This is a genomic window from Runella sp. MFBS21, from assembly GCF_029433105.1.
Taxonomy (GTDB): Bacteria; Bacteroidota; Bacteroidia; order Cytophagales; family Spirosomataceae; genus Runella.
Map to the genome: position 1 here is coordinate 1 of NZ_JARNTW010000001.1, position 57,671 is coordinate 57,671.

Annotated in this window: 31 protein-coding genes and 1 pseudogene (1 of these 32 running past the window's edge); 7 read left to right on the top strand and 25 right to left on the bottom strand. The window is 43.6% G+C overall.

The genetic code is table 11. The features are described 5' to 3' along the window. Positions 1–171: 171 nt before the first annotated feature. The 12 genes and pseudogenes from P1X15_RS00005 to P1X15_RS00060 form a co-directional block, all read right to left on the bottom strand. Positions 172–978, bottom strand: coding sequence for a hypothetical protein (locus P1X15_RS00005; protein WP_277336092.1), 807 nt, complete (start codon positions 976–978; stop codon positions 172–174). 4 nt (positions 979–982) lie between these two features. Continuing rightward, positions 983–3,760: a COR domain-containing protein gene (locus P1X15_RS00010; protein WP_277336093.1), complete on the bottom strand. Its 2,778-nt coding sequence runs from the start codon at positions 3,758–3,760 to the stop codon at positions 983–985. A 161-nt stretch (positions 3,761–3,921) separates the two neighbouring features. Then, positions 3,922–4,662 carry a formylglycine-generating enzyme family protein gene (locus tag P1X15_RS00015; protein ID WP_277336095.1) on the bottom strand — a complete coding sequence of 247 codons (741 nt, stop codon included), beginning with the start codon at positions 4,660–4,662 and terminating at the stop codon, positions 3,922–3,924. 362 nt (positions 4,663–5,024) lie between these two features. Further along, positions 5,025–5,717 (bottom strand): annotated as a pseudogene (locus P1X15_RS00020) (formylglycine-generating enzyme family protein). A 176-nt stretch (positions 5,718–5,893) separates the two neighbouring features. After that, entirely contained in the window at positions 5,894–6,541 is a 648-nt protein-coding gene (locus P1X15_RS00025) for a formylglycine-generating enzyme family protein (protein WP_277336096.1), read from the bottom strand. A gap of 160 nt (positions 6,542–6,701) precedes the next feature. Continuing rightward, complete coding sequence (locus tag P1X15_RS00030) at positions 6,702–6,854, bottom strand: hypothetical protein (protein ID WP_277336097.1); 153 nt, start codon at positions 6,852–6,854, stop codon at positions 6,702–6,704. A 66-nt stretch (positions 6,855–6,920) separates the two neighbouring features. Continuing rightward, positions 6,921–9,512 (bottom strand): ABC transporter permease, encoded by a 2,592-nt coding sequence (locus tag P1X15_RS00035; RefSeq protein WP_277336098.1) that lies wholly within the window; start codon positions 9,510–9,512, stop codon positions 6,921–6,923. Beyond that, positions 9,513–12,131, bottom strand: coding sequence for an FtsX-like permease family protein (locus tag P1X15_RS00040; RefSeq protein WP_277336099.1), 2,619 nt, complete (start codon positions 12,129–12,131; stop codon positions 9,513–9,515). Further along, a complete protein-coding gene (locus P1X15_RS00045; RefSeq protein WP_277336100.1) occupies positions 12,132–14,744 on the bottom strand; it encodes an ABC transporter permease in 2,613 nt (870 codons plus the stop codon). It abuts the gene before it with no gap. Between the two features lie 13 nt (positions 14,745–14,757). Next, positions 14,758–17,400, bottom strand: a complete 2,643-nt coding sequence (locus tag P1X15_RS00050; RefSeq protein WP_277336101.1) for an ABC transporter permease — start codon at positions 17,398–17,400, stop codon at positions 14,758–14,760. After that, positions 17,401–20,031, bottom strand: coding sequence for an ABC transporter permease (locus tag P1X15_RS00055; RefSeq protein WP_277336102.1), 2,631 nt, complete (start codon positions 20,029–20,031; stop codon positions 17,401–17,403). 2 nt (positions 20,032–20,033) lie between these two features. Then, positions 20,034–20,372 carry a PadR family transcriptional regulator gene (locus tag P1X15_RS00060; protein ID WP_277336104.1) on the bottom strand — a complete coding sequence of 113 codons (339 nt, stop codon included), beginning with the start codon at positions 20,370–20,372 and terminating at the stop codon, positions 20,034–20,036. A gap of 278 nt (positions 20,373–20,650) precedes the next feature. Between P1X15_RS00060 and P1X15_RS00065 the strand changes: the two genes are divergently transcribed. Beyond that, positions 20,651–21,496 (top strand): sugar phosphate isomerase/epimerase, encoded by an 846-nt coding sequence (locus P1X15_RS00065; RefSeq protein ID WP_277336105.1) that lies wholly within the window; start codon positions 20,651–20,653, stop codon positions 21,494–21,496. Positions 21,497–21,707: 211 nt separating this feature from the next. Here the strand turns inward: P1X15_RS00065 and P1X15_RS00070 are convergent, their stop codons facing one another. The 4 genes from P1X15_RS00070 to P1X15_RS00085 all read right to left on the bottom strand — a co-directional run bounded on the left by P1X15_RS00070 (position 21,708) and on the right by P1X15_RS00085 (position 29,952). Beyond that, complete coding sequence (locus P1X15_RS00070; protein ID WP_277336106.1) at positions 21,708–24,326, bottom strand: ABC transporter permease; 2,619 nt, start codon at positions 24,324–24,326, stop codon at positions 21,708–21,710. Positions 24,327–24,406: 80 nt separating this feature from the next. After that, positions 24,407–27,040, bottom strand: coding sequence for an ABC transporter permease (locus P1X15_RS00075; RefSeq protein WP_277336107.1), 2,634 nt, complete (start codon positions 27,038–27,040; stop codon positions 24,407–24,409). A gap of 2 nt (positions 27,041–27,042) precedes the next feature. Next, positions 27,043–27,375: a PadR family transcriptional regulator gene (locus P1X15_RS00080; protein WP_277336108.1), complete on the bottom strand. Its 333-nt coding sequence runs from the start codon at positions 27,373–27,375 to the stop codon at positions 27,043–27,045. A 162-nt stretch (positions 27,376–27,537) separates the two neighbouring features. Continuing rightward, positions 27,538–29,952 (bottom strand): ABC transporter permease, encoded by a 2,415-nt coding sequence (locus P1X15_RS00085; protein ID WP_277336109.1) that lies wholly within the window; start codon positions 29,950–29,952, stop codon positions 27,538–27,540. A 211-nt stretch (positions 29,953–30,163) separates the two neighbouring features. Here P1X15_RS00085 and P1X15_RS00090 point away from each other — a divergent pair, with 211 nt between their 5' ends. The 6 genes from P1X15_RS00090 to P1X15_RS00115 all read left to right on the top strand — a co-directional run bounded on the left by P1X15_RS00090 (position 30,164) and on the right by P1X15_RS00115 (position 38,672). Beyond that, positions 30,164–30,835 (top strand): response regulator transcription factor, encoded by a 672-nt coding sequence (locus P1X15_RS00090; RefSeq protein WP_277336110.1) that lies wholly within the window; start codon positions 30,164–30,166, stop codon positions 30,833–30,835. 20 nt (positions 30,836–30,855) lie between these two features. Further along, on the top strand, positions 30,856–32,211 hold the full coding sequence (locus tag P1X15_RS00095) for a HAMP domain-containing sensor histidine kinase (protein ID WP_277336111.1): 1,356 nt from the start codon (positions 30,856–30,858) through the stop codon (positions 32,209–32,211). A gap of 290 nt (positions 32,212–32,501) precedes the next feature. Beyond that, the gene (locus P1X15_RS00100) at positions 32,502–32,771 is read left to right on the top strand and encodes a hypothetical protein (protein ID WP_277336112.1); all 270 of its coding nucleotides are present in this window, start codon (positions 32,502–32,504) and stop codon (positions 32,769–32,771) included. A 190-nt stretch (positions 32,772–32,961) separates the two neighbouring features. Then, positions 32,962–34,044, top strand: a complete 1,083-nt coding sequence (locus tag P1X15_RS00105; RefSeq protein ID WP_277336113.1) for an efflux RND transporter periplasmic adaptor subunit — start codon at positions 32,962–32,964, stop codon at positions 34,042–34,044. A 30-nt stretch (positions 34,045–34,074) separates the two neighbouring features. Further along, on the top strand, positions 34,075–37,239 hold the full coding sequence (locus tag P1X15_RS00110) for an efflux RND transporter permease subunit (protein WP_277336114.1): 3,165 nt from the start codon (positions 34,075–34,077) through the stop codon (positions 37,237–37,239). Beyond that, positions 37,239–38,672, top strand: a complete 1,434-nt coding sequence (locus P1X15_RS00115) for a TolC family protein (protein ID WP_277336115.1) — start codon at positions 37,239–37,241, stop codon at positions 38,670–38,672. Before P1X15_RS00110 ends, P1X15_RS00115 begins: the two co-directional genes overlap by 1 nt. Before the next feature lie 118 nt (positions 38,673–38,790). Here the strand turns inward: P1X15_RS00115 and P1X15_RS00120 are convergent, their stop codons facing one another. The 9 genes from P1X15_RS00120 to P1X15_RS00160 all read right to left on the bottom strand — a co-directional run. After that, the gene (locus tag P1X15_RS00120) at positions 38,791–41,427 is read right to left on the bottom strand and encodes an ABC transporter permease (RefSeq protein WP_277336116.1); all 2,637 of its coding nucleotides are present in this window, start codon (positions 41,425–41,427) and stop codon (positions 38,791–38,793) included. A 34-nt stretch (positions 41,428–41,461) separates the two neighbouring features. Further along, on the bottom strand, positions 41,462–44,119 hold the full coding sequence (locus P1X15_RS00125) for an ABC transporter permease (protein WP_277336117.1): 2,658 nt from the start codon (positions 44,117–44,119) through the stop codon (positions 41,462–41,464). 34 nt (positions 44,120–44,153) lie between these two features. After that, positions 44,154–46,784, bottom strand: coding sequence for an ABC transporter permease (locus tag P1X15_RS00130; RefSeq protein WP_277336118.1), 2,631 nt, complete (start codon positions 46,782–46,784; stop codon positions 44,154–44,156). Between the two features lie 19 nt (positions 46,785–46,803). Further along, a complete protein-coding gene (locus P1X15_RS00135) occupies positions 46,804–49,422 on the bottom strand; it encodes an FtsX-like permease family protein (protein ID WP_277336886.1) in 2,619 nt (872 codons plus the stop codon). 3 nt (positions 49,423–49,425) lie between these two features. Next, positions 49,426–49,755, bottom strand: coding sequence for a helix-turn-helix transcriptional regulator (locus P1X15_RS00140; protein ID WP_028523458.1), 330 nt, complete (start codon positions 49,753–49,755; stop codon positions 49,426–49,428). Positions 49,756–50,158: 403 nt separating this feature from the next. Then, entirely contained in the window at positions 50,159–52,828 is a 2,670-nt protein-coding gene (locus tag P1X15_RS00145; RefSeq protein ID WP_277336119.1) for an ABC transporter permease, read from the bottom strand. A gap of 8 nt (positions 52,829–52,836) precedes the next feature. Next, positions 52,837–53,190, bottom strand: a complete 354-nt coding sequence (locus P1X15_RS00150; protein ID WP_028523456.1) for a PadR family transcriptional regulator — start codon at positions 53,188–53,190, stop codon at positions 52,837–52,839. Between the two features lie 190 nt (positions 53,191–53,380). Beyond that, positions 53,381–55,987 carry an ABC transporter permease gene (locus tag P1X15_RS00155; protein ID WP_277336120.1) on the bottom strand — a complete coding sequence of 869 codons (2,607 nt, stop codon included), beginning with the start codon at positions 55,985–55,987 and terminating at the stop codon, positions 53,381–53,383. A gap of 47 nt (positions 55,988–56,034) precedes the next feature. Next, positions 56,035–57,671 carry the 3' portion of an ABC transporter permease gene (locus P1X15_RS00160; RefSeq protein ID WP_277336121.1) on the bottom strand. Its footprint extends 1,060 nt past the window's final position, so 1,637 of the gene's 2,697 nt are visible here — the last part of the coding sequence; its start codon lies beyond the right edge, outside the window; it ends in the stop codon at positions 56,035–56,037.

Sequence of the window (57,671 nt, forward strand, 5' to 3'; positions counted from 1 at the left end):
AATTGGGGGTTGGCCATGTCGCAATTGTACATTAAATTTGGCGATAGATTACAAGCTGACAGAGAAAATTACCTCGGAGGCTGAAAAGGCAAAACTAAAATCCTGACACAGTTCAGCGTACACTCCCTGGTTATCCCGACAATTGGGGTTAAGGATGAGAAAGAAGGTGGTTTAAGTAACTTCAATAAATCCTGTATCCTGCATTTCGGTAAAAAAATCTAATTCCATACTGTCTCCTAAAACTCGGTTAAAATCTTGTTTTTTATCAATTGTAAGAATACCATTGTCGCTAAAAAAAAGCCGAACTAATTTGACCCCAAAGACAATCCCTTCATCAGGAGTTTCAAATACCAACTTATCATAATTTGAACCTTCTATCGCTGATTCTAATTTTGCATCAACAGGTAAATTCTTGATTTTACTCGCATCAACGCTCAACTCGGCTGTGTTCTTTCTCTCAAATTGCATTCGCATTTTCTTAGCTCTTAGTAAAGACGTAGCTACAAAGAAATTGCCTTTTTTTATTTCTTCTTTATAAATGTCTCTCAACTCATTCTGATTCTCATTAAGCCAATTTCTTAAGCTTATTTCGTCCGCATCCGTAGTTACAATTTCTTCTATATGAAAAATAACTGAACTACTGTTTGCAAAAGCTAAGTCAAAACTTGGTGCTGAATCTTGAAAGTAGCTTCCCAGTACCTTAGCGGCAATGGTTGAAGACAAACTATTCGTTTTTCGTAAATCTATATCTATGCCTTGCCCATCACTTAAGCCAATTGCACCATGAATCTTATCAGAAAATAGCGACTTTATAAAACCACTTGTTGGTTGTGCTTCCGATTGAATCCATATTCTTTTAAAAGTATTTTTAATAGTATGCTCATAAATATGCAAAGGTCTGATAGAAGTCTTAGGATAGGCGACAAGGCTATATCCTTTACTCTTCAATGCTACTACAAACGGGTCATTACATTCCATGATTCTAAGTGGTTTTTTTTAAAAGTTTGAATACTTTGCTATAATCATAAAACTCTCCATCATCGTGTTTTGCTCTATATTTATCTTGGTTTAGTTCATAACAAGTGTATTCGAATACTGATTCTATTTCCATTGGAGATTTTTTTAAAAGTTTGTAAAACTTTTCTGAAAAATCAACCGCTGCTTTTGGACTTATAGCAATAGTAGTTCCTACGGCATACTTGGTAAGTCCTTTATCTACAATCTTTTTAGCACTAGTTTCTGAATCACAAGCTATCAATAAAATCAGTTCTTTTACTTCTTTCGTTTTTTCAAGTTGTTTGCACAAGTAATCTGATGGGACAGGATTAGGCCGCTCTTTATGCTCATCGTGGACAAAAAATAACTGGTCAGGAATACCATGAACAGTGATATGGACGATGTCTTTCCCTACTGTATGTGAACCAATTTCATTGTATTTTGTATTTAAATTGTCATAAAACTCAAATGCATCACTTATAGTATCTGCAATTATTTGCTTTTGAGCAGGTGCTCTTATATGGTTTTTGTTTTCAGGATCTGCTGTTAGAAATATGATACTTAATTTAGCTTTGTCCGGGAGAGGTATTGGTTGTTTTGGTATATATTCCTTTGTCGGAGTTGGTAAGTCAAACATAAATCTAAAAATATTAGTACTATCCAACATACATACATCTTCGATATCTGCTTTTGCTTTCCATTTATTATTATAGAAACAATACACCTCAAAATCCAACGGCATGAGTTTGGTGGTTTTGAGGTCATCATTCAGTGCCAGTAACGTTTTCTGTATCTCTTCCCAAAGTGGATGCTGTCCTTTATCATCTTTCAATCGAATATAAATACTGTGTTCCTGCCAGCGTTCAGTTACTTCAGCATACGTATTAGTAGCTCCGTCATGAAGTACTACTCCTTTTTTCCAGCGGAGTTCATTGTATATCTTACTATGTAACTTAACCATGAATTTGTGTAGGGTACCAGCCGGTAAAAATGGCGAATACGTTAGTTTTATCTCACAATCAAAGTCTGCAAGGTACGGGGGATAATTGGGTTGCTTTTCGGTAAATAAAGCTGGGACGATAAAATTACCCTTTTCTTCATAACAAAAATGATAGGAAATCAGTAGTTCTAATAGTTTTTCACGTTCTCTCTCATTGTATTCCTTCCAGATTTTGGGTAAGAAGTCAGGTTTAAGCGTAGCAATATCATCATAAAACTCAAAATCAATCACTTTACAAATGGCATCTTTGACCCAAATAGGATTCAGGACAATCCAATCTTTGAGCTTTTCATTGTCTCCAAAATAGATGACAGCACCGATGCGATCTAGCACCGCCAACCATGCCCTGATTTCATCCGCGTTTAATCCTCTTCTGGTACAGACAGTGATAAATTCTTCTTTGCTGATGTAGTTAGTACCTTGACTTTTAAGTTGGTTCAAATCTTCTTTTGCACCCAGCCATTCTGAGCTGTACTGTACCGTGAAGATATCGTCACTGATTTTAGAAATACTCTTGGCAATAAGTTTGGGTAGCGCAGCAAATTGCTCTATATCCACGCAACTTATTTTGATAAACTCTTCAACGTTGCCAAATTTATTCTTAACATCTTCCTCATTAATAGATCGTTTGCCTATATCATTTTTGTTTTGAACATAGATGACCGGACTGTGTTGGCCACTGTCGTTGTTGTAGGCATTGGCCATCGCCAACCAATATTCATACCCTATGTATAATTCATTATGAGCTACTGTGTCGTCGTATGACGTGACGTAGAGGTACAGCGACTTTCGACTGCAAAAAAGCTGCTGAATCTCCCGATATTTGCCCTGCCCTCCAAAATCCCAAATATTAAACGTAAAAGAGGTTGATTCTGGCAAACCCGTTTGGGTACCAGGTAAGTTTGCAATCGTATAAGGTACGATGTCTAACCCAGGCGTTCTGTCTTCTTTAGCAGGTAATGGGGCATTGATATCCAGCAGTTTGAGCCGAATGGAGGTTTTGCCGACTTCTCCATTGCCAATCAATATCATTTTGGCTTCATGCAGGTACTCTTTAGTAAAGTTTGCTTTGTTTAACGATGTCAGGTAGCCTTTCATCGTGTTCCAACAGTTTCTGTCTGTGTCCCATATTTCACGGTCAATTCTGCGTAATTGATTTCCTTGTAAGTATAAGGTCTCCATCGTTTCTACTTCGCTCAAAAATGGCGCTAATTCAGTCAGTTGGTTTTGGGCTAAATGAAGCGTATTGAGCAAACGCATAGAGCGATTGAATATGATTCTTTTCAAGGTATTTTTATCTGCATATATATACTTTAATGCGCGAAATCCTGTATGGAAACTTAATCTATCCAATTGATTTTCACTCACATCTAGCAACACCAATACTGGACAATCTCCCTCAAAAACCAACTTTGTTAGGCGATTTTTTTGCAAATAAATCTGCTGTAACGACCGAAAGCCCTTCGGAATGGTGATTTCTTTAATGGCGCAATTGTTGAGATACAAACGCGTAAGGCGCGGCAAAGGTACTTCAAAAATAATCTCTGTTAGTGATTCGCTGCCACTCAGGTAGAGATATTCCAACACTTCTGCGTCTTTCCCTAAGACAAGCTTTTTTAGCTTACTATTGCCTATACTCAAAGCCGTGAGCTGTCCGGCTGCGTTGATGGCATAGCTATTGTCATAGCCTTTCACGAGCCGCACGGCAGTAATGGGGCCGTCGTCTTTTTGAAGAGTAAGGGTTTGGATTAAGTCATGGAGCATTGCTATATGCTGTTTTTTTTAGAAATTATTTTTGACCCGCGAAGCGGGTTTTGAAAGTACACTTTCCGCTCCATTTCGGTACAAGGTGCTGGGTCGTCGTCCCACCTCCCTTTGCGACCTTATACCTCCATTTCGCTCTTCTTTTCTGCTCACGGGATTTTCTACTGAACTGAAGAAGAAAGAACCAACCGAAAGCCGAGGTAACTGTCGCGATCCTCGGGCGGGCCACCGTAGCGGTCCGAGGAGCGGCAGAGCCGCGCGTAGCCGTTCCAGCTGCCGCCGCGACGCACGCGGAGCGAGCCTGTAGCAGCGCCTGTAGGATTAACTACAGCACGACCTGTAGTGCGGCTATAGGCCGCATACGCATACCAATCACTGCACCATTCCCACAAATTGCCACTCATATCGTACAAACCCAAAAGATTCGGCGTTTTCAAACCTACGTCTTTCGTTTCTTCATGGCTATTTACGTCATACCAACCTACTTCTTCTAATTTGTTGCTGCCTGCGTAGATAAAAGGGTACTTCTCCCCATACACCCCACCTTGTGCGGCATATTCCCATTCGGCTTCGGTGGGTAAGCGATAATAGCGTTTTGTTAGCGCATGAAGTCTTGGCAAAAACCTTGTTACGATGGTGGCATAATCTACGGTTTCTATGGGACGGTTATCCCCTTTAAAATAAGCAGGGTTAACCCAATCGGGACCACTCATAACCACATCCCACAGTTGTTGTGTTACTAGAAATTGGCCCATCCAAAAGCTACTTAATTGTACTTTATGTACCGGCTTTTCATTATCAAAAGCCTCTTTATCGTTACTTCCCATTTCAAATATGCCCCCTTGTACATATATCATAGTAAATGCCATTGGGGTGTTTTCAAATTCGGAAAAGGATTTCATAGTGAATAACGTTAAAGCCTATTTAAAAATAGCAGCAGAGCTTTCGGCCTAGGCTACTCACACTGCTGCTGGGGTTCTGAGTATCTCAGAACGTTTTTGTCCCCCAAGAGGAACCGGACAAACATCTGTTCAGTGGTTGTCGTCCGACAATCCCGTGAGCTGAAGAAGAAAGAACCAACCGAAAGCCGAGGTTATTGTTGCGGTTCGTTCCCTATGATGTTTGGCCTAAGCCCTTTGGCTGTATGATACGCCTCGTCCAAATATCGCATTTTTTTATAAATCGTTGCTTACTTTGTTGGGGTAGTTTTGGCCAAATTTGCCATTTCGCTCTTCTTTTTGCTCACGGGATTTTTCTACTGAACTTAAGAAGAAAGAACCAACCGAAACCCGAGGTTAGTGTCGTGACTCTCGGGCGTATCGAAGTGGCGGCAGTTGGCTCGGCAGTACTGCGCGCTGCTGAGCCAACTGCCGCCGCGAGGCACGCGGAACGAGCTTTTAGTAGGGCTATAGGCGGCCTCATACCAGTTTTGACACCACTCCCACAAATTGCCTGACATATCGTATAATCCCAATAAATTAGGCGTTTTCAATCCGACATCCTTGGTTTCTTGGTAGCTATTATCAAAATACCAACCTACTTCTTCTAATTTATTGCTACCCGCGTATTCAAAAGGATACTGCCACTAATATAGCCCACCTCGTGCGGCATATTCCCACTCGGCTTCGGTGGGCAAACGGTATGTTGTATTGGATGGGCGGCTTGCGTTGGTTAAAGCATTCAATCGAGGCAAAAATTCAGCAACGATGTCTTCCCATGATACTCTCGCCACGGGTCTATTGGCTCCTTTAAAATACGAAGGGTCTGTTTTTGCGGTTTCTTTCATCACATAGTTCCATAATGCTTGGGTTACGAGGTATTCTCCTATCCAAAAATCGCTCAATCGTACGCGGTAATCATCCGCCATTTTAAAAGGAGCTCGGTGGAGATTGCCTTCTACCGCAATCATGGTAAAGGAGAGGGACGTATCGGAGAAGGTTTGTAGATGGTTTTCCATGCGGTTAGGATAAATAACCACTAATATACGGCTTGTCTCGCAATTTTTAGGTCCGTATGACGCCCTTTATCATCGCTACGGGATATTTTTACTTAGGGGTTTCTGCGGAGTCGTTTTTTGTAAAAGGCGGTGGTTGAGATAGCAAGACGCCCACTTTTGCTCAACTGGGTTTTTCCCTACTGAATCGGAGGAACAGAAAGAACCAACCGACATCCCACATTATTGCTGCGATTCTCAGGCGTGTCGTTGCTGCGGACTGCCGAGCGGCATCCCATTGCTGGATAGTTCCAACACCCCCCCCGAACCACACGATACCAACCGTGGGTAGGGCCTGTAGGGTTGAGTGTAATATCTTTACCTAGGTCTGGATAAGTATCGTACCAATCACTACACCATTCCCAAACATTCCCGCTCATATCATAGATACCCAAACGATTAGGTTTTTTCAGACCTACCGTTTGCGTTTGTCCCTGGCTATTTTCAAGGTACCAGCCCACTTCTTCCAACTGATTACTCCCTGAATAGGCAGTTGGATTTTGCCACTCATATTTCCCACCTCGTGCGGCGTATTCCCACTCAGCTTCCGTAGGCAAACGATAATAGGTACCCTCAGGCCGATTATTTTTTGTTTTATCATTGAGTCTTGGCAAAAACAATCGGTCAATATCTCTCCATGAAACTTGCTCTACAGGCTGACTAGCTCCTTTAAAATAGGAAGGGGCGGCTAGATCGGTATCGCCCATTACATAGGCCCACAAAGCTTGTGTCACGGGATACTCGCCTATCCAAAAATCGCTCAATCCAACCCGATATGTCTTACTCATTTTAAAGGGCTTATCTTTCCTATTCCTCCCAATTGCCACCATATTGAAAGAAACAATGCTATCGACGAAGGTTTGTAGATGGTTTTCCATAAGCACAGCAAAAGACGTCCTAAAGTAAAGAATTTTAGGCAAAGTCAGGTAGAGTAAGAGCTATCTTTCGCTAGGTATCTACAACAAAAAAGCAGAAGCAAACAAGGGCTTCTGCTTTTTTGTTGGTCTTGGGAGGATGGCCACAAAAATTTAGGGCTTCTTCTTCTTCAACTGCAAATAATCCAAGAAGTAAATCACCTTTACCGAAATATTGTTGTCGCATAGTAGTCACAAAATACTCGATTTTTGTTGATAGCGGTAGAGACGTTGCATGCAACGTCTCTACTGTTTATTCCGATTTCAATGTTTTGGCAGGATTGGTTTGTACCGCCCGCCATGAAAAATAACCCACGATAGCCAACGAAACGCCCAGAACCAGTAAAAGAAGAAACGCCATCGTAAAATAGCTAACGCCGTTGTGGAATACAAGGTAACTATTCATGTACAGCCCTACCGCAACTCCCAGCGGAACTGCAATGATAGCCGCAATGCTGAGAAGTTTAATAAAATCGGCGGCCATCAGTCTCATCACTTCTTCCGCAGTGGCTCCAATTACTTTGCGGATGCCAATTTCTTTGGTTCGCTTCTCTAAACTGTACGTCAGAATGCCAATAAGCCCCAAAATAGCTACCACAAAAATGACAATGCTCTGCATACCCGCAAACTGCATGTCTTCGTAGGGATAATAACGCTCATACATGTCGGTATCAAGCCACGACGCATTCATTTCGACGTACGGATGGTGTTTTTTCCAAAGCGAGGCCAAGGTAGCTTCCAAAGATGCTCGGTCGGTGGCGGGCGACGTCTTCACACACATCACCCTAAATGCCGCAGGCTGGTACTGAAACACGACGGGTTCGATTTTGTGTTCATAATCGTAGTGACAAAAATTGGCCACCACGCCAACAATCGTTGCCGAAACGGTATCGTTCAAAACGATGAGTTTGCCAATCGCCTCTTGGTCAGCCCCTAAGTGCAAATGCTCTACCGCTTTTTGATTCACTACCACCATGGGCAAAGCCATTTCGGACTTACTTTCGGGCAGGTTTTTGCCAGCTACTATTCTTAACCCCATGTTGTCGATAAACTGGCGGTCAGCCGCGTAAAAAAACGCGGGCTTTGGGGCGTCATTTTTAGTGTTTTTTATTTCGATGTAAGGCGGAGTATTGCCAAAACTCAGCGACGTGTAGCCGATTTTTTCCACTTCTTTGACGGTGCTTACCTCCGCCGCAAAGCGTTCGCTAGGCGTTCCTGTCAGGTGAATGTTTAGTCTATTTTCGCGCTGGTAATTTTCGTTATCATTGGCCATGTATTCTATTTGGTGGTAGGCGTGCCCAATGAAGAAAATATACACCAGTGCAATCGTAAACTGAACAATTATCAGCGATTTACGAAAACCGATTTTACCAAAACTCGCGGGCGAAATAGTGCCTTTTAGTACTTTGACAGGCTGGTAGGACGACAATACGAGGCTAGGGGAAGCCCCCGCAACAATTCCCAAAACGAAGTTAAAGGCCAAAAACAGCAAGATAAGGTATTCCCAGTGGTCAATCTCCCACGTAAGCCACGAAACGTGAATAAATGTTTTTATCATCCACAGTAAAAACAAACCCATGCCAAGTGCGAGGTACGAAATCAGCACCGATTCGGTCAAAAACTGAAAAATGATTTGCGACTTGGTCGCTCCCGCTACTTTTCTCACGCCTACTTCACGGCTTCGGTTCATCGAACGAGCCAGCGTAAGGTTGATGTAGTTTAAGGCTGCGAGAACAAGAATAATTAACTGAAACCCAAAATTGATGTAAATACTGCGAACGTCTTGAACGTAGGGGTCATTTTTCAATTCTTTTTCCGAAGGTGAAATCTCGGCCAAGGCTTGTGCCTGAAAAGCCAAACCCTTTCCCGCCGCTGCGTCCAGTAATTTGTTGACTTCGCTCGAAGTTGCGCCCAATTGTTTGTTAAATGACGCGATGCTCCGCCCTTTCGATAGTTTGACAAAGGTATGGGCATTTAATTCCGACCATTCTTTTGCTTTATCACTACCGTTCGAGTACCCCGCTAAAGGCACCAGCACATCGGTTCTGAACTGCGTTTTTTGCTGGTTAAAAGGCTTGAGAACGCCTACTACTTTAAAACCACCGTAGGTAGGGTGTTCCAAAATGCGTCCGATTGGATTTACTTCTTTAAAAAACCATTCGGCGGTTTCGTGGGTAAGCACCACGGTATTGGCTTCTACGGGATAGCTACCTTTTTCCAAAGGAAAATGAAAGACTTGAAAAAAGGCCGCGTCGGCGTAAATCGCCCGTACGTTTTTTGTTTTGATTCCACTGCTCAACACCCATTTAGAATCACGTACAAGCGTCGTGGATTGTTCGACACCCACCCATTTTTCCTTGATGTATTTCCCCAACGCTACGGGACTTGACGCCCAGTGCGTCATTTCTCCATCTTGTTGCTTTTCATCGGTGATAATTCGGACGATGCGGTCGCTGTCTTGGTGAAAATTGTCGTATTCGTAATAGGAAACGATTTGAATCAACGCCATTAACGCCGACGGCAACGCAAGACTCAGGCCAAGCAGATTGATAAAAGAAAACAATTTGTATTTCAGCGCATTACGAAAAGCGATTTTGAAATAATTACGTATCATCGTTGGACTGTATAAATAGGTTGTGGGATACTGAGACCGTTTGTTTTGGGCAAAAGGCCGTAAAAGTTTGATGGCATTGAAGGTATATTTCCAATCGGCTTTGCGCTCGCCAACAGTAGCTACCCAATGGTTGTATAATTCCAATAAATCACCTTCTAGTTCTTCCGAAGTGTTGGGGTCGGCCCACCATCTCAGCAGTGTTCTGGCCCAGCGCGGTGGTGTGTGCGCCATTTACTCCGATTTTAAGGATTTTACGGGGTTAACTAACGCCGCTTTGATGGATTGAAATGCAACTGTCAACAGGGCAATTCCAACTACCATTAGACCCGCTACAGCAAATACCCACCATTGCAATTCAATCCGATATTCAAAATCTTGAAGCCATTGATTCATAGCATACCAAGCAAGCGGTGTGGCAATGACAATACCGATAAGTACGAGTTTGAGAAAACTGCCAGACAATAAAACCACTAAGTTGGGCACAGAAGCCCCCAATACTTTCCGAATACCGATTTCTTTGGTTCGCAATTTCGACTCGTGCGCTACCACCCCAAATAACCCCAAACAGGAAATAATAATGGCCAAGCCCGAGAAAGCATTCAGAATCTGACTCATGGTGTCTTCTTTTTTGTAAAGCGTAGCCATTCGTTCATCCAAAAAGGTATAACTAAACATCGTATTAGGCGCCACTTTTTCTACCGTAGTTTTCAGATAATGGATGGTTTGTGGAATGTTACCTGCGGCAATTTTAACCAATATATTTCCCGTCCAGGCGGGTTTGTATTCCAATACCAATGGCTCTACTCGGCTGTGAAGAGAAGCAAAATTATAGTCTTTCACTACCCCTACAACTTTCCCCTGCACGCCCATTGAGTGATTTACGATGATTGCTCCTACTGGATTTTTTAATTCCAATATTTTGGCGGCTTTTTCATTGATAATGAACGTAGCGGAGTCGTTGAATTGGCGTGAAAAATTACGCCCTTCTTTCAAGGGAATATTCAATACCGTTAAAAAATCTTCATCAATGCGACTCACTTTAAAAGAGGGAAACTCCTTGCCAGCAGGAGGGTTCAGCGGCGTAATTCCCTCGACACTTAAATCATCCCCAATCAAATTGGAAGATTGGCCTACGGCTGCAACGTTGGGATTGCGCGTCAGTTCATTTTTGAAAACCGCTGAATTAGCCAATACCTTTTCTTTTAAATTGCCATAGAGTTTTATTGCAATTACTTGTTCTTTGTCAAAGCCTAACTCTTTGTTTTTGAACAAGTTCATTTGCTGATAAATCAAAATCGTAGAGCTAATCAAAAAGCCAGAAACTACAAATTGCAATACAATGAGGCTTTTTCGCAATACCGTTGCTGATGATTTGGGGAGCTTATCCGATTTTAGCGATGCAATTGGGTCAAATTTTGAGATAAACAGAGCTGGAAACAAGCCCGACAACAACCCCACGAATAAAATCATCGCAATCATTATCAACAAGTTAGCAGGTTGAAGAATTTCCCAACCCGAAAGTTGTTTGCCCGCCATTGAATTATAAAACGGAATGACAAGGCGATAGAGACAAATCGCAATCAGTCCCGAAAGGATGATTAAAATAAACGCTTCACCCAAAAACTGTGTCACCACCTGTGCCTTTTTAGCACCCAACGCCTTCCGCATTCCAACTTCTTTGGCGCGTTTGAGTGCCTGGGTAGTAAAAAGATTAATGAAATTAACACAAGCAATAATTAGAATCAGAATTTCAACAGCAATGAAAATATAGACATACAAAATACTGCTGTTTGGTCCCATTTCTTGAATCAAATTGGAAGTAAGGTGAATGTCGGTCAGTGGCTGAAGGCGAGCTGTACTGGCAAATTCGGCTACTTTTTTCTTCTCTTCGTCGCCGTTGGGTTGATAAAATTTAACGTAAAAGTCGTTCAGCCGTTTTTCTATTTTCTGGGCGTCTTTTGCGTCTTTGAGCAAAATATAAGTCCAGCCAAACATCCAACCCCTACTGCTCGTCCAGTCTGGGGAAGCTTGTTGGTAAAACGTAGGCATCGAAACCAAATAATCAAACTTGAGATGGCTATTATTGGGCAGATTATCAACGACAGCCCGTACCCACAAATCTTCTTTGCTATCAAATGTCAATTTTTGGCCAACTGGATTTTGAGCTCCAAAGAATTTTTCCGCCGTTTGTTTCGTAATCACCACCGCTTCAGGCTCTTGCAATGCTTTGAAAGGATTACCACTGATGGGTTTTAAGTCAAAAACAGTCACTACAGAAGAATCTGCATAATAACCCGACGTTTCGGCTTGTTTGTCGGGGCCGTTGTTGGTGATTTGTGAACCTCTGCTAGAAAAACGAACGGCATCTTGAATCTCAGGAAAGAAGTTCATCATTTCTCTCGCCAATGGAGGTTGCGATTTTGACCATTCGGTGGTAACCATTCGGAAGATACGCTCGTGCTTCGGAAAGTCTTTTTCATAGCTCAATTCTTCTTTGATGTGTAGCGTCAGTAGCAAACCGCAGGAGAGCCCAAGGGCCAAGCCGATAAGGTTGAACGAGCTATAAACCTTCTGTTTGAGGAGGTTACGAAAAGCGATTTTGAAATAGTTACGTATCATCGTTGGACTGTATAAATAGGTTGTGGGATAATCAGATCGTTTGTCTTTGGCAAATGGGCGTAAAAGTTTGATGGCATTCAAGGTATATTTCCAATTGGCTTTGCGTTCGCCAACGGTAGCTACCCAATGGTTATATAATTCCAATAAATCACCTTCTACCTCCTCAGAAGTGTTGGGGTCGGCCCACCATCTCAGCAGTGTTCTGGCCCAGCGCGGTGGTGTGTGCGACATTTATTCCGATTTTAAGGATTTGACGGGATTTACTGTGGCAGCTTTGATAGCTTGATAGCTCACCGTTAGGAGCGCGATACCGACGGCCAAGATGGCCGTTACCACAAAAATCCACCATGAAACCTCGGTACGATAACTGTATTGTTGCAACCAGCCATTGGCAAAATAATACGCGACGGGCGAAGCAATGATAAGCGAAACCATTACCAATCCGATAAATTCTTTCGAGAGCAAGCCCCAAAGATTTGGAACAGATGCCCCCAACACTTTACGAATCCCGATTTCTTTGGTGCGTTGTTCAGCCACAAAACTTGCCAATCCGAATAGTCCTAAACACGAAATAAAAATGGCTAAAACCGCAAATAGCCCCGAGAGCGTTTTGAGCCGTTGCTCATTTTCAAACTGACTGGCGTATTCTTGGTCTATAAATTGATAATCAAATGGATACGCTGCATTGAATTTTTTAAAAATCTGCTCGATAGTCGCAAGGTTGTCTGCGGTAGTATGATTAGGATTGAGTTTAATGTGCATCGTATTAAACCACGCCCCTGGGCCTTCAATCACTGTAGGAGGTATATCTTCGTAAGGTGACCCCGTTAGATAATCTTTCACTACTCCCACCACTTTCCACTGCGTTTTTCCAGATTTACTAAACAGGAGTTGACCAATTGGGTTTTGAAAGCCCATCAACTTAACCGCCGTTTCGTTCAAAAGCACCGAAAAACTATCCGTAGGGTATTTCGTAATATCAATGTCTCGCCCTTCTATCAACTGTAGCCCTGCGGTTTTAACAAAGTCTGCATCGGCACTGAATAACGTAAGGGCGGTATTAGTGTCTTTAGGGGCTTCACCAGCCCAGCGTAACCCCCACGTACGTGAGCCACTTTCCGTGAGTCGGTTCATGGTTTTGGTCACCGAGGCGGCACTGCCTGAACGGAGCAATTCCTGCTTGAGCAACGCATAGTTTTTATCAATATCACCCACAAATGGAACGTGAATCAAGTTGTTTTTTGAATACCCCATTGCCCTATTCTGCGCGTGTTGTATCTGGTTTCTCACCACCAAAGTAGAAATGATGAGCAAAATAGCAAATGTAAACTGCGTCACTACTAACAACTTACGCGGCGACACAGCGGCTTGGCTTTTTTTGAATTGTTTTTTAAAAATTCCAATGGGGTTAAAAGACGACAAGTAAAACGCAGGATAACTCCCTGCCAACAAACTTGTGAATACCAAAAAGGCCAGTACCCAAACCCAATATGAAACATTGGAATAGGGAATGATGAGTTCGGTATTGATGAGCGTATTGAAAGATGGTAACGCCAATTGGACCACCAACAAAGCAAGAAGACCTGCAATGCCCGCTGTCATGAAGGCTTCCATCATAAATTGGCCCACGAGCAGCCCTTTTCCTGCCCCTGCCGCTTTCCGAATCCCCACTTCTTTGGCACGTTTTTCGGAACGAGCCGTGCTGAGGTTCATAAAATTGATGCAGGCAATCAACAAAATAAAAGCAGCAATCAATCCAAACATTCTCACCATTTCAATGCGACCACCGACCGATTGCCCATTTTTAAATTCATCGTACAAATGCCAGCGGTCGAGTGGAAATACAAAATGAGTCCAAACATCGTTGCGCCCTGCGTTGCGCCGTGTTAAGTCTTTGATTTTTGCGTCAAAAGCCGCCACATTGGTGTTAGGTTTTAAGAGCAGATACGTTGGTGTATTGTTACTGAGCCAGCTTTCATTGATCGACCCGTCGCCGCGTTTTTTTAGGTAATCCCAAGGCAGTAGGTACTCAAAATGAAAGTCCGTATTGGAAGGTAAATCCTTCAAGACACCTGTCACCGTAAAATTGTCAGATTCATCAATTTTAAGAGTTTTGTTTAGCGCCTCTTCGGTTCCAAAAAGCTTTTTAGCCAACTTTTCGGTAATGACAATGGAGTTTGGATGAACTAACTGCTTCATTTCTCCACCTTGCAGCAGAGGAAAACTAAATAATTGAAAAAAATCAGGGTCAACAATGTTTCCTTCAACCCCTGAGATGCTTTTATCGTTGGCTGTAATCAAAAAACTGTTGGTTCCCTTCACGCGAGCAAAGGCTTCTACTTCGGGATACTCCTTTTTTAGGGTTGGCCCTAGCGGTTGCGACGTCACAGGAATGGCATACGCTTCCCCATCAACGTTGGCCGCTAGACCATATACTTGGTAAATACGGTCTTTGTTTGTGTGAAAAGTATCAAAACTGACCTCATTTTGCAACCACAATGCTATCAAGCACGTACCCGCCATGCCGATGGCCAAGCCAGTAATATTGATAAAAGAAATGCCTTTTCCTGCGACCAAATTTCGCCAGGCGATTTTGAAATAGTTACGTATCATCGTTGGACTGTATAAATAGGTTCTTGGATACTGAGACCGTTTGTCTTTGGCAAAAGGCCGTAATAGTTTCAACACATTCAAGGTATATTTCCAATTGGCGCTTCGCTGGCCAAAAGTCGCTACCCAATAGTTGTATAATTCCAATAAATCACCTTCTACTTCTTCGGAAGTGTTGGGGTCGGCCCACCATTTGAGCAGTGTCCTGACCCAGCGCGGTGGCGTGTGCTGCATAAATGGGCGGTGCTTATTCTGATTTTAAGGATTGCACGGGGTTCATCAGAGCCGCTTTGATAGCTTGAAAACTAACCGTCAATAATGTGATTATCAACGCGCCTACGCCTGCTGCTGCAAAAATCCACCACGAAATTTCCGTTCGATAGGTATATTTTTGCAACCACTCGTTCATGAAATAGTAGGCTATAGGAGCCGCGATGACGCAGGCAATAATCACTAAAATCACGAAATCTTTGGAGAGCATTTGCCAAACATTAGACACACTGGCACCCAATACTTTACGAATCCCGATCTCTTTGGTACGTTGTTCGGCCACGAAAGAGGCTAATCCAAAAAGTCCGAGGCAGGAAATGAAAATAGCTAAAACCGCGAAGAGCATAGATAACTGACCAATGCGCTGCTCTTGACTGAATTTTTGGCTATAGACATCATCGACAAATTTATAATCAAACGGGGCGGAGGGGACGAGCTTTCTGAAAACTGTTTCAATTTTAGCCAAAGCTTCGGTTGTGCCAACCGTGGGTTTGATCCTGATTGTCATTTGGCTCGAAACTTTGCGGGAATCTAAAAAGTAAAATGTACCGTTGATAGGCTCATAGGGTGACTGAATGACCATGTCTTTGGTAACTCCCACAATTTGCCAAACAAACTTTCCATCTTCGGTTTTAATGTATTCGCCTATCGGATTTTTCAACCCAATGTATTTGGCAGCCGCTTCATTCAGAATCACCCCTGCCGAATCTGATTTGTATTCGTCCGAAAAATCGCGTCCAGCGATTATTTTCCAGTCAATCGTCTTCCCAAAATCAGAAGTTACTCTGATTTTATTAAAACCAGACGGCGTTTCCGGAGCTTTGTCTTTCCAGGTAAATCCGCTCGACCTATTCCAGATGGATGTCAACGGGCTGTTGGAAAGTGCCACGTTTGATACTGCGCCCGTATTCAACAACTCTCTTTTGAAAACATCGTACTTGTCTTTATAATTAGGGTCATTTAGGCCAATCGTAATCAAGCTTTCTTGATTATAGCCAACTGGGCGGTTTTTCGCGTGTTGAATTTGCTGGTAAACCACCATGGTTCCGATAATAATGACCACCGAAACCGTAAACTGAACCACCACCAATGCTTTGCGTGGAACCGCTGCAAAACGACCTGCTTTAAATGTGCCCTTCAGCACTTTGAGGGGTTGAAAAGAAGATAAATATAATGCGGGGTAAATGCCCGTCAAAAGCCCTGTTAGCAAAATAAAAGCAATGCTTCCAGCCCAGAAATACCCATTAGTGAATGGTAAAGAAATGGCTTTGTCGGCCAATTCGTTGAACCAACGCAAAGCGAGGATTATTAACCCGCAGGAAATGACAAACGACAGTAGCACAACCAAGAATGATTCACTAAAAAACTGTCCTATCAACTGCGTACGTAGCGAGCCAACGGCCTTGCGAATACCGACTTCTTTTGCTCGTTTTTCAGACCGAGCTGTACTTAGATTCATGAAATTGATAGAGGCCAACAACAGCACAGAAATACCGATAATACCAAAGAGCCAAACAAAAGTAACGCGCCCGCCCGCAGGTCTGCCATCGGTAAAATCGGAATATAAATGCCATTGCGGCATCGAATAGACAAATATTTCTGGCTTGTAGCTTTCCAAAAGCTTCATAAAATCGGTTGGAACATTTTTAGCATAAAAGTCTTTGAGACCAGCCTGTGCGGTTTCTAAACTTACATTGGGCTGAAGCTCAACATAGATGCCAAACGAGGTATTACCCCAGAAATTCACATTCTCTTTTACCCATGCGTTTGAAGAAACAAATAAATCCCATGGCGAAAAAAACTGCACTTCGCCGAAGCGTGAATTTTTAGGCATATCTTCATAAACCCCAGTTACTTTTACATCGATGGCATTATCAATTTTAAGGGATTGATTGATTGGGTCAGTGCTCCCAAAAATAGCTGCCGCCATTGATTTTGACAATACGATGGAATGAGGGTCTTTCAGGCTTCCATAACTTCCTTTGAGCATCTTCAACGAAAGCATTTCCAATATACCAGGTTCCACAAAATGGCCTCTCCCGGTCAGATTTTTCTCATTAAGCTTTAATGTGTAGTCGCTTACGGCCCAAGAAACCAGCACCTTAGAAAACAAATGCTTGTAATTTTCTTTCAACGCCGCTCCCATCGGTATAGGCATGTGTGGACTACCTTCGCTTACGCCAGTGCTGGGCTCGGTCGAAATAGAACGTATTTGCCCGATTCTCTCATAATTTCGATGATATTGGTTAAAACTCAATTCATCATAAATCCAAAGTCCTATCAGCATAGCGACGGTCATACCAATGGCCAAGCCTGCGACATTTATAAACGAATACCCCTTGTGTTTGAGAAGGTTACGAAAAGCGATTTTGAAATAGTTACGTATCATCGTTGGACTGTATAAATAGGTTCTTGGAAACTGAGACCGTTGGTCTTTGGCAAAAGGCCGTAAAAGTTTGATGGCATTCAAGGTATAGTTCCAATTGGCTTTGCGCTCGCCAACGGTAGCTACCCAATGATTGTATAATTCCAATAAATCACCTTCAACTTCTTCGGAAGTGTTGGGGGCGGCCCACCATTTCAGCAGTGTCTTGGCCCAGCGCGGTGGCGTGTGCTGCATTTATTCCGATTTTAAGGATTTGACGGGATTCATTAAAGCCGCTTTGATGGCTTGATAACTGACCGTTAGGAGCGCGATACTGACGGCCAAGATGGCCGTTACCACAAAAATCCACCAAGAAATATCGGTATGGTAGTCAAATTTTTGTATCCAGTTGTTCATCCCATACCATGTTATTGGCCCAGCAATAACGCAGGCTACCACGACCAAAACCACAAACTCTTTCGACAAAAGTCCCCATAAGTTGGACACCGAAGCGCCCAATACTTTCCGAATACCAATCTCCTTCGTGCGCTGCTCGGCCACAAAACTCGCCAGCCCAAACAATCCCAAGCAAGAAATGAATATGGCCAAAATGGCGAAGAACGTGGCTAACTTGCCGATGCGAACTTCATCGGTGAATTTTTTGGCGTATTCTTCATCAATAAATTGATACTCAAACGGTGCGGCAGGATTGTGCTTGCGGAAAACGGTCTCGATTTTGGCCAAGGCATCGCTTGTACTGGTCGTAGCGTTGATTTTAATGTTAATGATACTAACGTCTTTGTAGTCCAACACAAAACTGGTACGAAAAACGGGCTGGTATGGCGACTGCATCACCATGTCTTTGACCACCCCAATGACGTGAAACACTTTGTCGTCGATTTTTACAATTTCTCCAACAGGCTTTTTCAATCCCATAAACTTTACGGCCGTTTCGTTGAGAATCATCGCGGAAGAGTCGGAGGGAAAATCCCGTGAAAAATCGCGGCCTTCTTTCAACTCCCACCCAATGGTTTTCCCGAATTCGTGCGTTGCCGACACCGCCGCAAAATTGCCTTGAATGCCTGGATCTTTGCCTTTCCAACTGTAGCCGTTATTAATTGCCCAAACGCTCGTGATTGGGCTCGAAGATTCGGATACCTCGGAGATAGCACCCGTTTTTAGTAAATCATTGCGCACTACTTCGTATTTGTTGGCCAAATCAGGGGTTGAAATAGGCACAAAGAGCAGCTTATCTACAGCATAGCCTGCGGGGCGTTTTTTGGCAAAATCTATCTGCTGGAAAACAACTATCGTTCCAATCATCAAGGCCACCGATACCGTAAACTGAACCGTTACCAGTACTTTACGCGGCACCGACGCAAAACGCCCCACTCGAAATGTACCCTTCAAAACCTGCACAGGCCGAAACGACGATAGATAAAACGCGGGATAACTCCCCGCAATGATGCCCGTGAGCACCGTAAAACCCATTGCCGACAGCCAAAACAGTGGCTCATTCCACAATACTGTCATTTTTTTGTCTGCCACCTCATTAAACATGGGTAAAAGAAGATGTACCAACAAAATAGCTACCCCCAAGGAAATGAACGTTACTAACAATGATTCACTCAAAAACTGGTTGATTAACTGTCCGCGTACCGAACCTACCGCTTTGCGAACGCCTACTTCTTTGGCGCGTTTTTCGGAACGCGCCGTGCTGAGGTTCATAAAATTGATACAGGCCAACAGCAGTACAAACCCGCCAATAATGCCAAATAACCACACAAATTCAATGCGACCGCCGATGTTAACTCCATCTTTGAATTCTGAAAACAAATGCCATTTACGCATCGGATGCAAAAACACCACGGGCTTAAATGCCCGTTCTTCGGGACGCACTTTGTGTAGTTTGACGTCTTTAATTTTGGTCGAAACTTGGTCAATATCAGCGTGCTCGGCCAGCATGGCGTAGGTTTGGGTAAAATTGCTGCGCCACGGGTTGGTCATTTCTTTGATCCAAGACTGACTGCTAAGGTACAACGACCATGGCAAGAGGAATGTCAAATCTTTGAAGTCGGAGTTATAAGGCAAATCTTTGTAAACGCCCGTTACTTTAACGTCGTTTTTGTTATCTATCTTCATCACTTTACCCATCGGGTCTTCACTGCCGAAATACGCTTTTGCCGCCGATTCAGACAAAAGAATCGAATTGACGTCGTTCAAGCCCGCCCGAGAACCTTTCAGCATTTGGAGGCTCAACATTTCAGTAATGCCTGGCTCAAAATAATTGCCCGTTTTGGTCAGTTTTTTATCACCGTAAGCCAAAATATGGCCGTTTGTCCACGACGACATCACAATGTATTTAAAATCATTGCCGTACTTATTTCGAATTTCGTCCCCCATCAAATAGGGGTTTGCGGTTTGGGTATTCACTTGTCCATCAAACGTTTGATGTTGCATTACTTGAACAATGCGGTCATAATTTCCAAACTGTTTGTTATATGATACCTCATCCCAGACCCAAAGCCCAATGAGCATTGCCACCGCCATACCCATGGCCAAACCTGCGACATTTATAAATGAATAACCCTTGTGTTTCAATAGGTTACGAAAAGCGATTTTGAAATAATTGCGTATCATCGTTGGACTGTATAAATAGGTTCTTGGATAGTGAGCCCGTTTGTCCTTGGCAAATGGGCGTAATAGTTTCAACGCATTCAAGGTATATTTCCAATTGGCGCTTCGCTGGCCAAAAGTCGCTACCCAATAGTTGTATAATTCCAATAAATCACCTTCCACTTCTTCCGAAGTGTTGGGGTCGGCCCACCATCTTAGTAGTGCTCTGACCCAACGCGGTGGTGTGGAAGTTGTGTTGCGCAAACCCATGCTTACCCGCCCATTAACTGCAAGGTTTGAGTAGGCAAAGCTGCCCAAAGCTCTTCTCGCACTTGTTTGACTTCTACCAGCGCTTTTCTTCCTGTGGCTGTCACCGTAAAAAATCGTTTGCGACGCCCACCGCGCTCAGCCGTCGCACCGCCCATCTGAGAAGCCAGAAATCCCTTCTCTTCTAGGCGTTGCAGGGTTGTATGTACGGAGCTAAACCCTACCGAGCGCCCCGTTTTTTGCTCCAGTTCTTGCGTGACGGTCACACCGTACGCTTCTTCTCCCAAAATGGCCACCGTTAGCAAAACGATTTCTTCAAATTCTCCCAAAAAGGTTCGTTTCATTGGATTAATTTATTTCCTCCGATAATGTCGATAAAATACCGTGCCAAAAAGAATAAATCCCCTTTTGAGGGCTTTTTGCAGGTTTTTCAATCAAAACGATTGTCCGCTTTTGGACAGTAGTCGTACCAAAGTGGACAGAAAAAAGTAGATAAGGAGAGGAGGTAGTAGAAGTTTCTAAAGCAATATGGAATGAGGGCTCTTCATCTTTACTTGTTGCTAGGATAGGTAAAGTTAGAATTCAGTTTCCTTTTGAGTAAAAAACAAAATCACTGGTTATTATGAAATCCTTTACGAAATATCTTTTATCATGCTTGGTGCTTGCGGTGGTATCATCGTATGCTCAAAAAACACCCGAAGACAAGGCGGGGTGGAAACTAGGCTCTCAGGCTTATTCTTTTCGCTTATTTACCTTTGCTGAGGCACTTCACAAAATTGATAGCTGTGGCCTAAAATACGTAGAAGCTTTTCCGGGGCAGACCATCGGCGGTGGTTTGGAAGGAAAAATGGATTTTAAAATGGATGCAGCTACGCGCCAAGCAGTCAAAAAATTGGTAAAAGATAAAGGGCTTACCATTGTAGCTTATGGCGTAGTAACTCCTAAAAGCGATGAAGATTGGACTGCTCTTTTTGAGTTTGCCAAAGATATGGGTGTTATCAATATCAATTCAGAGCCTTCAGCGGCTCAGGTGCCTTTGGTACGCAAATTAGCCGAACAATATAAAATCACGGTAGCGCTTCACAATCACCCCAAACCTTCGCGTTATTGGCACCCTGATACCGTCTTGGCGGCAATTGGTGGTAGCAAATACATGGCTTCTTGCGCTGATATTGGTCACTGGGTTCGTTCGGGTCTTGACCCTGTTGCTTGTCTCAAACAACTAGAAGGGTATGTCAGAGGGATGCACTTTAAAGATGTAAAGAAAGATACTCCTGATGGTAGATATCACGATGTGATTTGGGGTACAGGCGACTGTAAAGTAGATCAAGTGATTGCCGAAATGAAACGTCAGAAATTTAAAGGCCCCATTTCGGTCGAATACGAATATCACTGGGAGAACAACGGCCCTGAAATTGCGGAGAGTGTGAAGAATTTTAGAGAAATTTATAGCCGTAAGGCGCAGTAATTGAAATTTGTAAAAAAGTGGGAGAATGAGTAAATGCTCATTCTCCCACTTTTTTTATTCGCTTTTTAAACTCTTCATGGGATTGATCAATGCTGCTCTTATCGCTTGAAAACTGACGGTCAGCAACATAATAATGAGCGCTCCGATGGCCTGGCTGCACTTCTTCTAGCAAGCGGTAGAGACGTTGCATGCAACGTCTCTACGCGTGATATTATTCCGATTTCAACGATTTCACGGGATTGACCAAGGCTGCTTTGGTCGCTTCGTAAATTACTGTCAGGGTAGCTACAAGCAGCGTGATGGCAATGGTTACTACGAATATCCAAGGCTGAATTGTGATGTGAAACTTAAAATCTTGCAGCCATTGATTCATAAACCACCACGCAATGGGCGCCGCAACCAGAAAGGCAACGACAATTAAACGGGCAAACTCTTTTCCAAAAATCCATAAAATCTGTGCGAGGCTACTGCCCAATACTTTCCGAATTCCAATTTCCTTGGTTTTCTGCGCTGCCATGAAAGAAATAAGACCATACAATCCCAAACACCCAATAAACACCGCAATGAGCGAAAACAGCTGAATGAGTTTTAGCATCAGTGCCTCGGTTTCATAAAACGACGCGATGTATTCGTCCAAAAAAGTGTATTCGTAAAGTTGGTCAGGGTGCATTTTACTCCAAGCTTTTTCCACCGCAGCCATGGTAGCAGGTACGTTGGCAGTGCTGATTTTGACGGCATAATTGTTGTAAAAATCGCTGGCCGAAGGAATACAAACGGCGTTGATGTCTTCGTGGAATGAATGATCGTGGAAATCTTTGACTACGCCCACAATCGGTCCCGTCATGTTGCCATTAACGCGAAGGTTTTTTCCTAGTAAATCTGAGGGCGATGCTAGGTTCAATTTTTTTGCAAACGTTTCATTGACCAAAAATTCTTTTACGGTATCTGATGGATATAGATTTCGGCCTGCTACCAGTTTTAAGTCAAACGTTGGGAGATAATCGTTGTCGGCAGCCCTTACTGACACCCTAAAAGATTCTTCTTCTGAATGATTGTCATAGTGTGGTGCTGTTTGCCAGTAGCTGTTGGAGGCAGGGGCAGAATAGCACAGTGATACCTGTTCTATGCCTGCCAAGCTTTGCAATTGCGCCTTGACGGTTTTGGCTTGCTGAGGAGTTGAGGCAATGGGAATTAGCATAATAGCGTCTTTATTAAACCCTAAATCTGCTTTTTGGGCGTAATAAATCTGGCGCGCAATCACAATCATCCCGATGATTAGTACCTGCGAAATCGAGAACTGAACAATAATTAAGACGCGGCGCGTATTGAAGCCTCCGATGTTTTGCTGAGAAAGTTTGCCTTTGAGCGCCAAAATAGGTTGAAAACCTGCAAGAATTAATCCTGGATATGAGCCGGCAAAAAAAGTAACGATTAATATCAGTGCAGGGATAAACGCCACCAATCGCCAGTCGGTCAACAAATTGAGCGATATGTCGGTCGCAAACAACTGATTGACATACGGTAAAGCAAGCGCGGCTAACCCCAACGCAATGCCTCCTGCAATGGCTGCAATGAGACCTGTTTGGGCAATAAATTGCCAAAATAACTGCCCGCGAAGGCTTCCAAGTACTTTCCTTACGCCCACTTCTTTGGAACGGTTGAGGGCTTGGGCCGTGGCCAAGTTGATAAAATTAACACAGGCGGTTATGATCAAGAAAAGTCCAATCAGCGACAATATCCATAAGGTCTGCTTGTTCATTACCCCTCCGTATTGGGCGTTAAAATGCACATCGTTAAGGGGTTGAAGTTTGTAGTGGTGTACGTTTTTGCTGGTAGGTCGAAATTTCTTGACGTAGGCAGGAAACACTTTTTCCACTTCTGAAGGCAAAACGCGAGGGCGCAGACGAACAAAACATTGCATTGCACTGTGGATGCCCCCCCAAGCATCATCGCTGCCAAGCCAGTCGTTGTAGGATTTGAGGGTAGGGTAAGAAATAAAAATTTCGGTTTTCTGATCTGAATTAGAAGGGAGATTTTTCAAGACGCCTGTTACCCGAATATCAAGCTTGCTGTCCACCCTAAAAATTTGATTGATAGGATTGGCATTGCCAAAGTATTTTTGCGCGATTCGCTCGGTAATAATGCCTGTATTGGGTTCATTTAGTGCATTTTGGAAGTTACCTACCGACAAAGGGAAATTGAAAATATCAAAGTATTCGGCCTCTGTAAATGCCACTCCTTGGGATTCTTTGAACTTGTTGAGTCCTTTTTCGGCCTTTATTGAGATTAGCATATTGTCGAACTTACAAATTCGGCCTACTTTCTCGGCAAAAGTGTAATCATTTCTAAATGCTTTGCCCAGCGGGCTTGGCACTGCCGCTACGTACGAGATATTGTCGCGGTGCTGTTCGGTGACAATGCGATAAATGCGGTCGGAGTGCGCATGAAAATTGTCGAAACTCAAGTGGTATTTGACCAAAAGAAAAATAAGAAGTCCGCAAGTCATGCCAAGCGATAACCCCAACAAGTTGATGGAAGTATAGACTTTGTTTCGTTGGAGGCTTCTGAGTGCGATTTTGAAATAATTACGTAGCATATTGAGGCTGAATAAATAGGTTTGAGGATACTGAGAGGGTTTTCGTTTGATATAGCGCGGCTGAAAAAAGCCCAGCACGTCGCGCCAGTAACGCCAGCGAGTGCGCCGCGCACCCACGCGTTTGACTTGGTACTCAAATTCTTCGTGCAAATCTCCCTGTACCTCTTCCAGTAAGTGAGGCGCGCAGAAAAACTGCAAAAAGCGGTCGGCGAGGCAGGGTGGGCGGTTTTTCATGGGGTTGGTTATTTTGTCGTACCGTAGAGACGTTGCATGCGGTGGAGACGTTGCATGCAACGTCTCTACGCCGCGTGGTATTATTCGGATTTCAACGATTTTACAGGATTGATTAAGGCTGCTTTGAGGGCTTGAAAGCTGACGGTCAGGAGGGTAATACTAACGGCCAAGATGGCCGTAACCACAAAAATCCACCACGAAATCTCGGTTCGGTAGATATATTTTTGGAGCCATTTGTTCATAAAATAGTAAGCAATAGGCACTGCGATAAAACAGGAAATAATTACCAATACCACAAAATCTTTGGAGAGCAATTGCCACAGATTGGTGACCGAAGCACCTAGTACTTTACGAATACCTATTTCCTTCGTGCGCTGCTCGGCCACAAACGATGCCAGTCCAAATAAGCCTAGGCAGGAAATAAAAATAGCGAGAACAGCGAAGAAAGTAGCCAGTTTTCCGATGCGTTCTTCGGCTTTAAATTTGGCATTGTATTCTTCATCTACAAATTGGTAGTCGAAAGGAACGGTGGGAACAATTTTCTTAAAAACAGCCTCAATTTTTGGCAATGCCTGACTGATACTTACAGATGAATTAATTTTGACATTCAACCAGTTAGGCTTCCCATTAATGGGTTTTATGTAAAAAATAGCAGGTTTAACGGGCTCATAAGGAGACTCCATTACCATATCTTTTATAATACCTATCACTTGAAAGTAGGCCGTATTTTCGCGAAACTTCCAGCTGATTGTTTCGCCAAGAGGATTTTGTAATCCCATGTATTTCATGGCAGCCTCGTTAATAACGATACCCGAAGAATCAGTGGCATACTTCCTCGAAAAATCTCGACCTTTTACAAACTGCCAGCCTACAGTTTTGCCATGCTCATGGGAAACGGTTATGGTGCTGAAACTTTTGTCTTGCTCGGGCTTTTTTCCTTTCCACTCCAAACCATCATTGTTTGAAGACACCTGGGTCATTCGTCCCATTGATGCCGATATTTCGGACACGGCACCTGTATTTTTCAGTTCAGTTCTAAGTATCTCATGTTTCCCCGAAAAAGCATCAGATTTCATTGCCAACATCAATAACCCTTCGCGGGTATAGCCCACAGGACGGTTTTTAGCAAATTGAACTTGGCGATACACAACAATCGTACTGATAATGAGGGTAACTGAAATGGTAAACTGAAAAACGACTAAGACTTTTCGGGGTGTAAACGCAAAGCGATTGACAACGTTTATGCCTTTCAAAACTTTGATAGGTTGGAAAGAAGACAAATAAAAAGAAGGATAACTACCTGCTAACAGCCCAGTTACAAAAATAAAAAGCAGACAAAATAGCCAAAAATAAGCATTAGTCCAAGGTATGCTTATCGCTTTGGCAGATAAATCATTGAACCAAGTGAGCGTAAATAGCAGCAGAAAAAAAGCGAGAAAAAAAGACAGCAGTACCACTAAAAAAGACTCGCTAAAAAACTGGCTGATTAATTGACCTTGAACCGACCCAATCGCTTTGCGAATACCTACTTCTTTGGCACGTTTTTCGGAGCGAGCTGTACTTAAATTGACAAAATTAATGCAAGCCAATAGCAGTACAAATGCCCCAATAATACCAATTAACCAAACCATTTGAGTAGGTTCGGGATTTACGGCTCCGTTCTTAAACGGATACAAATGCCAATTGTGCATCGGATGTAAAAATACCTGTGGATTTTCAGCGACCTTGTCTTTTAAGTCACCAATATTTTTCAGTTCAGCATCTTTTATTGTTTTAGAAACGCGCTCAAAATCCGTCGTTGGTTGAATTTCTACGTAAACTTTCAAAAAATGGTTGTGCCAATTGTTAGCAGATTCCCTCACCCACTCATTGTCCGATACCCACAAGTCAAACGGTGCAAAAAAGTTGATGTCATTAAATACTGAATTAAGTGGCAAATCTTCGTACACGCCCGTGACGGTGACATCTAATTTGTTATTGATTTTCATCACCTGATTAAGTGGGTCGGTATCCCCAAATAGTGCTTGTGCCGTAGAAGCCGAAATCAATATAGAATGAGGGTCGTTAAGACCCGCCCAACTACCATAAATCATTTTTAAGGAAAGCATTTCGGGAGCTTTTGCTTCCATAAATTGGCCTTTCCTTAAAAATTTACTCTCACCTGCCGTCAGAATATAATCTCCTGAATTTGAAGATGTTACAATGTGTTTAAAGTTATTTTGGTAATTCGTTTTTAATTCTGTTGCCAGCGGATACTGCACCGAATTAGAGTAACCTACATTTCCTTCATCCGTTTCTCTGATCATCACTTGGGCAATCCGCGCATAATTCTGGTGGTATTGGTTGAAACTCAATTCATCCCAAACCCAGAGCCCACTGAGGATAGCCACGGCCATTCCCGTGGCCAATCCGAAGATATTGATGAAGGAGTAACCTTTGTGTTTCAACAGGTTACGAAAGGCGATTTTGAAATAGTTTTGTAACATGGTCGGGCTGTATAAGTAGGTTGTTGGATAGATTGAAGGCTTTCTTTTAACATATCTCAGTTTCATAAATCCCATTACTTCCCACCAATACAGCCAACGGGCGCGGCGCAAGCCGATTCGCTTGACTTGGTAGTCAAATTCTTCATGCAAATCCCCCTGCACTTCCTCCAGTAAGTGAGGAGCGCAGAAAAACTGCAAAAAGCGGTCGGCAAGGCGGGGTGGTTTCATACTCAGACAGATAATTTAAGAGGATTGGCTAAACGGTTCCAAAAACTCGCTCTTACTTCTTGAATTTCGTGTAAGGTTCGTTGCCCGAAGGTTGTCACCGAAAAAAGCCTTTTACGGCGACCTCCACGTTCGGCCGTTGGTTCCCCCATCTCTGATTTTACCATGCCTTTTTCTTCCAGTCGTTGTAAGGCAGAGTGAACTTGATTGAGGCGCACATCACGACCCGTTTCATGAAGGATTTCGTGAGTTATGGCTACCCCATAGGCTTGACCTTCCATGACTGCTACAGCCAGTAAAACAATTTCTTCAAATTCTCCTAGGTAAACTCGTTTCATCGGATTGTATTATATCTATTTTTGCTGATAAAATAACTTGCCAACTTGTTGATAAATAAGTATTGTGTTGATTGTTAGGGTTTTGTAAAAACTATAAGTGAACAAATCTGTCCATAATCGGACAGATTTGTTCACTTATGGACAACTGCATGGGTAGAAAATTTACTCCACCTTCAAAGCCTCTACAGGGTCAGACAAGGCGGCTTTTGTACTGCGAAAACTGAGGGTGATAAAAGCGATGACCATCGTTAGAAGTCCTGCGAGAGTGAGAATTTGCCAATCTACTTCGATGTGATAGACAAAATCAGCCAACCACTGATTCATGAGGTACCAAGCTGCAGGAGTAGCTAGTACAATCGCTACCAAAATGGGTTTTAAGAAGTCGATAGAAAGAAGCCGTACAATGCTTGCCACCGAGGCTCCGAGCACCTTCCGAACGCCAATTTCTTTGGTGCGTCGAGCTACCATGAACAAAACGAGGCCGTACAAGCCCAAACATCCAATTAAAATGGCAATTGTCGAAAAAACACTTGCCAATCGAACCGTCAATTGTTCGGTTTCGTAAAATTTTGCCAATTGTTCGTCGAGGTATTCATAGCTAAATACCTCATTAGGGTAGATTTTTTGCCAAGTTTGCCGGACGTGGTCAAGGGTGTTTGAAGGAGACGCTGCTGCAATTCGAACGCCCACTTTTCGATAACGGTCGGTTTGAGTGGAAATCACACAGGGCTCAATTTGTTCGCGCAAAGAGCGTAGGTGAAAATCTTTGACCACCCCCACCACAGGCGCAGCTACGGGCGATAGGTAGGTTTCAATTTTATGGCCTAGTATGTCATTGGGGGCTTTGATGTTTAATTTTTTGAGCAACGCTTCATTGACCACATATTCTCGAATGGTATCCGACGGCGCAACATTTCTGCCCGCCACCAGTTGCAATCCGTACGTTTTTAGAAAATCTGCATCGCCCAGTCGTTCTCGTATCGGAAAAGCTTCCCACTGCGCGCGATTGTCGAATTTGAACGAGCCGCCATTCATCACCGAAGCCGCCGGCGGACGATAAGCCGCACTCACCGCCTGTATTTCGGGGTATTGAAGCAAGGAATTTTTAAAAGCCGTGAGGGCCGTTGGGGAAGGGTCAGGTAGGTTGACGACTAAAACATTGTCTTTGTTAAAACCCAAATCCGACTGTTCTACATATTTCATTTGCCTAGTCACTACCAGCGTTCCGATGATAAGAGCTTGGCAAATGGAAAATTGAACCACAATCATCGACTGCCGCAGCGAAAAACCTCCCCTTTTTGGCATAACTCCTTTTCCTTTTAATGCCTGCCAAGGGCTAAAGCCCGACATCATAAACGCAGGATACCCTCCCGCTAGTGCGATGATAACAATCAAAAGCAGTAGTAAAAACAGGGATGAAGATGTATTTAAGATAAATGAAAGATGTAAGCCCAACCATTGGTTAAACATAGGCAGTAGTAAAATAATCAACACCAATGCCACTCCTTTAGCTCCTAAGACAATCAGCGCTGTTTCCAACAAAAACTGACGCATTACTTGCCATTGGCTACTTCCTAACGTCTTTCGAATGCCGATTTCTTTGGCCCGACTCAACGACTGCGCCGTGGCTAAGTTAATAAAATTGAGGCAGGCAATCAGAATCAAAAACGCACCAATCCATCCCAAAGACCACAATAATGAGCGCTGAATCAACGTACCCCCCATTCGTTTTATGTCAAAATGCACATCGGCCAATGGTTGAATGTGAAACTGAAAAACTGAAGCATCTTTGCCGTAGTGCTTTTGAGAAATAGAAGGAAAGGCTGCCGCTAACTGAGCCGCCGAACTTGGCTCTTTGAGAGTGAAATAAATACGGTCGGTAGAGTTGAGTGCCCACCAATCATTCAGGTTTTGGTCGGGGAGGAGATGAGAGAAAGTTGCCATCGAAATAAACAACTGCACATCGTTGTTGGTGGTACGAGGTGGGTCAGATAAAACGCCCGTTACTTTTACTTTTGTCAAATGATTCAAGTCCAATACTTTACCGATAGGGTCTTCATTGCCAAAGTATTTTTTTGCCCAAGATTCGGTAAGTACTACAGTGTTGGGTTCTTGAAGGGAGGTCTTTGGGCTTCCTTTAAGCCATCGATAATCAAATATCTCAAGCCACTCTGATTCGATTAAAGCACCTGTGTTTAGTTCTAAAAAACGTTGAGAGATTCCATTTTGAGTGGCGGGAAGGCTCACGGTTAGTTCACGTAGCGTCTTCAACGCCGCTGCTTGCTCTACTTGGGAAAAACCGTCTCGTAGCGCCTTCGCCATGGGAAGAGGCGCTTCGGGGTAGGTTTCGACGGAACCATCTTCTAAATGCAAATCTAGTACAATCCGAAAAATGCGATCAAACTTTTGATGATGACGGTCGGTGCTGAGATGATACGAGATGAAGAGAAAAATCAGCAGCCCACTCGTCATACCTACTGCTAGTCCTGTAATATTGAGAAGGGTATAAGCTTTTTTGGACCAGAGGTTCCGAAAGGCAATTTTAAAGTAGTTTTGGAGCATATCTATAAGGTTCATAATCAATAGAATGACAAGTTACGATACATTTAGAAAATGCTACTGTTAAAAGATGTTAAGGGAGAATGTAATCTATAATTGGGAACAAAAGCAGATATATTAGATGTAGTATTGGCAAATTCACACTATACTTTTTATAATTTTGGATAAAACATGGAAAATATGTTTGAAACAATACTAACTTGAATCCTCATCAACCCAAGTTGTATACATGAAAATCTTGTTAGTGGAAGATGAAGAACGATTAGCGTCGTTTATTCGAAAAGGTATCTCAGCTGAAGGCTATGAAGTAACCGTGGCTTATGATGGACGCACTGGCCTTTCATTGTTTCGGAAAGATATTTATGATATTATCATATTAGATGTAAATCTCCCTCAACTTAATGGATTTGAGCTTTGTCGCCTTATTAGATCAGAAAATGAGGAAGTGCCTGTTTTGATGCTAACAGCTTTGGATAGTATGGCCGACAAATCGGACGGTTTCAATGCGGGGGCAGATGATTATTTGGCCAAACCTTTTGAGTTTCAGGAATTGCTATTGAGACTTAGAGCACTTACAAGGAGAAATGGATTCAAGCAAAAGCAAATTCTTCGATTGGCGGATTTAGAATTGAATTTGGACACCAAAACCGTAACCAGAGCAGGGAAGCGGATTGATCTCACTACGCGAGAGTATTCTTTGATGGAGTATTTGATGCTCAACAAAGGCAAAACCATTTCGCGAGTCGACATTAGTGAGCGGGTGTGGAGTCTCAATTTTGATAGCAATACCAACGTAATCGACGTATATATCAGTTATTTAAGAAAAAAAATCGATAAAGATTTTTCTCCAAAATTACTGCATACGATTGTTGGAATGGGCTATGTTTTACGGGAAGGATAAATATTTCGTGCTTTCTTTTTATGCTTATTCGCAATCGACTCACTATTATTTTTACCCTACTTGCTACAGGCATTCAAGTGACATTGTCGGTATTGGTATGGTACTTTTATTCATTGTATAGGCAAGAAGAATTTTATAGTAGGCTCGAAGGCAAAGCCCGAATGGCGGGGCGATTGCTGATTTCGAAGCGTCACTTGCATGATGATTTTTTTAAAAATATGGTAAAGACCGATTTGCTAACTCTCGTAGAAGAGCAAATTAGTATTTATGATAGAGAACGCCGTCTTATTTTTACCAATCGAAATTTGAAGGAGACGGAGTATTACAAAGAAAAAATAAACAATCTTTCCTCGACTTCTTTGTCTGAATTCAAAACAGGACATTTGGAATCAATTTTGATGCCTTATCGCGACCGAGAGCAATTGTTTTATATTTTTTCTTCGGGTTATGACCGCATCGGATTGGCCAAGTTGGCTACCTTACAGCAAATCCTGCTGTTGGCAAATCTGCTGGGCTTTGCTTTGATTGTATTGGCGGGGTGGTATTTTTCGGGAAGAGTATTGAAGCCTATTTCTCAAATTGTGGACGAAGTGGAGCAAATCACCGCTGTAGATCTGCATAAGCGGGTACATGAGGGAAATCGGCGTGATGAAATTGCGCAGCTTGCCATTACTTTTAATCGAATGCTTTTTAGGTTAGAAGATGCTTTTGTATCCCAGCGAAGTTTTGTAGCTCATGCTTCTCATGAGCTTCGCACGCCGCTTACCAATACCTTGGGCACTTTAGAGACCTCGCTACGGTATGACCAAAATCCGGCCGATTGGCGAGATAGCATGGAAATTGCCATTGAAGAGCTAAAAAAAGTAATTTCTCTAACCAATGGTTTGCTGAGTTTGACCAAAGTTACCGATGGCACCGTGGCCTTAGTAAATGTTCAAGTAGATGATTGTCTGCTGAATGCTATTGGACAGGTGCAGGCCAAATACCCACAGCGACAACTTCCGCTGCAATTTGTGACCAGTGAAGAGCCTTATTTTACCATAAAAGGCAATGCGGCTTTGTTGACTACGGCTTTTTTAAACATTTTAGACAATGCCTGTAAATATTCTACCCAGGAAGTAATAGTGAAACTGGAGTCAACAAAAAAACAAATGGTGTTGACGGTCACTGACAGAGGTCGGGGAATTGATGAAGTAGATATTGCTCATATCTTCAATCCTCTTTATCGAGGAAACAATGTAGAAGGTGTATCTGGCTATGGGGTGGGCTTGGCGGTTACTCAAAAAATCATAGAGCTACATCAGGGGGTGCTAAAAATCAATTCTCACCTCAATCAAGGCACGACAGTGCGTATTTGTTTGCCACTTTTAGTTTAATTTCTCATCTCGTTTTAATGTTTGCCTTTCGGCAACAGGATTTCTATTTTCTAAAATAAATTGGTTGTTAAGATTATAAAATAGTACATTTTGAAGATGTTTTTTTTGGGGGGTAATGATTTGTGGTCTTTCAATGGCCTAAATCAAGCTTTCAGAGCCTTTTTGATGTTCTTATTTTTTCTAATGACTTATGTCATTTTATGTATTTTTCTAATGTTTTCTAATTCCCTTCTCATATTGTTTTAATGTTGGGATGGTTGGTTTGTGTCGAAGCAACACAGAAACAAACCATGCAACGCCGAAATTTTCCCTCGATTTTGCTTTATAGTTTCGGATTGGCCTTAGCTAGTTCGTTGGTTTTTAACGGCTTTTTGCTTTACCAACAGCACCGTCAATACCGCCCAGATGAATACGAGTTGGAGGTGGCCGACAATGTAATGTTTCGGCAACAACTGTTGGAATGTGTACGGGACAATCGTCAAAAAGACAGTTTGATTAGGAAGCTAGAGCAATTTTCTAACGCTCCGCCGCTGCGCTCCCATGCTAAAGGGAAAAAATGATATTCAACTCAATCATAAAACCTCCTATTTATCCCACCATGAACATGTTAACTTCATTTTGTCTATTAGGGATGTTTCAAGTCGATACTTGATGCTCCTATTCTGAAATGGATATTTTTTTAATAATCCAACCCAGTGATACACTTTACATAACCATTCTCACAACAATTTCTCGTTAAATAAAATTAGTATGAAGACGACTCTCATGCTTACGGGCTTGTTTTGCCTACTGTGGTGTACAAGCTGCTCCGAAAAAGAGGAAAAAAAAGAAGAAGTAACCAAGTATGTAGTTACGGCTCCTCTCAAAAAAGACACTACGATTACGAAAGAGTATGTGTGTCAAATCCGCTCCATCCGTCACATCGAATTGCGTGCCCAGCAACGAGGCTACATCCAAGGGATTTTTGTGGATGAAGGGCAGATGGTAAAAGAAGGGCAGTTGATGTTTCAAATCATGCCCCAACTCTACGAAGCTGAAGTACAAAAAGCTGAAGCCGAAGCCAAATTTGCCAGTATTGAGTACAAAAATACCAAACGCCTTGCCGACAGCAACATTGTAGCTCCTAATGAATTGGCTATGATCAATGCCAAATGGGACAAAGCCAAAGCTGAGCTCGCCTTAGCGCAGATTCACTTAGGGTTTACCAAAATTAAGGCCCCTTTTTCGGGCATCATGGATCATTTTCAAGTGCGCTCTGGAAGTTTGGTCGAGGAAGGCGATTTGCTTACTACGCTTTCTGACAATAGTAAAATGTGGGTTTATTTCAATGTGCCCGAAGCTGAGTACTTGGATTTTAAGACCAAAACTCAGAATAATAATATGTCGAAGGTAAACTTGGTAATGGCCAACCATGAAGTGTTTGGGCATCCTGGGGTTGTGGAAACGATAGAAGCCGATTTTAACAACGAAACGGGAAATATCGCTTTTCGGGCCACTTTCCCAAATCCCAAAGGCTTGCTGCGTCATGGAGAAACGGGCAATATTCAAATGGTAGTGCCTCTCAAAAATGCCATTATTATCCCTCAAAAAGCCACCTTCGAGATTCTTGAGAAAAAGTACGTTTATGTGGTGGGTAAAGACAATGTTGTCAGATCGCGCGAAATTAACATCGCCGCCGAAATGCCCGACCTCTACGTGGTGAAAGATGGCTTAGCCGCCGACGAACGAATCTTGCTTGAAGGTATCCGTAAAGTACATGACAACGAGAAGATTCACTTTGATTACCAAGAGCCACGCAAGGTCTTAGCCAATCTTAAAGTGTACACTGAGTAATAGCTCTTCTCCCCAAAATATCGCAAGAATATGTTTAGTAAATTCATACATCGGCCAGTACTTGCTATCGTCATCTCGCTGGTCATTATTTTCATGGGGATATTGGCTATCACTAGCTTACCTATCTCACAATTTCCCGAAATTTCGCCCCCAATGGTTATCGTGCGGGCTTCTTACCCAGGGGCTAGTGCCAAAGTACTTACCGAGTCGGTATTGATTCCGATGGAACAGGCCATCAACGGCGTACCAGGCATGAAATACATGACTTCTGACGCCACCAGTGCTGGGGAAGCCAACATCCAGATTGTTTTTAACTTAGGTACTGATCCTGACCAAGCCGTCGTCAACGTCAATACGCGTATTGCGCAGGTGCTCAACCGCTTGCCTATCTTGGTGCAGCGTGAAGGGGTCATCGTAAACCGTATTGTTCCCAACATGTTGATGTACGTCAACTTGTACAGCAAAGACCCCAAGGCCAACATGAAGTTTCTTTTCAACTTTGCGGGGGTAAATATGTTGCCTGAACTTCAACGGATTACGGGAATTGGACAAGCCAGTATCTTAGGGAGTCGCCAGTACGCCATGCGGATTTGGCTCAAACCCGACCGTATGCGGGCTTATAATATCTCCGCCGACGAGGTGATGGAAGCCCTCAACGACCAGAGTGTGATTGGGTCGCCTGGGCGGATTGGCCGAAGCGACGGAAAACGCGCCGAAGCCTTGGAATACGTACTGACCTACCAAGGGCGTTTCAACGACGTGGAGCAGTACAAAAACGTGATTGTGAAGGCAAATCCTAACGGTGAAATTCTAAAATTGAAAGACATTGCCGAAGTGGAGCTTGGTAGCGAATATTATGACATTTATTCCAACCTCAACGGCTACCCGTCGGCGGCGATTATGCTCAAACAAACCTACGGAAGTAACGCCAGCGATGTCATTAAAAGCGTAAAGGCCAAGCTGGATGAAATGAAGAAAACGTCGTTTCCGCCTGGTATGGATTACGAAATTAGCTACGACGTTTCGCACTTTTTGGATGCCTCCATCGAAAACGTCATTCACACCCTGCGCGATGCCTTTATTCTGGTGGCTTTGGTGGTATTTATCTTCTTGGGCGACTGGCGTTCTACGCTCATCCCTACGCTGGCCGTGCCTGTTTCGCTGATTGGTGCGTTTATCTTTATGCAACTCTTTGGCCTGACCATCAACATGATTACGCTCTTTGCGTTGGTACTTGCCATCGGTATTGTGGTCGATGACGCCATTGTGGTCGTGGAGGCCGTCCATGCCAAAATGGAAGAAGAGCCGCACCTCACGCCTTACAAAGCCGTCAAGAAAGTACTTCGCGAAATCAGCGGTGCCGTTATTGCCATCACGTTGTTGATGACCGCCGTGTTTGTTCCCGTCGCGTTTATGACAGGCCCCGTGGGGATTTTCTACCGCCAGTTTTCGATTACAATGGCTACGTCTATCGTCATTTCGGGGCTGGTAGCGCTTACCCTTACGCCTGTGCTCTGTGCCATGATTTTGAAAAACCACCACGGAAACCATCGCAAGAAAACCATCATCGACCGCTTCATTGATGCCTTCAACCGGGGTTTTGAAAAACTGACGGGTCGGTACGTGGGGCTTCTGCGCCTCATCGTCAACCGCCGCGTGGTGACTTGGGGAATCTTGTTGGCTTTTGGAATTGGAATTTTCGGAATTACGGCCAAACTCCCCTCGGGCTTTATTCCTAGCGAAGACCAAGGCATGATTTACGCCATCGTCCAAACGCCTCCAGGCTCCACCTTGGAACGCACCAACGACATTACCCGCAAACTCCAAGCCATTGCCGAAAAAGTAGAGGGGATTCAGTCGGTTTCAGCGCTTGCGGGCTACGAAGTACTTACCGAAGGGCGGGGATCAAACGCGGGTACGTGTTTGATTAACCTCAAACCTTGGGACGAGCGTAAACACACCGTCAATGAGATTATTTATGAATTAGAAGAAAGGGCCAAAGTAATCCCTGGCGCAACCATCGAATTTTTTGACCCACCAGCCGTACCAGGCTACGGAGCTGCGGGTGGTTTTGCGCTGCAATTGTTGGACAAAACCAACACGGGTGATTACAAACAACTCGAAAAAGTCAGCTCCGACTTTATGAGTGAACTCAAGAAGCGGAAAGAACTGACGGGCTTGTTTACCTTTTACAGTGCCAATTACCCCCAATACGAACTCGAAATTGATAATAAATTGGCCATGCAAAAGGGGGTTTCGATTGGCAACGCCATGAATACACTCTCCATCTTGATTGGTAGTACGTACGAACTCGGTTTTATTAAGTTTCAGCGTTTCTTTAAGGTGTTTGTGCAAGCATCGCCCGAATACCGCCGACTCCCTGATGACATTATGAACCTGTACGTCAAAAACAAGTACGACGAAATGGTGCCGTTCTCGGCCTTTATGCGCATCAAAAAATCGCAGGGCGCCAACGAAATCAACCGCTATAACATGTACACCACTGCGGCTTTCCGTGGGGCACCTGCCAAAGGATACAGTAGTGGGGAGGCCATCAAGGTGATTCAGGAAGTGGCCAAGAAAACCCTTCCACGCGGCTACGACATCGACTGGGGTGGGTTGTCGAAAGACGAAGTAATGCGGGGCAACGAGGCACTTTACATTTTCCTCATCGTATTGGCCTTTGTGTATTTTGTCCTTGCTGCCCAGTACGAGAGCTTTATTCTACCGCTGGCGGTGGTCTTCTCGCTGCCTGCGGGGGTCTTCGGTTCTTTCTTGCTCATTAAAGTGATGGGACTTGCCAACGACATTTATGCCCAAGTAGGGTTGGTGATGTTGGTCGGGTTGTTGGGGAAAAACGCCGTTTTGATTGTGGAATTTGCCGTCCAGAAACACAAGGAAGGCTTCACCGTTTTGAACGCTGCTATCGAAGGTGCCAAGGTACGTTTCCGCCCCATTTTGATGACGTCTTTTGCCTTCATTGCGGGGTTAATTCCGCTTGTGCTTGCCACAGGCGCAGGGGCCATCGGAAACCGTACAATTGGTTCGTCGGCACTAGGAGGAATGCTTTTCGGGACTGTATTCGGCGTGATTATCGTTCCTGGGCTGTACTTTATTTTCGGAAAAATAGCCGAAGGTCGTCAGTTGATTAAAGGCGAAAAAGAGAATCCGTTAACCGAAGAAATTGAGCACTAATGTTTAAGAAAATCATCATACTCGGTCTTGGAGTTGCGGGGTTAACGTTGGCCATTTCGGGCTGCAAAACCCCAGCGCTGGTCACCAAAACCGAACGAAACACCTTACCTGCGAGTTTCAATAACTCTCAGGACTCGACCAGCAGCGCCAAAGTTCGGTGGAAGGAGTTCTTTACCGACCCTTACCTTACGGCCTTGATTGATAGCGCCTTGCAAAACAATCAGGAGCTAAACATTACGATGCAGGAAATCGAAATGTCGCGCAACGAAATCATGGCCCGTCAAGGGGAATACAAACCTTTTGTGGGCATCCGTGGAAGTGCGGGCGTGGACAAAGTGGGGCGTTATACCAACATCGGAGCCAGCGAAGCAACCACCGACATCAAACCTGGCCGAGAAACGCCCGAACCGTTGCCCAATTTTTTGGGAGGACTTTTTGCCACGTGGGAAATCGACATTTGGCATAAACTCCGTAATGCCAAAGACGCCGCCGTGCATCGGTACTTGGCCAGTGGTGAAGGTAGAAATTTCATGGTGACCAACTTAATTGCCGAAATTGCTACTTCGTACTATGAGTTGTTGGCACTTGACAATCAATTGGCGATTATTCACCAAAACATTGATATTCAGAACAATGCCCTTCGTATTGTGCGCCTTCAAAAAGAAGCCACCAAGGTAACAGAATTGGCCGTTCGGCGGTTTGAGGCCCAAGTATTGAACACTCAAAGTTTGCAATACAATATCCAGCAACGAATCATCGAAACCGAAAACCGTATCAATTTTTTGGTGGGACGCTATCCCCAAACCGTGGCGCGTAGTTCACAAGATTTTAGCAATTTAGTCCCCGAGACCATTCATACAGGCTTGCCTTCGCAGTTGTTGGCCAATCGCCCCGACATTCGTCAGGCAGAGCAGGAATTGGCCGCCAACAAACTCGACGTGCAAGTAGCCAAAGCCCGTTTTTATCCTTCGTTGGGCATTTCGGCAGGACTGGGTTATCAGGCTTTTAATCCGCTTTATTTGTTAAAAACACCCCAATCGCTCCTTCTTTCTTTGGCGGGGGATTTGACGACGCCGTTGGTCAATAAAAATGCCATCAAAGCCTCTTATTTCAACGCCAATGCCAAGCAGATTCAGGCCGTGTATAACTACGAACGTACGCTGTTGAATGCCTACATCGAAGTGGCCAACCAAATGGCGAAAATAGGTAACTTGGAAAAAACGTACGACACAAAGTCAAAAGAGGTTCAGGCACTTACGCAGTCGATTACGATTTCAAACAACCTGTTTAGCTCGGCCCGTGCCGACTACATGGAGGTATTGCTGACGCAACGCGACGCCATAGAATCGCGGTTTGACTTGGTCGAAACCAAGATGCAACAGATGAATGCTGTTGTGAATATTTACCGTGCCTTAGGTGGGGGTTGGAATTAATTGATTTTGTCGCCGTTTGCCGCCATTGTAGAGACGTTGTATGCGTAGAGACGTTGTATGCGTAGAGACGTTGCATGCGTGGAGACGTTGCATGCAACGTCTCTACAACAAAATACGTTTATTCTGATTTTAAACTTTTCACGGGGTTCATCAACGCCGCTTTAATGGCTTGATAGCTGACTGTTAGGAGTGCGATACCGATGGTCAAGATGGCCGTAACCACAAAAATCCACCACGAAATCTCGGTACGGTAGGTGTATTTTTCTAGCCATTGGCTCATAAAATAATACGCAATGGGCGACGCAATAAGCAACGAGAGAACCACCAACACCACAAAGTCTTTCGACAATAAGCCCCACAAATTGGCAGTCGTTGCACCAAGTACCTTGCGTACCCCCATTTCTTTGGTGCGTTGTTCGGCCACAAACGACGCCAACCCAAACAAGCCCAAGCAACTGATGAATATCGCTAAAATGGCAAAAATGGAGGCTATTTTACCCAAACGTTCTTCATTGGCAAATTTTTTGGCATATTCCCCATCCACAAATTTGTAATCAAACGGCACCGCAGGATTGTATTTTTGAAACACCTCGGCTATTTTGCCAACGGCGGTAGAAGTGGCCATTGTCTGATTTAGTTTGATGTTAATCGTGTATTGGTTGTTGTAATCCAACAAAAACACCGTAGGCAATATCGGCTCAAAGGGCGATCCCATCACAATGTCTTTGATTACACCAATCACCTCGTAGCTTTTCCCGTTCCATTTTACGGTTTCGTTAATGGGGTTTTTCAAGCCCATGTACTTTACGGCCGTCTCATTGATGACAATGGCCGAAGAGTCTGTTGAAAACTTTTTGGAAAAATCGCGTCCTTCCCGAAAGCGCCACCCTACGATTTTGCTGTAATCGTGCGTCACTCGGAAAGTCGCAAAATTATCTTCAAAGCCTGGGGCTTTACCTTTCCATTCAAACCCACTTTGGTTTTCCCACACATCCGTAATCGGAGAAGAAGAAACAGCCAAGTTGGACACCGCTCCCGACTGAAGTAACTCGTTTTTAATCACTTCGTAGTTTTGGTAAAGGTCGGGCGTAATCATATAGACGGCCATCAGCCCTTCTTTATCGTAACCCACGTTTCGGTTTTTTGCGTGCTGGATTTGGAGATAAATAACACTTGTGTCAATGATTAGCACAATGGAAACCGTAAACTGTATCACTACCAAAATTTTCCGTGGCGTCGGGGCAAAGGCTCCTCTCCGCAAACGCGACGACGGGAAACCGATTCCTTTGAGCACTTTTATCGGCTGAAAAGAAGACAAGTAAAACGCAGGATAGCTCCCCGCCAATAAGCCCGTCAATACGCTAAAGCTCAGCACCGACAGCCAAAAAACAGGGTTTAACCATAACATTGTTATTTTTTTATCGGCCAACTCATTGAAAAAAGGCAACGCCAGTTGCACCAAAAGCAACGCAAAACCCAAGGCAATAAAAACAACCAAGAACGATTCGCCGAAAAACTGCGCAATCAATTGTTGGCGAAGCGACCCCATCGACTTCCGAATCCCGACTTCTTTGGCGCGCTTTTCGGAACGGGCAGTACTCAGGTTCGTAAAATTAATGCAAGCCAACAACAGCACAAACACGCCAATAATACCATACAGCCAAATAAATTCGAGCTGGTCGCTCATCACGCTTTTTCGGTTGGCAAACTTGGAATACAAATGCCATTGGCTCATCGGGTGAACAAACAATTCGGGATTGTACGCGACGCGTTTTGCATCCAAATGTTTCCGTTTTATGTCTTTAATTTTGGCCGAAACACCCGCAAAGTCAACTTGAGGAGCAAGCTGTACATAAATCTTGTATGAATTATCGTTCCAATCGTTTTCTTGCTCTTTCATAAAACTCATAAAAGATGCCAGTAAATCCCACGGCCCGATAAAGGTCAGGTCTTGAAATTCCGAGTTTTTGGGCAAATCCTTATACACGCCCGCCACTTTTGCCTCCATCCGATTTTTTATCTTTACGATTTTATCCAACGGATTTTCTTCCCCAAAAAGCTTTTTAGCGAGTGATTCAGAAAGTAAAACCGAATGAGGGTCTTTAAGCGCCGCGCGGGTTCCATACACCATGTCTAGCCCAAACAATTCGGGGGCATCGGGCTGCATAAAACTCCCTGATTGAAAGAACTTTTTATCCCCCGACAATATAGCATACTTCTGCGTGGAGGTAGTCATGGCGATATACTTAAAATCAGAACCATACGACGCGCGCAACTCGGCCGCCAACGGAATGGGGTTTGTCATGTACGTTCCTTCGCCATTGTGCACCATTATTCGCCCAATGAGGTCGTAGTTTTTGAAATTTTTGTTAAAACTCAGTTCATCCCACACCCAAAGACCAATGAGCATCGCCACGGCCATGCCCGTCGCCAAACCGAAGATGTTGATAAACGAGTAACCTTTGTGTTTCAGCAGGTTACGAAAAGCGATTTTAAAATAGTTGCGTATCATAGCAGGGCTGTATGTGTAAGAGGTTGAATACTTAGAATGGGCACTAAAACGACGTCGCAGAAAATAAGGGCGACAAAAACGGATAACTTCAAAGAAATACATCCAACGGGCTCGCTGCGCTCCAAACTCCTCGGCCTGAAACGCAAACTGCTCGTGCAAATCCCCCAACAGTTCTTCGTAAAGCTCTGAAGGGAGAAAGCGTTTGACCAAGCCATCGAGCCAAGCGGGTGGTTTGTTTTGCATAGGGCTTGCCTTTTGCTTACTTGCCTTTTAAAAATTATTCTGATTTTAAACTCTTTACGGGGTTCACCAAAGCGGCTTTGATAGCTTGAAAACTCACGGTTAGCAGCGTGATTATCAAAGCTCCCGCACCCGCCGCCACAAAAATCCACCATGAAATAGCGGTATGGTAGCTGTATTTCTGAATCCAGTTATTCATAAAGTAATACGCAACTGGCGACGCAATAAAAAGCGAGATAACCACCAACAGTACAAATTCCTTTGAAAGTAAACCCCACAAATTAGTTATACTTGCTCCCAACACTTTTCTTATTCCGATTTCTTTGGTACGCTGCTCGGCAATAAAGGAAGCCAAGCCAAATAAACCTAAGCAGGAAATAGCAATAGCGAGAATGGCAAAAAGGAAAGCTAATTTGCCGATGCGTTGCTCGGATGTAAACTTTTTACTGTATTCTTCATCCACAAAAAAATAGCGGAATGGGGCTGAGGGAACGAGTTTTTTCTGGGTAGCTTCTATTTTGGCGAGTGCCTCTGAAATAGGTAAATTAGGATTGATTTTTATTTGCATTTGTCCTAAAGAACGAACATTTCGTAACATATACAACCCCATTTTTACAGGTTCGTAAGGCGACTCAGCCACTAAATCTTCGATTACCCCTATGATTTGCCAGCGGCGCTTGTTATCACCTGTCGAAGTTATATACTCACCTATTGGGTTTTTCAAAGCCAGGTACTTGGCCGCCGATTCATTGATGATAACAGCAGCGGTATCCATACCAAATTCTTTCGAAAAGTTACGCCCCTGTTTCACTTTCCATTGAATGGTATTACCAAAATCTTCGTCTAATTGGGTAACTGAAAAATAGGATTGGGCTTCCGGATTTTTGCCTTTCCAATCAAAACCACCCCAATTGTCCCATATGGAGGTAACGGGCATATTTGAAAAAGCTATGTTTGTCGCTACGCCATTTCGCAGTAAATTATCTTTCATCACCAATTTACTGTTTTCAAAGTTGGGGTCGTCCATCGAAATCCTCACCAAACTGCTTCTGTCATACCCCACGGGACGGTTTTGAGCATATTGGATTTGCTGATATACTACGATAGTGCCAATAATCAACACCACCGAAACCGTAAACTGTACTATTACCAATACTTTACGTGGTAAAGAGGCGTATTTTCCCAAGCGAATCGTTCCTTTCAATACTTTTACAGGCTCAAATGAAGACAGATAAAAGGCAGGATAAAACCCTGATAATAAAGCTGTAATGGTAAGAAATGCAAAGCTGATTCCTAAAAAATAGGGGTTAGTGAAAGGAATGTTTATTTTCTTATCAGCCAGCTCATTAAACCAGCCAATAGATGCCCCAACGATACCCAGCATGACAATAAACGCCAACCCTACCACCAAAAACGATTCTCCCAAAAATTGGTTGACCAACTGTGATTTTACCGAACCAACGGCCTTACGGATGCCTACTTCTTTGGCTCTTTTTTCGCTTCGGGCCGTACTTAGATTCATAAAATTGATACAAGCCAAAAGCAACACAAATACACCCACGATGCTAAACAGCCACACAAAAGTAATGCGCCCGGTGGCAGGGTAACCGTCTTTGAATTCAGAATACAAATACCAGTTTTTCATGGGGTTAAGGTAAAGTGTGGCCTTGTATTTTTTTGCCGGTTCCTTAAAACTATCCGGTGCATCTTTCAAATAAAAATCTCTAACCGCGGCATTGGCCTGCTCCATCGTTACCTTATCGGCCGTTTGTATAAAAATGCGTTGTGAGCTGTTGTTCCAATTCTCCTCGCTGCCTTTTACCCACTTCTCATTGTTACGGAGATACTCAAAATTGCCGATAAAATGGATGCCGCCCAGCGTAGAATTTTGGGGAGCATCTTCATATACCCCGCTCACTTTGCAATAAAACTTATTGTCTAATTTTATGGCTTCCCCAATTGGGTCTTTATCGCCAAAAATAGACTTAGCTGCTGATTCAGACAGAATCATTCCTTGTGGATCATTAAGGCTTTCTTTACTGCCTTTGAGCATTTTTAAGGAAAACATATCGATCACTCCGTTTTCAAAAAACTGCCCTTTCCTGATATGATTTTCATTACCCACACTTAAGGTAGTTTCACCGTCCCAGTGCACCAATAGCACGTGCTTGAAAATATGTCCGTATTTTTCTCGTAACACTTTAGCCATTGGTTGTGGTTGGCTACTACCCTCTACTTGTTTTTGATCCAAAGGCTCTGTGACGTGATTGTAAACCTGAGCAATGTGATCGTAGTTTTTGAAGTTTTTGTTAAAACTCAGTTCATCCCAAACCCAAAGTCCAATGAGCATGGCCACGGCCATACCCGTTGCCAAACCAAAGATGTTGATAAACGAGTAACCTTTGTGTTTCAGCAGGTTACGAAAAGCGATTTTGAAATAATTGCGTATCATAGCGGGGCTGTATGTGTAAGAGGTTGAATACTTAGAATCGGCACGAAAACGGCGTTTCAGAAAATACGGACGACAAAAACGGATGACTTCAAAGAAATACATCCAACGGGCTTTCTGCACTCCAATCTCTTCGGCTTGAAACGCAAACTGCTCGTGCAAATCTCCCAACAGCTCTTCGTAAAGCTCTGAAGGGAGAAATCGTTTGACCAAAGCGTCGAGCCAAGCGGGTGGTTTGTTTTGCATAGAGCTTGCCTTTTGCTTACTTTTCTTTTAAAAACTATTCTGATTTTAAGCTCTTTATGGGGTTCATCAAAGCCGCTTTGATGGTCTGGAAACTCACAGTTAAGAGAGTGATACCGACGGCCAAGATGGCCGTAACCACAAAAATCCACCACGAAATATCGGTGCGGTAGGTATATTTTTGCAACCAACCGTTGAGGAAATACCACGCAATCGGCGTAGAAATAACACAAGAGATAATCACCAACACGACAAAATCCTTGGACAATAAGCCCCAAAGGTTGGGAACAGTAGCCCCAAGTACTTTTCGGATACCAATTTCTTTGGTGCGTTGCTCGGCTACAAACGACGCCAAGCCAAACAAGCCCAAACAGGAAATGAAAATAGCCAATACCGCAAAAATCCCCGCTAATTGCCCAATGCGCGTTTCAGCCGCAAATTTTCGTTCGTATTCTTGGTCAGAAAATTTATAGTCAAACGGGCTTCCTGGATTGAATTTTCGGAATACGGTTTCTATTTTTTTGAGCGATTCGCCCGCACTCAACGCAGGATTTAATTTGACGTTAATCACGTTGGCCCACCCATAATCCATCATAAAAACGGTCTGATAAACGGGTTCAAAAGGAGACCCCATCATCATGTCTTTCACCACACCGACAACTTGAAAAGGTTTTCCGTTCCACTTAACAATTTTACCAACTGGATCTTTCAAACCCATATAACGGACAGCGGTTTCGTTAAGCACCATGCCCGATGAATCAGTCGAGAATTTTCGAGAAAAATCCCTCCCTTGTACAAATTGCCACCCGATTGTTTTTCCAAAATCGTGCGTCACTGCAATGGTTCCAAAGCTATCTTTAAAGTTGGGGTCTTTGCCCTCCCAGTCAAAGCCGCCGTTTTGTGAGTTTAGGTTGGTAGCGGGGGCAGATGAAGTTGACATTTCTACGGCTCCGCCGCTCTTTATAAGCGCATCTCGGAGAGCATTATAGTTTTGGTACAACTCAGGCGTATTCATCGTTACCGTAATCAGCCCATTGCGGTCGTAGCCAATCGGGCGATTTTTAGCGTATTGAATTTGACGAAGCACAATCGTCGTCCCAACAATGAGTGTCACTGAAACCGTAAACTGTATCACTACCAGCACTTTGCGAGGAATTGAGGCAAAACGCCCTGCCCTAAATGTGCCTTTTAAAACCTTTACTGGCTGGAAAGAAGACAAATACAACGACGGATAACTGCCCGCAATTAAGCCCGTCAGGACGCTAAAGCCAATACCCAACAACCAGAAAATAGGGTTAGCCCATAAAAGCGCCAATTTCTTGTCGGCCACTTCGTTAAAAATTGGGAGTAGCAAAAGCACCAATACCAAAGAGACGACAAAAGCACAGGCCACCACCAACAGCGACTCACTGAAGAATTGACTGATTAGCTGTGAACGAACCGAACCCACCGCTTTGCGAATGCCGACTTCTTTGGCGCGCTTTTCACTGCGGGCTGTGCTTAAATTCATAAAGTTGATACAGGCCAGCAACAACACAAAAACACCAATGATGCCAAACAGCCAAACGTACTGAATGCGGCCATCTGGCTTTCCTGTTTTGTCCCAGCCCGTGTATAAGTGCCACTTACTCATCGGATGAAGGAACACTTCATTTTTAAAGGAAGCCACTTCTGGTACATGCTTTATTTTGATGCCCTTGATTTTTTGTGTAACGGCGTCAAAATCAGCAGTAGGCGAAAGCTGTACCAACATTTCCCACGAGTTATTGTTCCATTCTACGTTGTCCTGTGCCCGCTTTACCCATGCTTCTGACGACACGTACAAATCCCACGGAGCAATGAATGTCATATCTTTGAAATGGCTATTATAGGGTAGGTCTTCGTAAACTCCAGTCACTTTTACGTTCAATTTATTGTCTATTTTCATCAGTTTCCCAACGGGTTCTTCCTCGCCAAATAAGGCCGTCGCCACCGATTCAGACAATAAAATAGATGAAGGATCTTTTAAGCCCGTTCGGGTGCCTTTGAGCATATTGAGCGACAGCATGTCTGGAGCATTGGGGCTTAAATAGTTGCCCTGTTTTGTAAACTTTTTGTCGCCGTACGCCAAAATATGCTCATACGTCCATGAAGACATCACAACATGTTTAAAATCAGCTGCATACATCGTTTGCAGTTCATTCCCCAACGGAATTGGCATATGACCTCCCGCGAAAAAATCTCCGTTGACTGATCCGTTTTGCATCACTTGAGCAATGCGGTCGTAATTTTTAAAGGACTTGTTGTAGGACAATTCATCCCACATCCAAAGGCCAATGAGCATCGCTACGGCCATGCCCGTCGCCAAGCCGAAGATGTTGATAAACGAATAACCTTTGTGTTTCAACAGGTTACGAAATGCGATTTTGAAATAATTGCGTATCATAGTGGGGCTGTATGTGTAAGAGGTTGAATACTTAGAATGGGCACTAAAACGACGTCGCAAAAAATAAGGGCGACAAAAACGGATGACTTCAAAGAAATATATCCAACGGGCTTTTTGCGCTCCATGCTCTTCGGCCTGAAACGCAAACTGCTCGTGCAAATCCCCCAACAGCTCTTCGTAAAGCTCCGAAGGGAGGAATCGTTTGACCAAGGCGTCAAGCCAAGCGGGTGGTTTGTTTTGCATAGGGCTTGCCTTTTAAAAATTATTCTGATTTTAAGCTCTTTACGGGGTTCATCAAAGCTGCTTTGATGGTCTGAAAACTCACGGTAAGTAATGTGGTCACCAAGGCACCTGCTCCCGCCGCCACAAAAATCCACCAGTTTATTTCTGTACGATAACTATATTTTTGCAACCAGTTATTCATAAAATAGTAGGCAATGGGTGCCGCGATTAGGCAAGAAACAATGACCAATACCGCAAAATCTTTTAAGATTAAAGTCCAGATATTGGTTACTGTAGCGCCTAATACTTTACGGATTCCAATTTCTTTGGTGCGTTGCTCCGTAACAAACATTACCAAACCGAGTAGCCCCAAACAGGAAATGGCGATAGCAAGGATGGCAAAAATTATAGATAGACTTTTTACCAAAGATTCCGTTTTGTACAAATTTTCAAACTCCGCTTCCACAAACTTATAGGTAAATGGAAAGTCGGGATTTAGTTTTTTGTGAATAGTTTCGATTCCATTCAATGCCTCCTGGGTACGTTCTCCCTCTATTCGTATCAAGCAATATCCGTGAGATAATTTATTTGAATGTCGAATTATCATAGGCTCAATAGGCATAAGCATCGAATTGAAATGAAAATCTTTAACTACACCTATTATTTGCCCTGTCTTACCCCAAAACGTCAAAGGCATACCAATGGGCGACTTGTAGCCAATAATTTTCAGAGCAGCCTCATTGATTATGTAACTTGTAGAATCTGCAAATTCTCTCGAAAAATCACGACCTTGAAGCAGGGTGGCTTTCATCGTATTTACAAAATTGTATTCTACCGCTATTGGATTAAAGTTGGGACTTGAATTCGGATTTTTTCCCTGCCATTCTACACTTCCGGTGGTGTTGTCGTTACTTATAAATTGGTTTGAAATCTTACTCAAACTCTCTACTCCATCAATCTTCTTTAATTCATTTTCAAAAACTTCAAACTGTTTGCTGAGCGTGCCCGTAACAGGTAAATAAATCAGGTTTTGTTTTTCATACCCAATGTTTTTTGAATGGATAAAATTGATTTGTTTTGAAATAATCAAAGTGCCTATAATAAACACCGTAGATAAAGTAAATTGAAAAATGACAAGTCCTTTTCTAAGGGAAATGGAGTTTTGGTTCACTTTTAGATTATTTTTCAAAACAGCTATAGGACGAAAAGCGGTCAAAAAAAGTGATGGGTATAAGCCTGATAGTAAGCCAACTAAGAGTAATAATCCAAAAATAAATAACCAAAATGATGGCTCGTGGTAAGGCAAAGCAATTTGCTTATTAGTAAAACTATTAAAACTGGGGAGAATAAAGCCCGCGGCAGTCAAAGCAAAAAATAGGGCAATAACAGAAAACATAAAAGCCTCACCCATAAACTGACCAACCAAAGATGACTTTTCAGCTCCGATTGCCTTTCTTACGCCAATTTCTTTGGCTCTTTTGAGGGATTGAGCAATGCTCAAATTCATGAAATTGATACAGGCAATGAGCAAAATAATAATAGCCACTACCGTAAATAGCTTTACATAGTCAATTCTCCCGCCCGCAGTCTCTCCATTTTCAAATCTTGAATTGAGGTATGTTTCTTTGAATGGCTGAATGCCAAGCTCTAAGTGATTGTTTTCTGTTTTATAACCTTTTGAAAACTTGCCAATGAAATGTTTGAGTTTGGCATTTACCTTGGCTTCATCCGCATTTTTCTTTAATAACACAAAAGCTCCGGGGCCTGAATTATCCCAATCGTAAACCCAAGGCTCACGTTCTTTGAATAATTCCCAGCTTATCAAATAATCCAGCTTCAAAGATGAGCTTTCGGGCATGTTTGCATACACGGCTTTGATAGTAAGGTCTTTGTAATTATCAAATTTGATAGATTGATTGATGGCTTTTTCGGCACTCCCAAATAAGGCAATCGCCATTTTTTCAGAAATTGAAATAGATTCGCGAGTTTTAAGTGATTCGTTTACAGTGCCTTGTAAGAAAGGATAAGAGAATATTTTAAAAAAATCTTCACCACTATATCCACCGATAAATTTTAGTTTTTTGTCTTTTACTGCAAAAGTCCGTGCCTCATCTCCGCTCCAATTGCAGGATAGTTCTACCTCTGGAATGGTTCTTTTTAGCTCCTCGCCCAGTAGCCCTGGCGTATCGTAATAGCCGGTTGCTTTTCCATCAATAAATTCTTTACTTGTTACGGTATAAATTCTATCCCCTCTTTCATGAAATGTGTCAATTTGCAGTTCATCTTTTACCCATAAATAAATCAGCAAACTACAAGTTAGTCCTATCGACAAACCTGTAATGTTTATAACGCTAAATGCCTTATTTTTGAGGATATTTCTCCAAGCGATTATGAAATAGTTGCGTATCATAGCAGGGCTGTATGTGTAAGAGGTTGAATACTTAGAATGGGCACTAAAACGACGTCGCAGAAAATAAGGGCGACAAAAACGAAGCACTTCAAAGAAATACATCCAACGGGCTCGCTGCGCTCCAAGCTCTTCGGCCTGAAACGCAAACTGCTCGTGCAAATCCCCCAGCAGCTCTTCGTAAAGCTCCGAAGGGAGAAGCCAACCCAAAAATCGGTCGGCCCAACGTGGTGGACTGGGTTGTTTTTCCATCACTCAAGAAAAAGAAGGATTTGGAATAGCATCCCACAGCTCATTACGCACTTGTCGCATTTCGGCCAAGGTACGTTTACCCAATGCCGTGATTCGGAAAAAGCGCTTTCGACGCCCACCACGCTCGGACGTAGCGCCCCCGAGCTCAGATACGACAAAGCCTTTTTCTTCCAAGCGATACAATGCAATGTGTACCCCGCTCAGACTGATGAGGCGGTTGTTCATCCGCTGTTTTAATTCCGCCGCAATCGTGACGCCGTAAGCTGTCCCTTCCAGCACAGCGACCGTGAGTAAAACCAATTCTTCAAATTCACCTAAGTAAGAGCGCCCCATGGGTATGTTAGCGTGTTTTAATATTTCATTATTATTTGCTAAACAAATAACCATGCCATGAAAAAAACAGCTGTTTCAAAAGCTTAGTATAACCAAATTATCTTCGGCATCTGTTCAACCTCGCCCCCTAAATCCCCCTCTCCTTTCTGGAGATGGGGACTTTTAAAGCCCTTCTCCTAGCAGGAGAAGGGTTGGGATGAGGTTGAATCCAAAGAATATTTTGTAACCTGTTACTTTTGAGACAGCCTCTTTTGAAAAACCTGTGTCCGAAATCGTACAGGGTTTGTCCGCTGGTGACCAAAGACTTTCCAAGTTTGGATGTTATCGTTTCTGAACCTTGGAAAGTCTATCCGTCGATGAAAAAAGACATTCCAAGTTTTTGAAACTTGGAATGTCTGCGCCATTACTCCGCCTTCAAACTCTTCACGGGGTTTACCAAAGCCGCTTTGATGGCCAAATAACTGACGGTCAAGACCGCTACGATCGTAGCCAACACGCCCGCCAGCGCAAAAGCCCACCACGGCAAGTCGATTCGGTAGGCAAAATCGCGTAGCCATTGGCTCATGGTATAACCCGCAATCGGCGAGGCAATGAGGGTGGCAATGAGAATTAATTTGAGGTAATCGGTCAATAACAAGGTCACAATTCCCGTCACGGAAGAACCCAGTACTTTGCGCACCCCAATTTCTTTGGTGCGTTGATGGGTGGTAAAGGCAGCCAATCCGAATAACCCCAAACAGGCAATCAGCACGGCTAAGCCTGCAAAAACGGCAAATAACTGGCTGATATGCTGCTCCGATTGGTACATCTTGCTAAAACGTTCGTTTAAGAACGAATACGCAAACGGATTATCGGTAGTAGCTTTCCATTGTTGTTCTATCTTTTGGAGAAGCGTCGGAATATCGTTGGTCTGAATGCGTAACGCAAGCTGATTGTTGTCTTTACCGTAGAAAATAACCAAAGGAGCGATGTGCTGGTGCATGGATTCAAAATGAAAATCTTTGACCACGCCTACCACCGTATAGGTACGTTTACTGCCCGCTGAGCCGTCGCCTACGGTAGAAATTTGCTGACCAATCGGATTTTTAAAGCCATAAGTCCGAACGGCGGCTTCGTTGAGCAAAACCGAAGTGTTTTCGGTGGAAAAAGCTTTGGAAAAATTACGCCCTTGCGCCAAGCCAATCCCCAAGGTCGGCAAGTAATCTTCGTCGATGTAGTACCCTTTGGTACGATGCGTGGCGGTACGTGCTCCGTCCTGAATCTGAACTCCGTCAACATTTTGACTGGTGTGTCCCGCTGGCAAAAAACCAGCAGATGCCACTTTCACAACCGATGATAATTTCGCCAGTTCAGCTTTAAATGCATCAGCTTTGGCTCCTAACACGTGCGTATCGTGCAGCACCAGCACTTGTTCTCGGTCAAATCCCACTTTTTTGTTTTGCATAAATTGGATTTGACGATTGGCCACGATGGTCGCAACAATCATCCCAATAGAAACCACAAACTGCGTGGTTACTAAGGCATTGCGCAACCAACCACCCCGCCCGCCAATTTGCAACTTACCTTTTAACACCGTAATGGGCTTAAAAGAGGCTAATACAAACGCGGGATAACTTCCTGCCAACAAACCAATCACCAAGGAACACACCACCGCTCCCATGAGAAGCCGTCCATTGACGAGGTCATTGACGGTAAACTGTTTGCCCGATAACACATTGAAACTAGGTAAAAGCAAAAAGACCAAAACCAGTGCCAGTACCAATGCAAAAAAAGTAAGCAAGACCGACTCGGTCAGAAACTGAGTAACTAATTGCGTCCGCACCGAACCCAACACTTTCCGTATTCCGACTTCTTTGGAGCGGCTGGCCGAACCTGCCGTTGATAAATTGGTAAAATTGATACAAGCCAATAACAGAATAAAAAACGCAATGACCGAAAAGATATAGACGTACTTAGCATCGCTGTTGGCTTCTAATTCATCGTCCAAATCAGAACGCAAATGAATATCCGTAATCGGTTGAAATTGAAAACCAAAACGATTGCCTTTTTTCTGAAATTCGGTAAAGTCCATGCCAAAAAACTCTTTGATTTCGGGCGCAATGTACTTACTGACAAACCCCCGACTGATGGTTTCTACCTGCGCCAGAGAATGTCCTTCCCGAAGTCGTACGTACGTATAAGCTCCACTCGCCAGCCACTTATCCCCCGTTTTGACCGATTCAAACGACCCAAACATATCGTAGTGAAAATGGGTGTTGGAGGGAACATCTTCACAAACCCCCGTTACCCGAAAAAGCCCTAAATTGCCCAAAGTAAGGGATTGTCCGATGGGGTCGGCCTTGCCAAAATACTTTTGGGCAGTTGTTTTCGTAAGTACCACCGTATTGGGTTCAGCGAGTGCATTTTTGGGGCTTCCTTTCATCATCGGAAGCGAAAAAACGGAGAAGAAGTTAGAATCCACAAAGGCAACTTTTTCCTCTTTTATGATGTCCTGACCATGTTTGACCAAAAAAGCCCCTTCTTTCCGCAGTCGAGTAACAGCCTCTACCCCTGACGATTCGCGCAGCAGGGCTTGTCCCGAAGGCCCCGTTGAATAGGCTAAATTGATGTCTTTTTCATCCATACGCGCGTGCATCGTCATTCGATAGATGCGGTCTGCGTGTGCATGGTAGCTATCGTAGCTCAATTCGTGCAACACGTACAGTACAATCAGCAGGCAAGAAGCGAGTCCTACCGATAAACCGACGATATTGATGGCCGTAAATGCCTTTTGCCGCCACAAGTTGCGGAAAGCGATGGTTAAATAATTGGATAACATGACTGTAGAGGGTTGATTGGAATAACTGGATTTGATGGTTTGTCGTTTGGTAAAAAAGGGAGTAAGGCAATGGAATACAGCCCACAGGTACTCGCGGCGGGCGCGAGCGATGCCTACTTTTGCTACTCGCTTATGAAAGTTTTCGTGCAGGTCACCCTGAATGTATTCCAGTAAATGAGGTGCAACAAACCATTCCAAAAGCTGATCGGCCCAGCGGGGAGGTTGGTCTGGCAAAGGGTTGGTTGACTTTTTCATACGGGCATTTAAAACGGATTGGCTGATAAACCCATGAGTTCAAGTTTAGCTTGCGGTATCGACTGCCAAAGGCGGGTGCGGGTTTGTTGGATTTCCAGCAATACTTCACCACCTGCGGCAGTCAGCGCAAATAATCGCTTGCGCCTCCCTCCTCGTTCGGCCGTTGCCCCTCCCACCGAGGACGACAAAAAGCCTTTTTCTTCCAAACGATACAGCGTAGTATGTACCGCGCTGATGGTAAAGTCGCGGCCCGTTTGCTGCTGAAGTTCCTCCATAACGGGGATTCCATATACGTCTTCATTGCAAGCGGCAACCACCAGTAGCACCAGTTCTTCGAGTTCTCCCAGTATCGTTTTTCTCATAAAATGGTCGGTCTTTGATTAGATACAATTTTTTAGATGAAATAATCGTGCCACAACAAAAACCACCTTTGTTGAAGCTATTTTCAAAAATCAGTGTCCGAAATCGTACAGACATTGTCCGTTGATGGATAGCTTGAAGGAAAAAAGACTTTCCAAGTTTCAAAAACTTGGAAAGTCTCCCGTATTGGTTTTACTCCGATTTTAAACTCTTCACCGGATTCATCAAAGCCGCTTTAATCGCTTGATAGCTAACCGTCAGCAACGCAATTCCAATCGCTCCTAAACCCGACGCCACAAATATCCACCAAGATAGGTTAGTACGGTACTCATAATGCTGTAGCCAATCGTTGAGCAAATAGTAGGAAATTGGCGCTGCGATGAAGCACGCAATCAACACCAGTAAGGCAAAATCTTTGGAAAGCATTTGCCAAAGCCCAGCTACACTAGCTCCCAACACTTTTCGAATACCGATTTCTTTGGTACGTTGCTCGGCAATAAACGAGGCTAACCCAAACAACCCTAGACAAGAAATCAAGATCGCTAAAAGGGCAAAGAAGGCCGCGAGTTTGCCAATTCGTTCTTCGTCGCTGAACTTCCGACCGTAGACCTCATCCACAAAACTATACTCAAACGGCGCTTCGGGATTGTATTTTTTGAATACGGCAGCCACTTTGTCCAATGCCTTGCTTGTCCCCAATTGAGAAGAAAGTTTGAAGCTAATCGTGTTGACTGCGTTGTAATTAATGGTATAAAAAGCAGCGTTAACAGGCTCAAAAGGCGATTGTCGAATCATGTTTTTAATGACCCCGATTACTTTATATTCCTTACCACTTCGGACGATTTCGCCGATGGGATTTTTGAAGCCCATTAGCTTCAATGCCGCTTCGTTGATAATCATAGCCGAAGAATCGGTAGAGAACTTTCTTGAAAAATCACGACCCTCTATCACTTTCCAGCCTACCGTTTTGCCAAAATCGTGGGTAACTTGATTCGCCATGAACAACGGTTGGGTATTCGGCGTTTTTCCTTTCCAAGAAATATTGGTGGTTCCGCCATACTGACCTGTAATAGAACCACCCGACTCCGCAAATTCGACTACTGCACCCGTATTAAGCAAATCATTCCGCAAGGCGTCATAATGAGCGTAGAGTTCGGGCGTATTCATGTTGATTTCTACCAAACTACTACGCTCATAGCCTGAAGGGCGGTCTTTGGCGTGTTGAATCTGCCGAAAAACGGTGATGATGCCAATGATTAAAGTAACTGAAACCGTAAACTGAAAAACGACCAACACTTTGCGAGGAACGGAGGCAAATCTCGATGCTTTGAAAGTGCCTTTCAATACCTTAATCGGCTGAAAGGAAGATAGATAGAGTGCTGGATAACTGCCTGCAATCAGCCCCGTAAGCAAACTAAAGCCTAACCCCAGTAGCCAAAACCAAGGGTTGGCCCATAAAATGGAAACTCGTTTATCTGCGATTTCATTGAAATAGGGAAGAGCGAGTTGGGTGAAAATCAATGCGACTACAAATGCAATGAGGGTAATGACAAACGACTCACTCAAAAATTGAAAAATTAATTGGCCACGTACCGAACCAACCGACTTGCGGATGCCCACCTCTTTGGCTCGTTTTTCGGAACGGGCGGTGCTTAGGTTCATAAAATTGATGCAGGCCAATAGCAAAACAAACACCCCAATGGCACCAAAAAGCCAAACAAAGTAAACAATGCCACCCGCGTTTTTCCCGTCTTTAAAGTCGGTGTACAAATGCCACTGTTTCATCGGATGTAAGAAAAAGGCAGGCTTATAGCCAGGCGGGTCTTTGCGCTTCATGCGAATATCCTTGATTTTGGCCGACACCGCCTCCGCACTTGCTCCTTCTTTCAATTGTGCAAATACCTGAAATGAATTCTCATCCCATTCGTCCAACGCTCTTTTGACATAAGCATCGTTGGCCACAAACAATTCCCAAGGTGCTAGAAAAAGTACATCTCGAAAATCGCTGTTATACGGCAAATCTTCATACACACCCGTCACCTTTACATCGGTTTTGTTGCCCATCCTAATGGTTTTATTGAGTGGATTTTCGGTACCAAAAAATGCTTTGGCCACCGATTCGGAGAGAAGAATACTGTTAATGTCTTTCAATCCATCAGCGCTACCCGCCAACATCTTGAAAGACATCATATCCACAAAGTCGGGCTGGACATAATTGCCACTTTTGGTCAATTTCTTGTCACCTACCGCCAAAATCACGTCGCGGGTATAAGTGGAGAGGCTGGTCGCCTGAAAATCAGGGTACTTACTGCGCAGTTCATCCGCCATTGGAATAGGGACAGAATTGTACGAAGAAATCGTCCCGTCAAAATTCACAAATTGCCATACTTGGGCGATACGGTCGTAGTTTTTGTGGCTTTTATTGAACGACAGTTCGTCCCAAACCCACAAGCCAATCAGCATCGCTACGGCCATGCCAGTTGCTAAACCGAAGATGTTGATAAACGAGTAACCTTTGTATTTCAACAGGTTACGAAAAGCGATTTTGAAATAATTACGTATCATGGTTGGGCTGTATAAGTAAGTGGTTGGATATTGAGTAGACTTACGTTTAATGTTCGAAAGGTGTATATAAGTTAGGGCATCACGCCAATAGCGCTGCCGAGCCTTACCTTCTCCGAGTCGCTTAATGCGCAAAGCGTAGCGTTCGTGCAAATCGCCTAGAATCTCCTCGCGCAGGTGTGGAGCAAGGAGACAATTTAGCCATTTGTCAATCCAAACAGGTGGTTTGTGTTTCATATGGTTTGGGTTGGTAGAGACGTTGCATGCAACGTCTCTACGCCGATTTATTCCGTCTTCAAGGATTTCACAGGATTCATCAACGCTGCTTTGATAGCCTGATAGCTAATGGTCAATAGCGCAATAAACATTGCCGACGCTCCTGCCACGACAAACACCCACCATTCGACGTTGATGTGATATGCAAATTCTTCCAGCCACTGTTGCGTTGCCCACCAAGCCAATGGAAACGCAATACCGTTGGCAATCAATACCAGCTTTAAGAAATCTTTGGAAAGCAATGTTGTGAGACTAAACACACTCGCTCCTAATACTTTACGAACGCCAATCTCCTTGACACGTTGTTCGGCCGTGTAGGTAGCCAAACCAAACAACCCTAGACAAGCAATAAAAATAGTGGCCAACGCCGCCCAAATCAGCATGGTTTCGCGACGGTGGTCGTCGGCGTAGAAGCGGGCTAATTGTTCGTCCAAAAAATGATATTCCAACAAATGAGCAGGATCAATTTTTATCAAAGCTTCGTTTATTTTAGCCAAGGTATTCGGAACGTCGTTTCCTGTAATTCTTGATGTAAAATAATCAATCGAATGCACGGGGTTGTTTTGGTAGGCCAACACCATAGGAGCAATTTTTTCGCGAAGCGACTGGAAATGAAAGTCTTTGACAATGCCGACCACGCGTGCACGGAACGTTTGGCCATTGCGGAGCGGGCTGTAACTTCCTCCCATGGAGCGTTCGGGGATTTCGACCAATTGCCCTGCGGCTTCCTTAATTTTCAACATGCTGGCTGCTGTTTCATTCAACAGAATAGACGTAGAATCGTCTGTGCCTGCAAAATTGCGTCCGTTCACGAGCTTTACTTCAAAGGTATTGGTAAAGTGCTCATCGACGCCCAACAAATACGAAATCGAATGTTCGTCGGTGTTACCTTCGGGACGAATTTTAATGGTAGGAATGTTTTTCCATTCGCCTGGTACCCGCGTTGTTACCGAAATATTCTTTACTGTAGCTATCTTACTGATTTCATTTTTGATTGTTTGGGCATTTTTGCGCACGTCTCCCGAATTAATATCTACCACTAATAACAACTCTTTGCTAAATCCTAAATCTTTGTTGCTGACGTACTGAATTTGACGAAATAGCACAATCGTCCCGATAATCATCACAACTGAAATCGTAAACTGAAACACAACCAAGCCTTTCCGCAGTGACAAGTCTCCTTGGTTTTGTAGTTTGAGGGTTTTTAACAAAGCAAGCGGGCTAAAACGTGACAGTAAAAATGCTGGATAACTCCCCGAAATCAAGCCCGTTAGCACCACGGCAATGGTCGTGTACAACCAAATACGGTAATCGGAATGGAAGCCAAGCGAAAGCTGCTTTTCGGTAAAAGCATTGAAAGACGGCAAAAGAAGATTGACAAACCCAATCGACAACACGAACGAAAGTAAGGTTACGAGCAACGATTCAAACAAAAACTGGTTGATTAAATGACTTCGAAACGCGCCGTTGGCTTTGCGAACGCCAATTTCTTTGGAGCGGTTGGTGGCTCGTGCGGTCGTCAGGTTCATATAATTGATGCAAGCAATCAGCAATACAAAAAGAGCGACTATTCCAAAAATTTTGATATACAAAATACTCCCTTTGCCTGAGCCTACGTTGGTAGAACCCGTAGCAATATGGTCAG

Bases quoted from the DNA above. Each gene is read 5' to 3' on its own strand.
- P1X15_RS00005 (WP_277336092.1), bottom strand. From the start codon at position 978: ATGGAATGTAATGACCCGTTTGTAGTAGCATTGAAGAGTAAAGGATAT.
- P1X15_RS00010 (WP_277336093.1), bottom strand. From the start codon at position 3,760: ATGCTCCATGACTTAATCCAAACCCTTACTCTTCAAAAAGACGACGGC.
- P1X15_RS00015 (WP_277336095.1), bottom strand. From the start codon at position 4,662: ATGAAATCCTTTTCCGAATTTGAAAACACCCCAATGGCATTTACTATG.
- P1X15_RS00025 (WP_277336096.1), bottom strand. From the start codon at position 6,541: ATGAGTAAGACATATCGGGTTGGATTGAGCGATTTTTGGATAGGCGAG.
- P1X15_RS00030 (WP_277336097.1), bottom strand. From the start codon at position 6,854: ATGCGACAACAATATTTCGGTAAAGGTGATTTACTTCTTGGATTATTT.
- P1X15_RS00035 (WP_277336098.1), bottom strand. From the start codon at position 9,512: ATGGCGCACACACCACCGCGCTGGGCCAGAACACTGCTGAGATGGTGG.
- P1X15_RS00040 (WP_277336099.1), bottom strand. From the start codon at position 12,131: ATGTCGCACACACCACCGCGCTGGGCCAGAACACTGCTGAGATGGTGG.
- P1X15_RS00045 (WP_277336100.1), bottom strand. From the start codon at position 14,744: ATGCAGCACACGCCACCGCGCTGGGTCAGGACACTGCTCAAATGGTGG.
- P1X15_RS00050 (WP_277336101.1), bottom strand. From the start codon at position 17,400: ATGCAGCACACGCCACCGCGCTGGGCCAAGACACTGCTGAAATGGTGG.
- P1X15_RS00055 (WP_277336102.1), bottom strand. From the start codon at position 20,031: ATGGGTTTGCGCAACACAACTTCCACACCACCGCGTTGGGTCAGAGCA.
- P1X15_RS00060 (WP_277336104.1), bottom strand. From the start codon at position 20,372: ATGAAACGAACCTTTTTGGGAGAATTTGAAGAAATCGTTTTGCTAACG.
- P1X15_RS00065 (WP_277336105.1), top strand. From the start codon at position 20,651: ATGAAATCCTTTACGAAATATCTTTTATCATGCTTGGTGCTTGCGGTG.
- P1X15_RS00070 (WP_277336106.1), bottom strand. From the start codon at position 24,326: ATGAAAAACCGCCCACCCTGCCTCGCCGACCGCTTTTTGCAGTTTTTC.
- P1X15_RS00075 (WP_277336107.1), bottom strand. From the start codon at position 27,040: ATGAAACCACCCCGCCTTGCCGACCGCTTTTTGCAGTTTTTCTGCGCT.
- P1X15_RS00080 (WP_277336108.1), bottom strand. From the start codon at position 27,375: ATGAAACGAGTTTACCTAGGAGAATTTGAAGAAATTGTTTTACTGGCT.
- P1X15_RS00085 (WP_277336109.1), bottom strand. From the start codon at position 29,952: ATGAACCTTATAGATATGCTCCAAAACTACTTTAAAATTGCCTTTCGG.
- P1X15_RS00090 (WP_277336110.1), top strand. From the start codon at position 30,164: ATGAAAATCTTGTTAGTGGAAGATGAAGAACGATTAGCGTCGTTTATT.
- P1X15_RS00095 (WP_277336111.1), top strand. From the start codon at position 30,856: ATGCTTATTCGCAATCGACTCACTATTATTTTTACCCTACTTGCTACA.
- P1X15_RS00100 (WP_277336112.1), top strand. From the start codon at position 32,502: ATGCAACGCCGAAATTTTCCCTCGATTTTGCTTTATAGTTTCGGATTG.
- P1X15_RS00105 (WP_277336113.1), top strand. From the start codon at position 32,962: ATGAAGACGACTCTCATGCTTACGGGCTTGTTTTGCCTACTGTGGTGT.
- P1X15_RS00110 (WP_277336114.1), top strand. From the start codon at position 34,075: ATGTTTAGTAAATTCATACATCGGCCAGTACTTGCTATCGTCATCTCG.
- P1X15_RS00115 (WP_277336115.1), top strand. From the start codon at position 37,239: ATGTTTAAGAAAATCATCATACTCGGTCTTGGAGTTGCGGGGTTAACG.
- P1X15_RS00120 (WP_277336116.1), bottom strand. From the start codon at position 41,427: ATGCAAAACAAACCACCCGCTTGGCTCGATGGCTTGGTCAAACGCTTT.
- P1X15_RS00125 (WP_277336117.1), bottom strand. From the start codon at position 44,119: ATGCAAAACAAACCACCCGCTTGGCTCGACGCTTTGGTCAAACGATTT.
- P1X15_RS00130 (WP_277336118.1), bottom strand. From the start codon at position 46,784: ATGCAAAACAAACCACCCGCTTGGCTTGACGCCTTGGTCAAACGATTC.
- P1X15_RS00135 (WP_277336886.1), bottom strand. From the start codon at position 49,422: ATGGAAAAACAACCCAGTCCACCACGTTGGGCCGACCGATTTTTGGGT.
- P1X15_RS00140 (WP_028523458.1), bottom strand. From the start codon at position 49,755: ATGGGGCGCTCTTACTTAGGTGAATTTGAAGAATTGGTTTTACTCACG.
- P1X15_RS00145 (WP_277336119.1), bottom strand. From the start codon at position 52,828: ATGAAAAAGTCAACCAACCCTTTGCCAGACCAACCTCCCCGCTGGGCC.
- P1X15_RS00150 (WP_028523456.1), bottom strand. From the start codon at position 53,190: ATGAGAAAAACGATACTGGGAGAACTCGAAGAACTGGTGCTACTGGTG.
- P1X15_RS00155 (WP_277336120.1), bottom strand. From the start codon at position 55,987: ATGAAACACAAACCACCTGTTTGGATTGACAAATGGCTAAATTGTCTC.